The following is a 57671-nucleotide window of genomic DNA, read 5'->3' as shown; positions in this document are numbered from 1 at the left end:
AAATAACCTTAATTTCTGGTTTAACTGCAACTGATAATGAACTGGGTAATATCACCTCTTATATTTCACCAGTAGAAGATTTTTACGCAGGTTTTATAGGCTCATTCGAGCATGATTTTGTTGTATTGGATAGGTGGGGAAATTCAGCCACCGCTACAGCAACAATAAACGTTGAAGGCGATTATTATCTACAAGAAACGCCATATTATGACGATTTTTCAGAAGGGTTGGGTGAGCACTGGATAAAAGAAAATGGCGATTTTGATGCTGTAAATGGGGCGTTAGTCGCTATCGGCACACAACCCGCAAGTCCTAGGTGGAATGCACTAGTAGAAGCAGACAGTAATGCTCATGTCCAAGCCGTTTTTAATCTTAATGGGGTTACTCAGGTTGGCGGTCCAATAATCCGCTACGTAGATTCCAACAACTTTTTTTACGCTAACTTTAACATTGGCGAAGGGTTGAAGTTAGTTAAGCGCGTTGCAGGTGCTTACTATGACGTTATTACAACCGACATAGAAGTGCCTTTGAACGAAGATTTTACAATTGGTGTTCGAGCATATATAGATGCCATTGCTCTGATATATAATGGTCAGATTGTTGGCGAAGCCACAGATAGAGATAATTTATATGGCAACAAGCATGGCGTTTTGCTTAACACCACATCACATGAAATAAAATCATATTGGATGGCGGCATCTGATATTAATATTAATCTTTTATCGGAGGGCGTTATGTTCCCTAACGGAAATCAACAACCAACCGCCAATGCAGGCCCAGACCAATCAGTAGCGGCTGGCGTCGAATTTACACTCGACGGCACTGGCTCTGAAGATACCGATGGTACTATAGTCGAGTGGCGCTGGACGCAAACGGCCGGCGACTCTGTCGTTCTCGATATTTCAACTCCATCACAACCAAAAGCAATATCGCCAAGTAGAACCTCAGCACAAACTCTCACCTTTCAGTTAATAACGGTTGATGATCAAGGGCAAGAGAGTGCGCCTGGCATCGTCAATGTAAACGTTGCAGCTGTCGTCTTATCTGAAATTTTAAAAGTTATAGAAAGGCTAGATTTTGATTTGGAAACGAATGGCGACATCAATGCATACTTTGGTCGTGCGAACAGAGAAGTAATGAAGCTAAAACCTTCAGAGCCTACTGGATTAGCGCTTGATTCAGATGGCTTCATGATGCTCGACAATAACACTATAGAAGAAGTCAAAGTTATAGCCGGAGGTAGTTCAATATCTTCTAAAACAGATTCAATTAATATTGAAGGCTCTGAAATGCTAGTGAGGTTAGGAGATTTAGAGGCTTCTAAAAACGGTAGCATTTACTTCTCTATCGTCGTTTTTGTCGAGGGTGACACTAAAGGTGTTGTCGTATCTTCGAAGGGGTCCAGCGGCAATAAACCGATGTCATACGTCACGCTTTAGCTTCATAATATCAGTGTTTTTTTAACGGTATAATGCGGCCTCTAGGGCTGCATTATATTTTGAATATCAACGCTATCTAATTGTTATTATTGTTTTTTATAGTGTGATTTAAAATCCCTCGCTGGTAACAGCGTGCCGGTTCAAGTCCGGCCCCGGGCACCATTTATTCCACTATAAAATCAAATGCTTATCTGTATTATAAAGCTTTTTGAGTTTTAGCATTCTTGCTTTGTGATTAATATTTATCGGCTCTACCCCACAAACGGGGGATCAGCATTCACCTTACACGATTGATAACACCATCCCATCCGTTAACCGGCATAGCACAATGCTCATCAGTCTTAATGAACTTTTCTGCCATAGTTTATATTGGGTAGGAATATAATGTCATTCATTGTGGGCTTATATCGCAACATCGCGGCGACGCCATTGGGTTGTGTGCGCCGCGTGTAAAAAATAACAATGAAGAGCGTGTTTAGTTTAACTTACGTCTTGCTACTAGCATTCCTATACCTAAAAGCAGAATTCCAAAAGAACCACTTTCAGAAACAGTAAAGTAAGTTATTCGAACATCAGCTGACGCGAATGTGTCGATTATAGTAGAAAGATTTCCACCCCCAGTAACGCCACTAGTGGCAATAGCTTCAAATAAAAGCTGCCCTTGACCAACGCCTGTGAAAAGCGTCAAAAGATCATCTGAGGTTATCGTTGCTACTTCGTAATCGTTTGTGGCCAGGTTCAAAAACTCTACGCCTGATGAGCCGTCATAATCTAAACTCCCATCAAATGCAGAAAGTACATCGCTACGAAACACAAAAGGTGACGCGGAGATAGATGTTAGCCCATCCATTAAATACAAGGTTATAGAAGTTGAAAGCCTAGCAGTAACATTTGCGCTACGGCTTGGGTTTCTATTTTCAATTTTAACGCTGCCGCTAGAGCGTGCAAATAATTCGATAATCACTGACTGCAAAGTATCGCCAGTCAATGTGTTATCAAATAAGTTGAAAGTTATTGGGGTATCAAAGTCAGTGGCCTGTCTTGTGACTGATAGGTCTTGAACTATGACGGCTGAATGAGCAAAAACGGGTAAAACGGACAACACTGCAACGCAAAAAAAGCGCTTGAACATTTCTTTATACTCAAAAGTTACTAGAGCCAATACTATAGTGGCTGAAATCGCTTAGCACGTATCATGCCACAGAATATTTCCTATAATTTCAAAAGCTTGCTGTGGTTAAATGAATTAGCATGAGAAGAGGTGTAAAAGAAGCCGACGCTTTGAAACTCAGAGTTCCTGTTATTTTTATCTGCACTTCCTGTGTTAACATATCACCAGATTAACCTAGATATTCTTACCTTTGAAAAATAACAACGCTGTAATGCGCCTAAGGAGCGAAGAGCTGCTGAAAGCTGAGCGCCCATTTCACGCCCGCGGTAGTAAAGTAGTTCGATGTGAAGCATGTTTGCTGCCAACGCAAAACTGTATTTGTAAATTTAAGCCTGAGGCTGGCACAGACGTGGCAGTGTTATTTTTGATGTACAAAGGCGAATATTACAAACCCACTAATACAGGCCGTTTGATTGCAGACGTGGTTAAAGATAACCACGCATTTCTATGGAAACGTACCCAGCCTGATGAAGCGCTGCTTAACCTGCTGGGTAACGATAAATATTTCCCCATTGTGGTATTTCCACACGAATATGCTGCAGCTGAACGCTGTATTGACAGCCCACCATTGAATACTGGTAAAACGTTACTATTTATTTTCTTGGATGGAACCTGGCGTGAAGCAAAGAAAATGTACGTAAAGAGCCGTTATTTGCACGATTTTCCCGTATTGGGCGTGAGTATGGACGTTGCATCAGACTATTTGCTACGCGAATCTACTCATGATTTCCAACACTGTACCGCTGAGGTTGGCATTAGCGTGTTGGCGCTCGCAGAGCAGCAACAGGGGGCGCAAACGCTAGCGCATTACTTTAGTGTGTTTAGGCGGGAATATTTAAAAGGTAAACCACATTTGCAGCATAAGCTTGCATTTGCAGAGTCGCAGGTTAAAGAAAACAACTAAAAAGTGTCACTTTTATTTGCGAAAGTATTGTTTTACATCCACTATTTTATATTAACCAAACATGGAGAAAGCGAATGGCATCAGTTACTTTTCAAGGCAATACGGTTACAACTAAAGGTCAGTTACCAGAAGTAGGTGCATCTGCACCAGACTTTACATTAGTAAAGGCGGATTTGGGCGAAGTAACATTGTCAGAGCTTGCTGGGAAAAATGTTGTATTGAATATTTTCCCCTCAATCGACACAGGCACTTGCGCAATGTCAGTACGTAAGTTCAACGAAGAAGCGGCAAAATTAGATAATACGACGGTTATTTGCGTATCGGCAGATCTACCTTTCGCAGCAGGCCGTTTCTGCGGCGCGGAAGGTATTGAAAACGTACTTACAGGCTCAACTTTCCGATCCAGCTTTGGCGATGATTATGGCGTAACGTTCGAATCAGCACCGCTTACTGGACTGCTGTCACGCTCGGTCGTTGTTATCGATACCGAAGGCAAAGTGATTTACACAGAACAAGTTGCGGAAACAACTGAAGAGCCAAATTATGACGCGGCTATTGCTGCGCTGAGCTAAGTTAGTTCGCAACATTGGGTAGTTAACTACCTAACTATACAATGTGTATAAATACGTAGCGGTTAGTTTTTATCGCGGTATTGTAAGGTACTCACTTATGTGGGTGCCTTCTTAGGAGGATGTAATGGCATCGGTATTGCTCTCAGTTGGTGAATTAGCCAATGCAATGCAACAAAAGCCTGTAACGCTTGTAAGAGCGCTAATGGATGACCCCGTTTCAAAAACACCGGATACGCGAACGGCAATGGTTTTACCTGCGTCAGTTGATTTTGATTTAGACAATGAAGGAAGCGACCATACAACAGGACTTCCTCACAGTATGCCTTCTTCCGATGACCTTGCAGTTTATCTAGGTAATCAGGGCATTACAGCAAATACGCCTATAACCGTATACGATACCCGTGGCATTTACTCAGCACCACGCGTGTGGTGGATGCTTAAAGCGCTTGGCCATCAAGATGTATATATTTTGAATGGTGGGCAACCAGCGTGGGAAAAAGCCACATTGCCAGTCTCTGAACAACAGCAATACGGCAAGTTAACTTACCAAGCAACGCCTCGCCCTGGCTGGTTTGCAAATTCCAGCGCAGTACTTCAGGCAATAAATACAGAAGCGCAACTCATAGATGCTCGCAGCGCGCCGCGATTTAAAGGTGAAGTGTCAGAGCCTCGCGAAGGCGTGCGTTCCGGGCATATGCCTGGTGCATTTAACATTCCTTTTGATACTTTACTAAAAGATGGGTATTTCTTGTCGGTAGAGCAACTGAAGGCTGTCTTTGACCGCGCTAATGTGGATCTACGTAAACCCATCATCTGCACATGTGGTTCTGGCGTCACCGCCTGTATAATCGCTGTGGCAGCCGTTATGTGCGGTGCAACGCAAGTTTCCGTTTATGATGGTTCATGGTCAGAGTGGGGAGCCGACACCCAATATCCCGTGGTCAAAGACGTGTCATAAAGTAACGAGCTACAGTTCGCCACAAAGCAAACTAGTAATGTAAGCGGTTTTACATTGCTTATTTTTGAGTAAACCGTAAAGCTAGCTTATGGTAACAGAGTTAAAACAGTTCGATGTCAGCTAATCAAACCTTACCCAATATTGTTGTTCTTACCGGAGCGGGAATTTCTGCCGAATCCGGACTAAAAACATTTCGAGATAATGATGGCCTTTGGGAGAACCACCGTGTAGAAGAAGTGGCGACACCGGAAGCCTTTGAAGAAAACCCTAGTTTGGTGTATCGCTTTTATAACGCTCGGCGTGCTCAATTACAGCAAGACGATGTGAATCCTAACGCAGCGCACAACGCGCTTGCCAAACTTGAGAAAGCGTTCGGAAGCAACCTGATGTTGGTTACGCAAAATGTGGATGACTTGCATGAACGCGGTGGAAGCCAGTCGGTTTATCATATGCATGGTAAGTTGCTATCGGCGCGGTGTGCTATAAGTCAGCAGTCTTTTGATTGGTATGACAGTTTTGACCACACCACCAAATGCCCATGTTGTAACAGAGTAACACTGCGACCGGATATTGTGTGGTTTGGTGAAATGCCTATGTACATGGAAGAGATTTACAATGCACTTGCACGGGCTGATGTGTTTGTTGCTATTGGTACATCGGGTAACGTCTATCCGGCAGCTGGGTTTGTTCAGATTGCTAAAGAAAGTGGGGCACATACCATAGAGGCAAATTTGGAGCCGGGTGTCACTAATGCTTTGTTTGACGAGTCACTGACAGGCCCTGCTTCTCATATTGTCCCACAATGGGTTGATGAAATAATATCTAAATACGCGCTGTAGGAGGCGCAAAGCATGCAGTATATAAATGAGTTTCTTACCATTGCGTTGGTACATCTAGTGGCTGTTGCTAGCCCAGGGCCAGATTTCGCAGTGGTTGTTCGAAACAGCGTGGCCTATGGCAGACGTACTGCCATATACACAAGTATAGGGATTGGCTTAGCTATATTACTGCATGTGGCTTACTCTCTAGTGGGGCTTAGTGTGGTTATTGCAACTACTCCATGGTTATTCACCACGTTTAGCTATGCCGCCGCAGCTTATTTACTGTACCTTGCATTTGGTGCGCTTAGAAGCGGGCCTGTAAAGCAGGACCAGGCCGTTAAGGCTGAAAAGAAAACAACTCAAATATCAGTGAAGCGCGCCATTTGGATGGGATTCTTAACAAACGGCCTCAATCCTAAAGCGACGCTGTTTTTCCTCTCATTATTTACAGCAATTATCAGTATCGACACGCCATTTACTGTAAAACTTGGCTACGGTATCTATTTAGCTATTGCTACTGGACTGTGGTTCTGTTTTCTTTCATGTCTTTTAAGTACAAGCAAAGTTGCTGAACTTATTGGTAAGAAAGGATATTGGTTAGACCGTGCGATGGGTGTGCTGCTGGTTGGTTTGGCTGCTAAGTTAGTATTAGGTTAACGTTTGTTTACCATACAAACAGGCATTTGTTTTTGTGAATTGGTATAATCCCGCCGATTTTTCAAAAATATAAGAGAGTTGTGTGAAAGACGTACATCAAGACCGCCTGAACAATACGTTGTCTAAACAGTATCAATTTGATACCAAAGGTCTATTGCGCCGCGCTGCCGGTTTAACAAAGGCAAACTTTTCGTCATTGCTGCAGGGAAGTATTGTTCTATTTTTGACGTTTGTCGTGTTAGGTGTATTTGCTCAGCAGTACATCACAATAAATGACGATGGGAGCTACGTATTCGAGCATCAGTCTATCATTGAAATTGTGGCAATCTGCATCGTTGCCCCGCTGCTGACGGGGTTGTATATGATGGGCGTTTTTGTTGCCAGAGGTATTAAAACGTCAGTTTTTACTGTGTTTCAGTTTTTCCCTCTTATATTTCTCGTGGCGTTAACCCAATTAGTGAACAGTATTCTTGTGCAGCTAGGTATGTTGCTGTTAATCATTCCAGGCATATACTTTTATTTAGCGTCATCTTTTTCCCTTATGTTGGTGGCTGATAGAAAGTTAACACCAATAAGCGCGATCATTCTTTCATGCCGCGTTTTTAATGCGTATTGGGCGCAAATTGCCAGTATTTTCGGCGTACTAATTCTGCTGTTTGCAACGGTGCCGTTAACCTTTGGCTTTTCTCTTATCTGGGTATTACCTTTTTATTTTAGTATGATGGGGTTGCTCTATCAGGAACTGATTGGCGAGCAAGGAGTGAGCACGGAAGCATCTGAAAACGATGTGAATGAGTCTAGCTTCGATGCATAAACGTGAAACCTTTAAAATTGTCCTTATAACACTTGGTGTATTGGCGGTAATTGTCATTAATGCCATTATTTTTACTAAGGACGAGCCGGATATCTTAGACATACCACAGACGGTAGAAGCTAAAAAACCGGTGCCTGATTTTTCTGCCTACACAGATGTGAAAGAGAAAAAAGAGGCGTTTTTTAACTATTTAAGGCCTGAAGTCGAGAAGCAAAATGCTTACCTGTTAACGCTAAGACATTACGTTCAGACGTTATACAGAAAGGCATTAGCCAACGAGTCGCTCACTGAAGAAGACGTGGGCAGACTTGAATGGCTTGAAGAAGAATATCGGGTTAAGCCTACGCAACCGTTAAAGTTGAAACTACTTGCGCTGTTGCAAAAAATTGATGTTTTGCCTGCCGAACTGGTACTCGTTCAAGCCGCAAATGAGTCGGCATGGGGTACAAGTCGGTTCGCAAAAAAGGGCTACAACTTTTTTGGCTTGTGGTGCTTTTCTAAAGGGTGCGGTTTTGTCCCAAACCGCCGAAACGAAGGTGCGTCACACGAAGTAGCCAAGTTTGATAGCTTATCGCGAGCAACGTACACCTACATGCGAAATTTAAATCGCCATGATGCGTATGCTGATTTAAGAGAGATCCGCAGTCGTCTGCGTGCTAATCAGATCCCTATCACTGGTGTTGCTTTAGCTGAAGGGCTTATGAACTATTCCGAGCGAGGAGCCGCTTATGTCGAAGAGCTTCAAACTATGATCCTATTTAACGAGGAGTTTTTATCCGAATGATACGCGCTGCTTTATTTTTTGCTTCATCTCTGTTTATTGGTGTTGGCAGTTCATCCGTAGCTGCTGAAACAATAGACGTTGAGTACAGCCGTTTCTATAGCCATGTTAAAAAACTGGATAATGAAGACACTCAAGCCCTTCAGTTTGCATTTGGTTTTGTCCGAGTAGGAGAAGGCCGTTTATGTGAAGTTAATGGGGCGTCTATAGTAACTGATAAGAAAACTATGCCTCTAGACGTTACTGATGAAGGGCGCTTTACAGTGCCAACAGAAAAAGCCTTAAAACTCGCGAATGCTTTGGTTCGGATTGATTTGAACGAACGCGCTAACGTGTGTGATATGTCGGTACAGCTTGAGACTAAAGCGGAGTATCTTAAGCAGTATTATTCAAAAGAAGACCTTACTTTTTTGTATAGTCAATACGAAGCTTTTTTTAATGAAATGGGCAGTTTTTTGTCTTTCATGATGCCTTCGGTAAAAGGTCTAATGATTCAGTTTGACGACAAGAATTTAGACTTTGTTACGCCTCAAGGTGTGCAGATAAACAATGGTGTGTTGCATTTGGAGCAATCGTGGATTGACGACGCGAAAGGCTTAACGCTACCGCATGCGCCGCTACGTGTCACCGCTATGGCTTCTAGTTGATCGGCGGCTAAAAGTTAGGTATCAGGTTAGTAACTGATACCTAATTTGCTCTGCTATACGGGCGATGGTTTCTTCACCCTTAGCGCATAGCTCTTCAGCACGATGAAATTCCATGATACCTACGTCGGTAAGTTGAGGTTCAATAAGAATGTCTGGCGGATCGCCTGCTAAGCGAGAGCGTGTAACGCGAGCTTGAAGTATTTCAAGTGAACTACTCATTACGCTCATAATTCCCGGCGGGTTGCGCTTATTCACTTTTGCGGGCACTTCGGTAAACTCTTCTTCCACCTTTTCAATAACTTCAGAAGCAATGCCTTCTTCAGTTTTTACCTCGTCAGTGTCAGATAAAGTTTCGTCTTTACCTTCATTTTTCTCTAACGCTTTGTCTTCTTTACTATCAGGTGAAAACCATTGGCGTAAAACATTTTGGCTTTTAGTAAAAAAGTCCTCTGTTTTGCGTTGGTTTTCCTCGTGATCCTGCCTTAATTTTTCTAAGCGAAGAGGGCGGAAATCCGCGTTGAGGTTAACCGCAATAACGAAGTCGGCCCCTAACTGTCGACACAAGTTTACTGGTACAGGATTGACAACAGCGCCATCTACCAACCAGCGATCGCCATGTGCCACGGGCGCAAAGAGCGCTGGAATAGCACATGATGCTTGAATGGTGTCGCCAATAGGGCCTGAATTAAATACCACTTCACGTCCGGTATAAAGGTCAGTTGCCACTGTTGCAAAGGGTTTCAGCATTTCTTCATAAGAGGAAACACAAAACTCGCTGGCAAGCTTGTCGAAAACTTTCTGTCCGCTTGCGATGCCCCCACGTCTAAGGCCTACACCCATAAGAGCCAATACCTGCCAATCGCTTAGCGAACAGGCCCATTCTTTTAAGCCTTCTAGCTTACCACTTGCGTAGGCAGCACCAACATAGGCGCCAATAGAGCAACCAGCAACAACGTCAATTTTAATGCCGAGTTTTTCTAAAGCTTCAATGATACCTATGTGCGTCCAGCCCCTTGCGGCACCGGCACCTAACGCAAGTCCAATTTTCATCTATTTCGGTTCCATAATGTTTACGATTTCAATCGCATTATCTTCGTCGCTGAAATCTTTACTATTCTCTGTGGTAAAAGAAGGTTCATCAAACCCGATATCACCATCTTCAACTGGGCCATCTTGTGTGGCAATGGCTTTAAAATCGTAAAGGTTGCTGTCGACCAAATGAGATGGCGCTACGTTCTGAAGCGCTCGGAACATAGACTCAATACGGCCTGGGAAGCGACGGTTCCAGTCTTGAAGCATTGCCTTTATATTTTGGCGCTGTAGATTTTCTTGTGAACCACAAAGGTTGCAAGGAATAATCGGGAATTCAGCGGCCTGAGAGTATTTCTCGATGTCCTTTTCTGTACAGTAGGCCAACGGACGAATGACGATATGCTCACCGTTGTCACTAACCAGCTTTGGCGGCATGGACTTAAGTTTGCCCCCGTGGAACATATTAAGGAAAAACGTTTCTAGCATGTCGTCACGATGGTGACCTAACGCAATTTTGGTCGCGCCTAATTCCTTTGCTGTCCGATACAGAATACCCCGGCGCAAGCGAGAACAAAGCGAGCAGGTAGTTTTTCCCTCTGGAATTTTGTCTTTAACGATAGAGTAGGTGTCTTCTTCTACAATCTTGTAGTCAACGCCTATGCTTTCTAAATATTCAGGCAAAATATGTTCAGGGAAACCAGGCTGTTTTTGATCTAGATTAACCGCAACGATATCAAAGTGAATAGGCGCAATCTTCTTTAAAAACAATAGAATATCAAGCATGGTGTAGCTGTCTTTACCGCCAGATAAACACACCATTACTTTGTCGTTGTTTTCAATCATACCGAAATCGCCAATAGCTTTACCTACGTTGCGGCGAAGTCGCTTCTGAAGTTTGTTGAAGTTGTACTTTTGCTTACTTTGCGCAGCGTTCAATGGCGACGCATCAGCACTGTTTGTGCCTAAACTCATAATTAACTAGCTTGGTTTGTGATAAAGCTAGCATTATACATTAAAGCGCCTTTTCGAGACCATGCCTGTATACTTAAATTTATTGCGTCGCGTTGCGTTATCGATGCAGCATTGTTCATCACCTGATGTCAATTACCTCTCAGCACGGTGCAAGTTAGCGACCACCAAAAAAGATGACGAACAACACGTTTTTATTACGCGGCACGTTAACGCAGCGTTAGACAGTAAGCGGTGACTCAAATCCATCTGGCTTTATAGCAAGTACATCACAATTAAGTTCGTCAATTACGTGTTCTGCCGTGTTGCCGATAAGCGCTGCTGATATACCAACACGCCCAACAGTACCAATTACAACGAGCTCTGCATCAAGTGTTTCTGCTACCTGTGGAATGACTTTCTCAGGCAAACCTTCTTTCACCACACATTTGTTTTCCGGAATACCGTATTTTAGCGCGTGACTGCGCATTTCCTTAATATGATGGTTTTTTACCGCGTCGTGATACGTATCGGGGTCGAACTCAGGTACTTCAATTGCAATGTTTAGCGGCGTTGAGGGGTAGCTATTGACCAAATTAACGTTACCTTTCAATAAGGATGCATAGTCGTTAGCAATGACGGTAAGTTTATCGTTTAGTGCGGCATGCTCGTCGTCTTCGCTGCCTACATTCACCGCAGCAATTATTTCTCCGCCTTCTGGCCAGTCGTGCTCTTTAACGAGCAGCACTGGGCGAGGGCACTTGCGCATTAAATGCCAGTCTGTGGGCGTAAAGATGACAGAAGCAAGGTCATCGTGCTTCTTTGTTGCTTTTACTACTAAGTCTATTTGATTGTTAAGGGCGTAATAAATAATCGACTCGTACGCACGATTATTCCACTCTACTACTATGTCAGTTTCTGTGAACCCAAGTTCTCTTAGGTGGGTAGAAAGCCATTTTGCGTGTTCTTTGGTAACCGCATCGCGCATTGACTCGCGCTCATCTGGGCTAAGCATAGTTGTCATATCATATGATAAGTCATATACCACCATCATAGCGGTAACTAAAGCGCCCGTTTTAGAAGCAAGTTCATAAGCACGACTTAGTGCAGGTTGGTTATCGCGCTCGGCATCTACTACGGCCAGAATCCGTTTACACTCAATCATAACGTCCCCCTAACTAGGAAATTTAGTAGCGGCTGTCGAAATCGAAGTACAAAGGCCTGCTGATCTTTTCTGTACAGCAATGCTAAACAAGCCCTTTTACTAACTATAAACGACATTGGGAAAAACGTAACTTGTTTTAGATCAAGAATTTTACATGCTCGCATGCAAATAAATTTGATTTTAGATATGAAATAACCAGCAAAGGGTTAAAGGATTGGGGAAATGGCTAGCGCAGCAAACAAAAAAGCGCGCCTTGCGCGCGCCGTGATTAACGCTTGAATTAAACTAACCGCACACCACGCTTGGGCCGTTTAGCGCTGCAAGTTTGGTGTTCAAGCGCTCGAAATCTAAGATACTGATCAGTTTTCCGTCCACTTTTATAATATTGTCTTTTTGGAAACGGCTTAACAAACGGCTAATTGTTTCGATGGTTAGTCCTAAATAATTTCCTATCTCGTTGCGCGTCATGGTGAGATGGAATTCTCTATGGGAGAAGCCTCGTTCTTCAAAGCGTTGAGATAGGTGTGAGATGAAATACAATAAACGCTCTTCCGCCGTACGCTTGTTTAAAAGCATGATCATGTCATGATCTTGTTTAATTTCTGCGCTCATAAAGCTCATGATCTGATGGCGAAGCTTGGGAAATTGCACAGACATCTCATCTAGTGTGTCATAAGGCAGTTCACACACCATGGCAGTCTCTAGCGCAGAGGTATAGCTTTGATGTTTATTTTCTCGAAGGGCATCAAAACCGATAATGTCACCAGGGAAGTGGAAGCCGGTAATCTGTTCTTCGCCTTCGGTATTGGTTACGAAAGATTTAAATGATCCTGTTCTTACTGCAAATAGAGAACGGAATTTATCGCCAGTTTGAATAAGCGTGTCGCCTTTGTGAAGTGGCTTCTTGCGTTCAATGATATCGTCAAGAGATTCGATTTCTGTTTTGTTTAACGCCACAGGTAAACACAAGTGACTAAAACTACAGTTTTGACAATGGATAGAAAATTGGCTTCCTTTGCTCATAATGCACGCTCTGTAAATGAATACATCACAATAATACACCCATTTTTAAACGATTGCGCCATGAATAAGATAAGCAGCATATATGGCCATTATTACTGCAATAATTTGTCTAATATGATTGTGCTGAAAACTGCGCACAATATATTGGCTACCGGCGCTTGCGGCAAGCAATGTGGGTAATGTACCTAAACCGAAGAAAAACATGATGGCAGCGCCTTGCAACGCATTACCCGCCGCCAGAGACCAGGTAAGGGTTGAGTACACTAAACCACAAGGTAGCCACCCCCAAATAAATCCGTAAGGTATGGCACTAAAAGGTGTTTTGAACGGTAAAAAACGCTTAGACAATGGCTGTAGTTTAGAAAATAGCCCTTTTCCTGCGCTTTCCAATACCGTTAGTCCCGTCCACCATTTGCCTAAATAGCAGGCCAGTAACAGCAACATAATGCCGCTAAGTAAAGACAGGGCATAGTTGGCAAGGGGGATATAATCTGCTGCAATTTTTCCAAGTGCACCAGTAATTGCACCTGCGATGGTGTAGCTCACTATACGTCCCATGTTATAGGCAAGAGTATAGGGTAGTGCTGAAGCGCCTTTAGGGGATACCATTCTTAGCGCAGCCACAATTCCACCGCACATGCCTACACAGTGAACTCCGCCGGCTAAGCCGATAAGAAAGGCAGAGAAGTAGTTAATCCCTTCCATGTGGTGCTTGGCTTTTATCTGCTTTGTTGTCTTGAAGTTGCTTGCGTTGCTCTGCTAACTTTTTCTCTTCTGGCGGAAGATCATCGTCAAACAATATGCTGTAACCTTGGCGGTCTAAATCTTCAAATTGATTAGTTTTCACCGCCCAGAAAAATATTACGATAGCGACGGCAACAATGATGATGGCGATTGGAATTAATACGTAAATAATACTCATGCTATTTGCTCAAAAGTCGCGTTGAGTTTGTGACTACAATGATACTGCTTAACGACATACCAACAACAGCCATCCACGGTGAAAGTAGGCCCGATACGGCGAAAGGTAAGATCAAAACGTTGTAACCTACCGACCAACCAATGTTTTGCCTTATTTTTTGCTTAACTTGATGCGCAGTTCGAATAAGTTCTGGCACAGACAGCAGCTGATCGCCAAGCAGTATCACGTCGGCGGCAGTTTTTGCCACGTCTGTGGCGTTACCCACTGCAATCGCCACATCAGCGCTGGCAAGAACAGGCGCGTCGTTAATACCGTCACCCATCATCATCACTTTTGAACCCGATTGTTGCATTGACAGTACGGCATCGTATTTCTGCTCTGGGGTGAGACCTCCCTTGGCTGCAGAGATAGGCAAAGGCGCAGTAAGAGAATCTACGTTTTGCTGTGTATCACCACTTAAAACCGTAAGAGTATGGTTTGTAGCTAGTATATCTAAGGTCTCTTGAGTGTCTTCTCGTAGGGTATCCTTTACTTCAAACGCTGCCATTATTCGCCCTTTAACGGTGAGAAACACGTTAGCTGAAGGGTGTTCTTTAATGAAGCTTTGATGCGATTCGTGCACGCTGAATGCAGCCGACCCCATAGAAAACAAAGTCTCATTGATTTCACCGCTAATACCGCCTCCTGGCGTTACGGTAAAATTAGTCACTTTTTGTACCGTGTTATCGATAGCGTCAGCACTGCCGCTAGAGGCAGAAATCTCGCTTAGGGCTATACCGCCGCTAAAGGCTTTGGCAATCGGATGTTCAGAACGTGACTCCAAAGCACGAGCGATTGATAGCGCACTGTTACTGTCTACGCCGTCAGCAAACCAGGCATTTGAAATGGAAAACTTGCCCTGAGTAAGCGTACCGGTCTTGTCTAATGCGATGGTGTCAATGTCAGTAATTTGTTCGAGCGCGTCGGCCCGTTTAAGTAAAATACCTTGCCTGTTTAACTTTGCCATAGCACAGGTTAACGCTGATGGCGTAGCCAACCCTAATGCGCAAGGGCAGGTTGCTACTAATACTGATATGGTGATCCAAAACGTGTCGTCGCTATCCTGATAAGCCCAAAAGCTATAGGTTAACACCGAAATCAGCAATACCGCGGTAACGAAATAGCGAGAGAAATTATCGGCAATTTGCGCCGCTTTTGGCTTACTCGCCATTGCACTTGCTTGCAGTCGTACAATTTGATTTACCAACGCATTTTTAAGGGTTTGTGTAACCGTAATGGTCAGGCTGCCGTCTTGACATACAGTACCACCATATACAACGCTATTATTAGACTTGCGAACCGGGTTAAATTCGCCGGTAAGCATAGATTCGTCAACCGCTGCGTTGCCGTCTGTTACCACCCCATCTATGGGGATCGTTTCACCAGGCTTCACCAGCACTACATCGTCAATTTTTAGCTGCTTAGCCAGACACTCGGTTAGGCTACCATCCGGCAGTAGTTTGGTGGCTGATACGGGCACATATTGCATCATATTGGCAGAGATCTGTGCGGCGCGATGACGACTGCGATGCTCTAAAAAACGGCTAAGTAACAGCAGAAAAATAAACATACAGATGGATTCGAAATACACTTCACCTTGTTCTAATACTGTAGAGCGAATTCCAGCAATGTAAGTACCGAATATGGCGAGCGTAACGGGTACGTCCATATTAACCGTTTTGGCACTTAGCGCTTTTGCGGCGCCTACATAAAAGGTGCTGCCTGAATACAGCACCACAGGTGTTGTAAGCGTAAGGGCAACCCAATAAAAATACTGGCGGGTCTCTAACTCAATGGCGCCGAACCAATCAAAATACAGCCCCGTCATTAGCATCATTACCTGCATGGTCATGATACCTGCTAGCCCTAACTTCTTAAGAAAGGTCTTTTGTTCGCGTTTATAACTGGCTTCGTGCTCGTCGGGGTGAAATGGAGACCCAACATAACCAATGCGTTTAAGCGTAGATAGAATTTGGCTAAGCTTAATTTGAAACGGTGACCAAGTGATTAAAGCGCGGCGCTCTTGTACATTAACCGCGACTTGCTTTATTCCTTCTACTTTCGACAACTGCTTTTCGATAAGCCAGCCACACGCAGCGCACGTAATACCTTCGAGGGTCAATTGAATCTGCTTGTCCTGACCTTCTTCAAACACGAACTCTTCTTGAAGGGAAGGGTCGTCATAGACTTTGAGCTTATCTAGTGTTTCTAAAATACCGTCGTCAGATTTTTGCGCCGGTTCGGTTCTAAACTGATAATAGTCTTCAAGGCCGTTGTTAACGATCGCCTCTGCAACCGCTAAGCAGCCAGGGCAACACATGTCTCGTTGTTGCCCTAAAATGACAGTAGTAAATTTCCCATCGTCTGCACTTGCTACAGGCAAACCGCAATGGTAACAGTCGTGCTTGGCCATTATGGATTGAATTTCATTTTGCCAGAGTGGGGCAGATAGACGGTATTTTGAATTTTCCAGCTATCATCAATAGGGGTTAACGATACGCGCCATTTACCATCAAGGTTTTCTTCAATAAAACCGCGATAAATACCGTTGGCATCTCGACTCAATAATACGCTGACATCTCGTTCTTCAAGTGTTACGTGGTAAAAACTTAATTTAACCGCGTTGCCTTCTTGTGGAATTCCTGAATGGAACTCTAGCGCTATGCTGCCATCTTCAATGGTTAAATCGGTGGTAATGTTCATGCGACGGGCTATCGCTTCTTTGTCCAGGCGGGCATTAATTGCTTTTCCTTCTTTGTAGTAGTCGTCTACCACCAGGCTATCTTCGGTAGAAATAGCAAGGTTTAATAACACGCCACCCATGATGAGGGTAATGATAGGAACGGCAATTAAAAACCAGGGCCAGAACTCTTTATACCAGGGTCTATTCATCGAAATCTTTTCTCGTATTTACTTCACTAACAACATATTTATTTTTACTTCCCCAACTACACGTAAAGCAGGCAAATAATGATAAATATAGTGTTGGCGAGACATATTAAAAGTGTACAAAGAATGTTCGCATGGCACTCTCTATACCGCTGTATTTTCTCATAAAAAAAGCCCCGTAGTAACGAGGCTTTTTAAGATATTTAATGATTTAAATCATTAATCATTTGAAAGGCTGTAAACATACGCTGCAACAACGTGAATTTTGTCATCACCCAAGGTTTTCTTGAATGAAGGCATTACACCGTTACGGCCGTAAGTAAGCGTTTCTGTTACCGCTCTGTGGCTGCCGCCGTATAGCCAGATATTGTCAGTAAGGTTTGGTGCACCAAGTGCTTGATTACCTTTACCGTCCATACCGTGACAAGCCGCACACGCTGCGAAACGTGCTTTACCTGCTTCTGCAAGCTGTGGATCCACATCGCGACCGCTTAAACTAAGTACGTAGTTAACCACTTCTTCGATACCGTCTTCACCCATAGCATCTAGCCATGCTGGCATAGCTGCTTTACGACCAAGCGTAAGAGTTTCTACGATTTTCGCACCTGAACCGCCGTACAACCAGTCGTTGTCTGTTAGGTTAGGGAAGCCGCCATTTTGACCACGTGCATCAGAACCGTGACACTGAGAGCAATTTTGTAGGAACAAACGCTGACCTACTTTGTTTGCTTCTGGGTCTTTAGCCAGTTCTTCAACAGGAACTTGTGCATACGCTTCGAAGATCGGGTCGAACTTCTCAGCAGCAAAATCTAGTTCACGGTCATACTCTACTAGGTAGCCTTGCTCTTTTGCATCAATACGCGCCTGAGCTGACTCTTCTAGTGATTGAATATTTTGGTTAGAGCTCTTCCAACCCCAAATACCCTCATACGCTCCTAGGCCAGGATAAAGCGCTAGGTATATAAAGCCCCAAACGATGGTCATATAGAACATAATTGTCCACCAGCGAGGAAGTTGATTGTTTAACTCCTCAATACCATCAAATTCGTGACCCATTGACTCACCTTCAGCTACGCCAGTCTTGTTAGACAGGCACCAGCGAAGAAGGAAGTAGCAACCAATGATTAACCCTAGGGTTATCACTGAAATCCAAATTGTCCAAAACATACTCATGAGTTCGAGACTCCTGCTAATCTTCTTTTGATTTTTCTTTTTCTTCGTCTGCAAACACTAGGTTTGCAGCTTCATCGAATTTTTTCTTGTTGCGGCTGCTAAACGCCCACCACACAACACCGATGAAGCTTACAAAGACGATGACAGTAAAAATGCTGCCTACAATTCCCTGGTCCATATTATTTCAAATGTGTGCCAAGAGACTGTAGATAAGCAATAAGGGCTTGCATTTCCGTTTTACCCTGTACTGCCGCTTTCGCACCCGCGATATCTTCGTCGGTATACGGAACGCCGAAGCCACGGAATACTTCCATTTTTTCAGCTGTTAACTCGCCATTAAGCGTGTTTTCCGCAAGCCAAGGGAAACCTGGCATGTTCGACTCTGGTACTACGTTACGAGGATTAAGCAGGTGAACTCGGTGCCATTCGTCGCTGTAACGACCACCCACACGTGCTAGGTCAGGACCAGTACGCTTAGAACCCCAAAGGAAAGGGTGCTCCCATACTGATTCGCCAGCAACGCTGTAGTGACCATAACGCTCTGTTTCAGCGCGGAATGGACGGATCATCTGGCTGTGACAACCTACACAACCTTCACGGATGTAGATATCACGGCCTTCAAGCTCAAGCGCGGTATATGGACGTAAGCCTGTTACCGGTTCCATTACTTGCTGTTGAAACATCAACGGCGTAATTTGAACCATGGCACCGAAACTGATAGCGATAAGAATTAGTACCGTTAACAGACCGACGTTCTTTTCAATTAACTCATGTGCGTTTTTCATTATTCGTCTCCTTTACTACGCTGGCTGAGTCGCTGGATCTGCAGCGATACTGCCTTTAGGTGCACGAACGGTTTTCCATGTGTTGTATGCCATTACAAGCATACCTGCTACCACGAAACAACCACCAATGAAACGAACCACATAGAAAGGCTTAGACGCTTCTAATGACTCAACAAAGCTATAGGTTAACGTACCGTCAGCATTTACTGCACGCCACATTAGACCCTGTAGTACACCAGACATCCACATTGCTACGATGTATAAAACAACACCGATAGTTGCGAACCAGAAGTGTACGTTAACTAGCTTGGTGCTATACATAGCGCGCTGACCGAATAGCACTGGAATTAAGTGGTAAATTGAACCAATTGAAACCATTGCAACCCAACCTAGAGCACCAGAGTGTACGTGACCAATTGTCCAGTCAGTGTAGTGAGATAGTGCATTAACGGTCTTGATTGCCATCATTGGGCCTTCGAAGGTAGACATACCGTAGAAAGACAATGAAACAATAAGGAAACGCAATACTGGGTCGGTGCGAAGTTTATGCCACGCGCCAGATAGCGTCATAATACCGTTAATCATACCACCCCAAGATGGAACGAATAGGATAATAGACATCACCATACCTAGTGACTGAGTCCAGTCTGGTAGGGCAGTGTAGTGAAGGTGGTGAGGACCAGCCCAGATATACAGAGAGATAAGTGCCCAGAAGTGAACAATTGAAAGTCTGTATGAATAAACCGGGCGACCAGCTTGCTTAGGTACGAAGTAGTACATCATACCAAGGAAGCCCGCAGTTAGGAAAAAGCCTACTGCGTTATGGCCGTACCACCACTGCATCATAGCGTCTACTGCGCCTGCATACAGTGAATACGATTTAGTGAAAGATACCGGAATAGCCATGCTGTTACCAATATGAAGAATTGCAACAGTTAACATGAACGCGCCTAAGAACCAGTTTGCAACATAAATGTGCGAAACTTTACGGATTACTAGGGTTCCGAAGAAGTTAATGATATAAGCGACCCAAACCAGTGCCAAAAGGATATCAATTGGCCATTCTAGTTCAGCGTATTCTTTTGAGCTGGTTAAACCCATAGGCAGGGTGATAACAGCTAAAACGATAACGGCTTGCCAACCCCAAAAGGTAAATGCGGCAAGTTTGTCACTGAACAGTCTTACCTGGCAGGTACGCTGAACGATGTAGTACGACGTTGCAAATAGCGCACAGCCGCCGAAGGCAAAAATAACGGCGTTAGTGTGCAACGGACGCAAACGTGAGAATGTTAGCCATGGTGTGTCAAAGTTAAGCATAGGTGCAAACAATTGCGCGGCAATAAATACCCCTAGGCCCATACCAATGATACCCCAGACTATGGTCATGATGGTAAATTGCCTAACTACTTTATAATTGTAGTCAGGTTGTGCTTGGCTTATTTCACTCATTTTAATGAATCTTCCACTTCAAATGAACTATGGTCTCCAACTGCCGGAATAGTACGGTCGAGACGTGTATCAGCTAAGGAATAACGCTTCACACCGAGCTCGGAAAGAGTAATAATTATTGTCTCCAAGCCAGTTGGTACGCGGATGATAAGGTTTTTAATTACAAAAAGATACCATAAACTACCTAAGCTTGATCTCAGTCAATGAAGAAATACACAAAATTTAAGAAATGCTAAATAACAATAACAATAAACGATCAAAATTTTTACATTCCCAGCTTCCATTAGTGGCTATTATTGTTGTAGCCGTGTGTGTATACCTTGCACATAAATTCCAGTCATCGGTGTTAAAAGACACGAGCGTAGTTAATGGAATAGGAAACAGCTGCAATTTTGTCAATGAAACTTGCGAATTCTTAATTGATGACAAGTTGGCAATTGCCACTTTTTCAACCATGCCTGAACCTGAAGAATCGGTAACGGTTAAACTTCTTATTCCAGACGGTGCGGAAATTGAAAGCGCATGGATTGAAGGGATAAACATGTATATGGGCAAAATTCCCGTGCTGTTAGATAACGACGGTCAAGGAAAGTGGTCGGGTTGGTTTATGTTAGGCAGTTGTAGTGAGCCAGTTATGAAATGGCAACTACGTCTAAATATTAAAGATAAGGACAGCCCCAGCTATTTATATTTTGTTACGCAGCAGTAAGGGGCCAAAGACTTACAATGCCCTTTGAAGATAAAGGTGATAAACAGGCATTAAAAAAGGCCGCGTTTAGCGACCTTTCATTATTTATAATTTGCAAACTGTAGCGTGAACGCTTTTTCTTACATTTGCGACTGAAGGTAGTTTTGAATACCTAGTCGCTTAATAAGGCCAAGTTGCTGCTCTAGCCAGTGTGCGTGATCCATCTCTGTATCGTCTAGTAGCACAATTAGCATGTCACGAGTTACATAGTCTTTCTCGGTTTCACAAAGCGCAATGACTTCACGTAACTTTGCATCAACTTCGTATTCAACACGCAAATCGCTTTCTAGCATCTCAGGTACATCTTTACCCACTTTGAAGCCCGTGCGCTTCGTCATGTCAGGCGTACCTTCTAAAAACAGCATGCGTTCAATTAGCTTAGTTGCATGTCCACGTTCGTCATCAAATTCGTGGTCGATACGCTCGTACAGCTTATTCAGCCCCCAATCTAGATACATCTGAGAGTGAATGAAATACTGATCCATGGCAGCTAACTCATAAGAGAGTAGTTCGTTTAAGCCATTAATGATTGCTTGGTTACCTTTCATTAGTCATCTCCCATTACTTGCGCTTGTAGGTAGTTTTCTATACCCATCGCATCAATTTGGTATTCTTGCGTCTCAATCCAGTCTAGGTGCTCTTCCTCATATTCAAGAAGGTCTTCTAGCAGATCACGAGAGACATAATCTTGTTTCTCTTCGCATAAGGCGATGGCTTCACGAAGTAGTGGAAGCTGTTCCTTTTGAAAACGCGCATCACATGACAGCATTTCAACGGTGTCTTCACCAATATAAAGCTTGCCTAACGCTTGAAGATTAGGAAGGCCTTCAAGGAATAAAATGCGCTCGATCAGATCGTCCGCTTGCTTCATGTCCTTGATAGACTTTTTATAATTCTTTTCGTTAAGTTCAGAAAAACCCCAGTTTTTGAACATACGAGCGTGCAGAAAGTATTGATTTATCGAAGTAAGTTCGCTTGTCAGTACTTCGTTCAATTTTGCAACAACTTGTTTATCACCTTGCATTGTGTAAACCCTATTAACGTATTTGCGTGAAGTTTAGTCTAAATATGTAAGGATGTCAAAAAAGTCTTTGTAAAACAGTTGTTTACAAACGATAACGTTTCTCAATTCATCCATTGTTCGCATTTAGAACAGCATTACTGTTGTGCATGGGCATAAGCAAGACTTTCTTCAGCAAAACCAAGCCCTGCCTCGGTAAAGAAGTTGAAGACTTTATCTACACCGTTTTCTAATAAATGTGATACTTCATCTTCATAGCGTGCAATGGCTGCAATTTTTCCAACATAGCCCGCGTTTTTAAGCTGACGAGTGATATTTATTGAGTCCTGTATAGAAGGCAGAGCAAGCAAAACAAGCTGAATCTGTTTGATATCTAAATTATCCCACAAATCTACGTCTTCACCGTCGCCGCATATTACGTTTAAGCCTTCGTCAGATAATTCTTTCACTTTCACCCGGTCGGCGTCCATTCCCCATACGCTCACATCACTTAATTTGGATAGCGCATTGAAGGCACCGCGACCAACTCGTCCCATCCCCAACACTAAAAATTCCGCGTTGTGGAGAGTAGGATAAATGTCTTCTTTCAATCGTTCGTTTTTCTCAAAACGTTTAATGGTGTGTTTATGATTGTGATATTGAGAATGTGAATTGCGATAAAGCACGCTGGTAATCACAAACGAAATAGATACGGCTAAGGCAATCACTACTAACCAGGAGTTCGCCAATAAACCTAATGAAACGGCTAGCGCACCAACAATAAGGCCAAATTCACTGTAATTTGAAAGCACTAAGCTGCTTAGGTAAGCCGTGCGACCACGAAGGCGAAGTGACGTAAATAAGCCGAAAAAGAGTGCTGCTTTTAACGGTATAAAAAAGCAGAACACAATAGCGAGCACGATCATGCTGAAATCGGGGAGGGCGGTTAGGCCGATAGTAAGAAAGAAGCCGATTAAGAATAGGTCTTTAAAACTGAGTAGTGATTTCGCTAGCTCCGAAGCCTTTTCATGTTGCGCCAACATGATTCCAAAGATTAGTGCTCCAAGATCGCCCTTAATATTAACCAGTTCAAACAAATGATAGCCACCTAGAGCGAGGATAAAGCCAGTGAGTGGGAGCAGTTCACCGTGGCCCGACTTATTTATCATTTTGTTTATAATAGGCATTGCTGGGAATAAGGCCAACAAGGCGAGGGCCCACACAGAGGGGAGCTTTCCAGTTGCTGCGACAAGGAAGATAACAGCAAAAACGTCCTGCATAACTAAAATGCCTATGGCAAGGCGGCCGTGGCGGGTTTTACTTTCGCCACTTTCTTCTAACACTTTAACTACACACACGGTACTGCTGAAGCTAAGTGCAAATGCGATAAGCGCAGCGCTTTTCCAAGTCAGACCGTCAACGATATTGGCGGCAACCGCACCTATTGCAAAAACACAACAGGTAATAACGCCCACCCATATTAAGGTATGTGAAACACTTCCTGCCCAAACTTCTCTACGACTTAAATCACGGATATTGAGTTTTAACCCGATGGTGAAAAGCATAATGGTAATACCCAAGTTGGCAATTTGGGTTAAATCGTCTGTAAGTGTATAGCCTGCAAAATTTAATAAGAAGCCGGCCACCAAGTAGCCAACTAAAGGAGGAATGCCAATAAGTTTAACTGTTAAGCCGCAGACAAATGCGAAAAGAAGAAATGCATACTCCATGAATTACCTTTCAAAAAATATTGAACTTAGATGCTGTTACCCTTTACAGGTTACTTCATCTTTTAACTAGCGATTGCTATAAATCGACGAGCTAACTTATTATACGAAAGTTTGTAGACTAGCACGCTATGGTTTGTTTCCGCAGCTAAAAAAGCATGGAAAATTGATTTTTTGGTAACGCGTAACCAACAATCTATGGCCTTCAATATAGAATATTCAAACACTAAATCAGTTATTTACTGCTAATGTAAATCTAGTTCCCAATTTCGAGTGTATTGAACAGGGTTATAGGCGTAATCTCTTAGATTAAGATGGCCAGAAATATAGAAGGATTTTGAATGCGTTTAACAATTTTAACCGTGCTTACCTTGCTTGTCGCTTTTAATATAGTGATTGGTCTATTATGGACTCCCGTTTGGTGGTTTTTACTTTTATCCGTCACGTTATTGATTTTTGGTCTTTACGACGCCTTCCAAACTAAACACGCCATACTTAAAAACTTTCCCCTAATTGGCCGAGTTCGTTGGACCGTTGAGGGACTTAGGCCTTATATTCAACAATACATCATCGAGACTGATACCAGCGGCGCCCCTATTTCTCGCATGTTTAGATCTATTGTGTATCAACGTGCCAAAAACAGCAGAGAAACTGTCCCTTTCGGCACACAATTAGATACTTATAAAGATGGCTATGAATGGATTGGACATTCTTTATCGGCCCGAGAGGTTGAAGACATGGATGAGGACCCTAGAGTAACGGTAGGTGGTCCACACTGTAAGAAGCCCTATCGAGCTAGTGTACTTAATATAAGTGCAATGAGCTTTGGCAGCTTATCAAAAAACGCCATTTTAGCGCTAAACAAGGGCGCTGCTAAAGGCGGTTTTTATCATAATACAGGCGAGGGTGGTTTAACGCCCTATCATTTAGAAAACGGCGGCGATATCGTATGGCAGATTGGAACAGGATACTTTGGTTGTAGAAGTAAAAATGGTGGGTTCGACCCCATTCTTTTTAAAGAGAAAGCCAAACTCGACAATGTAAAAATGATAGAGATAAAGCTGAGTCAGGGTGCCAAACCGGGCCATGGTGGTATTCTTCCAGCTTATAAAAATACGCCGGAGATCGCTGAAATTAGAGGTGTTGAACCAGGTACCCAAGTAGATTCTCCACCTAGGCATAAAGCATTTTCGACGCCCTTAGAAATGATTGATTTTATAAGCCAGTTACGCGAATTAAGTGGGTACAAACCAGTGGGAATTAAACTCGCTCTTGGTAGAAAGAGTGAGTTCATTGCGATGTGCAAGGCAATGGTAGAAAAAGGTGTCACACCAGATTTTATTACCGTCGACGGCGGCGAAGGCGGTACGGGAGCAGCGCCCCTTGAATACACTAACTCTATTGGTTTTCCTTTACGCGAAGCATTGGCATTTGTTGATGACTGCCTTACTGGCTTTGGGCTGCGCGATAAAATTAAAATTATTGCTTCTGGAAAAATAATCACGGCTTTTCAACTTGCTAAAAACCTGAGTTTAGGCGCGGATTTGTGTAATAGTGCCAGGGGGATGATGTTAGCCCTTGGGTGTGTTCAATCGCTATCATGCAATACGAATAAATGTCCGACCGGTGTAGCAACGCAAGACCCTAAGCTTGCTAAGGGCTTAAACGTTGAAGACAAATACGAGCGCGTGTACCGTTTTCACCAAAAGACCATCCATGCACTAATGGATATCCTATCTTCTACAGGGCATGTGAAAACGAGCGAACTCAATCGCACCCATATATTCAGGCGGGTTGATCAGTGTCATATTGCGCGTTACGACGAGATTTTTCCGCTTGTGAAAACAGGAAGTTTCTTAACAGACGACGTGCCCGATAGATTTAAACTACATTTGAAGGAAGGCAGTGCTGAAAGCTTTATGCCGTGTAGTTTATTGGCTGAAATAGAGAAAGAAACGAAGGCGGTGTCTTAAAAATGATTAAGCCATGACTCCAAATCAAATATCGATTTTGGAGTCACGCTTTGCATTTTATTGTCTAAATCATCTTGAGTTAATCTTTAGATTGCTCGCTTGGAATACGCAGTTGATAGAGGCGGTAATCACTCGTTCTGTAGGGTGTTACTTTATATTTAGGCTGAAGATACGCCACTAAATCTATTAGTTCAGAAACGGTTAGCTCGTCGTTTACAACCCGCATTAATGACACACCGTCTTCGCTGGTGAAACTTGCAGGTTGTCGAGGGGTAAGTTTATGCGATGGGTTGATGATGCTTGTTACTAACTCAGCATATGTTTTAATTCTTCCGCTGCTACCTCCCAATGGAATTGCTTTTGCTACCAAGTATTTTGCGTTTTCTGGTTCTTTTTCTCCAGCAATGCGATGACAATCCTGGCACTGATACTTTTTAAATACCTGATAGCCTTGTTCCGAATTGCCTTCAGGTAAACTAAAGCCCCGTGGCGAGTTCGCCCCCTGCTCGCAGGCAAACAGAAGAAGCACAGCTGTAATAATTATTGCCATTTTCATAATCTTTTCCCTCGTTAGTTTAAAGTTCAGACAGGAAACCTTTACAAGAACTAAATTGCATACGTTAATTATGAACGCCCCTGAGGACTAATCATTGACCTGGCTCAAAGAATAATAAGATGTATGGCTTTACTATTTAACAGAACACTTAAGCTGCATGGTATTAATAATGCCGTTACTAATGAAACGTTGAGGAGTGCCATAATGCAGGGTTACCAAACAATTTTAGTACCTATTGATGTTTATTCTGACTACGAATTGGTAGTAGAGAAAGCCATTGCGATAGCGGGAAATAGCCATAAAATTCACCTCCTGTATGTTGCCTATCCGCAAACAAATGTAGAGCCTTATGGATTATTCTTAGAACGGGATTTTTCAGAGGAAGTAAGGGAGCAGGCATTAAGACAATTAAAAGATGTTGCCGCAAAACACGATATTCCTTACAGCCACATTAATGTTGAGATTGGCTCGCCTGCTGATGAAATTCACCATATGGCCGAAAAGATTAATGCAGATCTTATTGTGGTAGGCACTCACGGTCAAAGTGGTCTTCGACTTTTACTTGGGTCCACAGCGAATGCGGTACTACATGGTGTAAAAACAGACGTACTAGCGGTTAAGGTGTAAATTAGCTTAGCGATAGGTACAAAAATAACAAATTTCAAAATTTTAATGCTAATAAATAGCACAGAAATATTATTGACTGTAATGCATATGTAACGAACGTTGGCTACGTTTTGAAAAAGCTGTCACTTACCTTGTGATTACTTAATATGATTACAAAACGAACGGGCATATCTCGGATACTTTATGCCACTTACTATTCACTAAAAGGGCTTCGCGCAGCCTTTAAAAGTGAAGCTGCAGTCAGACAAGAAGTTTTCGCTTTATTAGTCTTAATACCCGTAACTTTTTTGCTAGAGGTTACAAGCGTAGAGCGAATACTGCTTGTGATGTCGCTATTGATAGTTTTAATCACAGAGTTGCTCAATACTGCCGTAGAGAAACTTTGTGACCATGTAAGTACAGACATACATTTATTGATAGGGCGTGCTAAAGATATAGCTTCCGCAGCTGTCTTTATCAGCCTAACGCTTGCCGGGTTCACATGGGTGAGTATTCTTTGGTAGTGCAAGTAAAGGTTAAGCAAAAAAAGCCCGTGGTTACAGGGCTTTGATTTTCTGACCACAACACTCTAAAACAAGGGTGCGGATGGTGCTATCTAAGTTTTTAATATGCGAATAGTGCAGTGAAGTTTCACCGCCTTTATTTATATCTTTGATTGTAAATACAACATCATCGTCTCGAGAAGTGACGCAAACTCGGACGTAATCGTCCGATTGTGCAAGGGGCACGTGAAGATATAAAGGCTCGTTATTTGAATTAAGATACTCTATCGCTGCTTCTTGCGACTTAAATGGGTCTTGCTTTTCAGGCTGTACATTCCATGACGAAGAAGGAACCACCATTTCAGCGAGTAATTTTCCATGTTTTGTATCAATACCGCTACTCATATATCACTCCTTTTACGCTAGCGTATACCAAACTAATTTGGCCCAGTAATATTGAACTGGCACTTTTAATATTACGAACTCAATTTTTAATACGGACGTGAAGCAGATTAAGATTGGTAAAAAGTCTGAATGGAGTAGGCGAGTACAGTGATTGTGTTTAAAATAGGTTATGCGTAACCTTTTGTGTTGCATGTTATTGTTTTTATGCGCTTTATCTTTTTCTCTTTTCCGACAACTTTGCCATTCCGCCACGTTTTACGTTCGCTTGTTTGGTATAGTGCCCCGGCATTTCTGGTGATTGCCAGCCTCCAGCCAGTTGAAGTTCAGGCAAAGACGCACCATCTTCTGCTAAAGAAACAGCACCACCAACTCGTCCGCTGTGTGGGGTAATGTTTTCACTGATTCCTGCACGCTTAGCAATGCGTTGCCAAATTCTATACACGCTGGAGTAATTAAGTACATTTGCCTGATGACTTGGTATGTTTTCATTAAACGGCAAAAGCGCCGTCTTATGGTTTGTAAGTCGCCTAAACAAGATACCTTTGTGTATACCGCGTAAATCTGTAGGCTGTCGAGGCGCTTTTGTTTTTGGATCTAAATTAGCTTCGTTAATATACTCTTGAACCATAGAGATAGTACTTGAAGATACATAGCGATATTGACCTTGACCCGATTGGTCACTTTTTGAGGAAACCACCAACAAAGTATTATTTCGTGTTGATATATCTTCAATACAAACCCTTACCAGTTCGTCGGCACGAAGTAATGCATCAAACATTAAATTGATGATCGCAAGGTCACGAAGCTCTAATAAAGAGTCTGGAATAATGGCATTATTAATTTGCTCAACCATGTCGATAGTAAGAGGAACCGCTTGTTTGTGAGACAAACGAAACTTTCTATTTTCGATAAGTGATAGGCGAATAAAATCTCTTAGATAGGCAGACCTAATTATTGGGTTAGGTAACTTAGCCACACCTAAGAATTTACTCAGTGCAGACAATCGACGCTTAATGGTTCTATAGGCTAGGGGAGAGCGACAAAGCTCCTCTACGTAATACTTGATACAACGTTCATTATGTTCAAAGTCGTTTTTGAAACCGTCCAGCTTGGCTTGCCTACAAAATATTGCGAACTCGTTGTAATCACTGATGTATGCACGTTGTGTGTTGTATGGAAGCTTGGTGAAAATATCACGGTAGTATTGCTGATAATAGCTTTCAAAACTTTTACCGGAAGATGAATTATCAGATGAGGTTAAACCTTGAGAACTGGATGTGTATGCGTTGTCATTAGAATTATCCATGCCCTGAATATTAATGGTTTCTTTAATTGAGTCTGGCTGAGAAGCACTAGAGCGATTGTCGTTTCTAACTATACTGTGCGAATTTTCCTGTGAATGAGTAAACTTAGAAGACATTAAATAACCTGGTGATCACGTATCGGCAGTATTATGCTAGATTTCACAATTTCATGTAAAGTATTGATTATATTGATATTTCACGCATGATAATTACAGTTATCATGCGTGAAAGTTAGTCCCAACACGCTAATTGAGGCAAAATATTAACCCGCCTCATCAAAATTTGATAAATCACTCTATCATAAAGCTGTATATATAAACAGTTGTAAGTTGGTTTTACAGATTGATTCTATACGACATGTACGTTCATTAGCGGCTTTCACTAGACAAGTGCTTAAGTATTCAATAATTGACGCATTCTTTGTACATTTTTAGCACTATTTTAAATCGTGCCCTACGCAAAATCTGCAAGGCAAAGACCCTAATAAGCGCTCAGATTTCACGTAGCGTCGCCTGAAAAATGCTCAAAAATTTTAACCAAAGCGACACCTTTGTTATCTCTTAGTATCGAACTTCTAGGTTTAAAATTACCAATAACTTTGGTTTTGTGAATGCGCTATAGAAACTGAATACTTTTCTTGCGGAATAGGTGATAGCAATTCGTCCCCGTATCTTCGCAGTTATTTCCTGCATGCGATAGCTCAATACACAGTGATGTACACTTTGTAATAGAGCGTCTATCTGCCACTAAGTTTTCAAACTATCAAAGCGCGGTCGAAGCAATGTCTAATTATTATCCGAACCTTTAATAGTTATTAGTATTATATTGGTTGCTGGTATTGCGTAGATGAAAACTAGGCTTCTAACTTAATTAAATAAAACCGTTATCTTGTACTAATATTCAAGATAATCGTAAGAAAATGCTATTGAGCTGCAAAGGTAAATAAAACATAGCTTAATGAATAAGCTAGCCTTGTTTATGTACTTCATACCAATAAACTACGGCGACTTAGCTCAGATTTATAATCTTAAATCCAACCATGATATATAAAGAACAAGACAATGTTTCGTATTAAATAACGACAACTTATCGTTTAGCTTAGCAAAATAGCTGCATAAGCGTTTAGCTTTTTATCCAAGAACAATAGCTGATAAAAACGGTTAAATCGTAAAGCATGTTGTTCGTAAATATTAAAAATAGCTAAGGTACCTTTAATTTTAAAGCAGATATGAAAACTGTTAAACGTCAATTATGTCGTTGTTTGAAATCTCCATATTTAGAAAACAGTTATCGCATTAAACTGCTTTGATATTAATTACTAACAGTAGGTCAGCGCTGAAATTTAATGTAACGATTTCCTGGTCCTTTCTATATCTATTTTAATACTCTATTTAACATAATATACATTATGCGTAATTAAGTGTATGGAGGATTAGGGCGATGATGTCGCCCTATTTGGTTGGTTTGTTGGCTGTGTGTACTTACAGACTTTTATGCGTGGCTGCTGTGTTGGTGTTTACGCTTGTGCGTGAACATCGCACTTGTGTCTCTACTTTTAATTTAAAACTGCTCAGATGATTTGATTTAGACGTAATAAATTAAATCGTGCGCTACGTAAAATGTGCAGCATGATTACCCTGATTATTTAATTTTATTCACGTAGAACGCGGCTAATTATCTAGGCTATTTTAACGACGAAGATCCCCATGCCAGTCATGATGACTTTCCACGGGGATTTAACTATTTCGCCTGTGCTTTTCAGCACGATACCTCCACCTTTAGCGCGACGTGGTTTATCGTCGATGTCTGCAATCTCTTTTACCCACGTTGGCATTAACCACCAACAACGCTCATTTCTACCTGATTCAGATAATCCACCGAACGCATGAATTCGACAGCCTTTAGGGAATTTTTTATCTTCACCTTTAGACACATATTTTGCTAAATAAGCCACGGGTCTTTTTACCCATTCAATACGTGTCATTCCATGCGGCCACCAACCTTGTTTATCAGGTTTTGGCAACGTCACTCCGATCGGCAACCAGAATATTATGTGGTAATGAACGGCACCGCGTTTTTGTAATTCAGCCACCCATACATAACGCACATCGATGCGTCTACGTTTGCACCACTGGCGAACCAAGCGCATGAAGTAACTCACATCATCGGCTCTCCAGTCATCGGTGTTTCGATATGTCAGCGTAACCATAGCACGTCGATAACGCGCTTTACGTTGCTGTAAATCTTCCTCATGGAGTCTGGCTGAAGTTAATACACCGTGATTCATTCTGCGTAATCTGGATTGGTCACGGTCTATTTTGTGTATTTCAGTGGGCGTTCCAGTTGTTGATAAAGAGATAAACCCAGACGCAGTCCGCTTGGTAATTTGTGTTTCGAGGTCGTTTTGGTGTGTTTTTTCGTCAGTTTTTCGATTCGTGCATTGAAACATACGGGATTGCTTTTAGAATTGGAAGTGCCCGACGGGGCACTGTAATTGACTGAATTAGCGGAAGTAATGTATACAGGGAGTATGCCCCCTGCTCTATTGGGAACTCTTCCCCGCAAGCGGGAACCGTTCCCAACGTCGCAGTAGGTAACTACCATGGGATTTCGGGGTCTAGTTCGGGTGTAACAGACATCCGAACCGCTACGCGGGGTTTAGCAGGATGGCAATCAGCGAATTTACTCATTGCTGACTTCTGCATGCCGTTGGGGGGGTAGAAGATTTGGCGTATCTACCAAGGGATACCCGTTCACTTCGTTCACTGCATGCCCGATGGGCATTAAAAAGGAATTTAAATGAAATTTTTAGATAACTTCACTCAAGAGTACAAAGAGTCAATTCAAAAACTTGGAAGTGATGCTAGAAATAATACCATTAAATCTAGCTCTGAAGCCTATAAGAAACAATGCAATGGGTTGTTGAATAACTATACTCACAAAGTTGTCGAAGAAGTTTTAAAGCTTCAACGAGACAATGAAAACGTGACAGCTGAAGAAATAAAAAGTGCACTAGCAGAAAAGTGTAATTCTAAAGTTTTTAGAACCAACACACTTGAAAGCTCTTACAAAGATATTCTAAACAAATTTTCACAAGCTAAAAACGCTTTGGATAAGTTAGTAGATGTTAAGAAACAATATGCCACAATGGATTGGTGGGAGAAATGTAGAGCCCTTTTACTAAGGGTTTCTACGGCAATATTTATTGCTTCGATAATACTTTTTACAAGTTACTTGGCTAAAGAGTTGGAAATACCACTACCGCTTAGAATGGGTATCCAGTAATAAAAAAGCCCCCAATATCTGAGGGCTTTGATCTACTTCTTACTTTGAAGATAAATCTCGAACGTTTTACAAATTCTACTAACAGTAAAATAAGCAATAATCAAATAAACAACTAATGGCTCGATAGCGATCATCTTTTCAATAAAGTTAAGAGTTTCTTCGTTCATAAAGCAACAGGCCGTTATTCTATTAGCGCTTGATGCTTGGCTTTCTTGCCTAGATTCATTTGCAGAGCTGCGATACAAAGAATCGTCCATGTTTTGGTGTATTATACCGTAAGAAAACGATTTAGCTGCTCTATTTTTATACATACATAATGGCATGAATAAACCAGTAACTTTGACCACTGAACAACAGCTACTTTTGGTACGCATGCCGTGTAGACTACGTGGCACCTACATCACGTGGTTGCTTGGCTTCGATCCATATTTCCTCATGAGCCGCGAAACTTACTACCGTCATGCAGAAGAACTGGCAACAAAATATGGAATTGAGATACGCAAAAAAGCTCGTATTATCAGCCAGATAGTCAGACTGTTTAATATACGCTATGAGTATAATTATGTTTGTAGATTTGGATTTTTATTGTTTGAGTATTAGCTACCAACGAACCATTGTTTTGATGGATTCAATTCGCACACCGAAAGCTTTCCAATAACACCAAGCAAACTCACAGTAATAATTGTTCTATTAATTAAGTGCTTTCAAATAACTAAGCTATCGTGACTATTGGGACAATGTGAAAAAAACAATTTAAAAGAAACCCGAAATGGTTATTACTATCTAGTTTTATTCTGCATCTAGTTAAGGTCTAGCTTTGATAAATACGCTCAATTCGCTTTATATCTTCAGCATAGTCTAATGCTAATTTTGCGCGCTCATAACTCTGTTTAGCTAATTTGTTCGCTACATTGGTGAAGTCTTTATCTATCTCTGTGTCGCTGTTATTGAAACAGGCTTTGATAGTGTTGAGAGATTTTTGAATTCGTATGGCCACTTCTATGTTAGCCGCACCATCTCTGGCAATACTTGTATAAGCGTCATCAAATAAATCGTCGACACTCAACTTGGGTAATGATACGCGGTCATACTTCCTGTCGTTTTGATTTTGGCTTTGTTCCTTGTCGTTTTCATTTTCTGAATGTCGATTAGCACGCGTCTCGCTACCTTTATGCTTTACATTATTATCCTGATAGACAGGTTTGTGCCACAGCAACATCAATCTGGTGATGCTACTGATAGCATTTATCGCTGTACCATGGTCATTGACAGATGGAGACAATGCTCGAGATGCAATTTCAGCCAGTACAATAAATCCAAATCTGGGGTCTGCTTCAAATGATCGTGCTTCGCCTATAGTAAAGGCGCTGATAACTTCATCGTTTTTTAATTCTGTATTTGAGTACGCCAATGCGCGTTCTGGGGTGACAAATTCACCGGGGAGTAAAGCAACATTAATAAAACAGTCTTTGCTTTTTGCTAGAGTTTGTAGCTTCGCGATATCGATAAGCTGGATATACCCTACTTTGTCCGTGAAAATAGCGTAACTCCCCTGCTCTTTTATTTCTTCTTGCGGAACAGCTCCCAGACAGGGGCTTTTTATTCTGTTTTTTATTGCTCGTGTCGTGGCGTTTTCTACTTTTAATAGCGTTGACCCCACACGGCCTAAACGAGCTACGCTATCTACCCATCGGATAAAGGTTAAAATTACCGCCACAAAGGCTAAGCACGTTAAGCAAAATAATATGAACAGCCCAGCCTTATTAAAAATAGCTTGGGTCATTGCAGTAAGCGCTACCGCGCTATAAATAAACGCCCCAATGAATACCGACAATGCATTTTGTGATACATCGTCAGAAATGATAAGGCTTAGTGAACGAGGCGTAGATGATCGACTCGCTGATGCATAAGCGTTAACCATAGTCCCTGCTGAGAATGTGGCAATTACCATCATACTCGATGCCATAATGGAGAGCAGTGCCTCAACAGATTCCGGTTTGATTTCAGGGATATGCTCGGCTAGTGAAGTACCGTCAGCCACTTTAGCTAGAAATACGGCAAGAATAGATAGAAGGCAAAACCCAAGAGGTTTTACCCAAAGCTTTTCTTTCAGGCTATAAACAAGAAACCTAAGTCTATCTACAGTTATTGGTGCTTCCACGTTGCTCTCTTCTGAATTTACTTTCCTCAGTAAGTACGAAAGTTATTAGGTTTTTGATTTATCTTATCTTTATTACGTAAGAACAAAGCTTAAGAGTAATAGGTATTACGCGTCTAAATCTTAGAAGGGATTGAGCTACTATTGCGTTGCCGATTCTAGTTTGACACGAGTTTCCTTACGTGAAGAACAAGGTTCGGGCGTAGCGCTTATTGTTCTGTTTTTATAGTTGTACCAAGGTAATACAAGATAGTGACTGATTAACAAAACAATAAGCATGGCTGCTAAGGTACTCAACATTGATAATTGTTGTAGCCCAACCAGCATAAGCCCCCAACCGATGCATATCCACTGTAGTACATATATCGCGGTAACATTTTTACCCCAAAAAGCAAATAGCGAAACCACATAGGTTGCTTTGAGCCTAGCTACAAACAAATGAATTGCAAAGATAAATAGCATAACAATGCCATTCATTAGTAAGACTACACCCGGACCACTTCGAAGGTTTGTAACGATGTGATAGTCAGGGTTACTTAAGGTAAGCAAAACGCCTAAGGTCGTGCATACTGCGCCTAGCTTAAGACAGTAAGTGAAGTTTATAGCGTCGCAATCATTTTTTCGTTTTAAAAAGCGCCCGAATGCCATTCCTGCAATGGGATAAGCAGCCCATGGAAAAATAGGAAATATAGCCCCTACTTCTTCGTTCCCAACAAATAGTTTCAGCAACTCATCAAAAATAGTTAGTGACGTGTATTTATCCCAAACACTATGCGATAAAAAAGCGATAGCGGTAGCCGCGCCTAACCAAATGCAGATTTTATTGGTCGCATGTTTCAACGAGGAACATATTAATAAAGAAATGCCAGCGAACTGGAGTACATCCCCTATTAGCAGTTCACTTAAAGGCGTGTGAGGTGCAACATCCTGATAAGTTACAAGCCCTAACTTAAGCGACAGCCACATGGGTATTGTTCCGCGAACAAGGTTGAGTAGGTAGCCAAGTACGAATAGCGACAGTGCGCGTTTAATTTCCTCGTGGGGTGTGGACGACGTGGAGGACCCTACAAAAACTCCCATAATAAAAACAAACATTGATGCTGCAGGCCAACCTATAGCGAATTTGATTGCCATTCCAAATGTGCTGAACCTGACCTCGTCCAAACCGTAAAAATCGAGTACATGAATCATTATCATAAGTAACACTGCCACACCTTTTGCTACGTCAAAAGTCAGTTGTCTATTAACGCTAGGCGTGGCTGAGTTATGGGGTAAATAGAATAGTTTCATGCGTTTCGCTTTTTATTATTAGTGGTCAGTAAAGGTTTTGCCTGTCAGTTCACTCTTTTTTAATAAGTTCATACCTAACCAAAGAAGCAGGCAGGAACAACTCAAAAAAATGAAAGACACAGAAAAAAGGCTTTTATAGTTAGTATTAAAATATTGCATTATGCTTTGGCTGTGGCCAAACACTTCAACCACAGTTAAAAATGCTAGGATGATCCCGCTCAGTAGTACCATGCCACTTATTGTTCTAAGCCCATTTTGCGTGAAAAATGCGGCGATTACCGAAAGGCCGTAAACTAAGAAGAAAGCAGCTTCAACCATCAGCGCCCTGTTATCCAAACTGGCAGCTAATGTTCTCTCAAGTAGGAATGCAGTCGCGGTAGCTGGAATAATGCCCGCACAACCTCCTAAAGTAAGCGCGGAGATATTACGTTTAAACCGTTGTGAGATACTGCGATTATTTTGAAATTTATTAAGCCACAGCATGTTGCCAACTATTATCAGACCGCATACGGCAAGGCCCAGAATGAAAAAAACAACCCTGACATCAAAGCCAGCAAAGTGACCAAAATGTAGCGCATAAAGAAAGCGGGTTCCGTCGGCAAAAGCATTTCTTTCAATGGGGTTTAGTTCTGCAGAAAATGCATTTTCACGTACGCGGTAAGTCATATCGATACGCTGGGAAAAGTTTGTTTCATGTTGACCTATGATGCGAATTAACGCGTTTTCGTCACCATAATTTGTCAGCCGTAGCGAGTGAGCCTTTGCATTTTGCTCTTCTTCCCACGATGCGACCAGTGCGTCTAGGTCTGGCATTTCTCTTTCGATGCCAGCATACGACTCTGTTATTCTGGGGAACCCTGAGTCATTCAGCAGCGCAGTTCTATCGCCATCGTAGACAAATAAAAGCGTGACGATTTGCGAAATCAAGCCCAGATTAAACATTAAGCCGGTAAGCGCATACATAAATGTATAAGGTAAGCTCATCACCCCTACTACATTGTGCATATCTGTAAGCTGATTACGCAGTGTAGCTTTTGAGCCTCTATAGTAAAAAAAGTGTGTTATTAGCTTTTTAAACTGAACAATTAGGCCGGTAAAAATGACAACTGTGAAAAATAAGGTAATTATTCCAACAATGTGGTCGCCTAATGGCAAATTTAAATCAATATGTAAACCATAAAGAAAATCAGCTAAGTGGAAACTGTCAATAGAAGCTACGGTTTCTCCATTTATCGGGTCTACATATAGCGAAGTTAGCGCACTATGAGCGGCGCCATCTTTTTTCTCAGGAAGATAAAGCTCATACAGTGGCAGCGTGTCAGTTGGCAGTACCACGAACATTCTTTCTTGCGTGTCCACATTATAATCAGAGAGAGCTGTATCTACTATTTCACTTAACGGTAAAGCGTTTGACTCTGAACGGGCTTCTGTATGGGGTAAAACCGACCAGGCCTTTAATTCTGGATAGAACAAAGTAAGAGAACCAGCCCAAAACACGATAAACAGAGGAATTGAAATAAATAGCCCTATCCATCCGTGACCTTCTAATGCAGAACGAATTGCACTGGCTTTCATGCGACAACTCCTATCTTAATAAGTACATTTAGTACAAGCGAAACTAATAAAACGCATAAGCATTGAAGGAACGGCTTTTTGATGGTTTCAAAACAGTAAAAATAGGTGATTAATCCAGCCCAAAGTAAAAAGCCGAGTATGTAACCCGCTAGTAATTTACTGTCTACATCAACAGGTAAAAAGTGGTTTATATTTAAAATAATGCTTATGCTAAGCACTAAACCGATAAAGAATGAAAGCAGTGTTTTACGCCACATAAACCCCTCCCATTAAAGACAAGGCGAAGTTGATAACGGTGCCATACACAACAACCCTTAATGAGCGATTTTCATGTGCGCCGATAAGGGTTATTAAAATAAAGTTCATCATGATCATAGTGATGATGGAAAACACAACCGCCCAAATGTTGTGTTGCTCTTTTAAAAGAAAAACAGCCACTATTAATGCGGCGACGAACAAAGTTCTGCTTAAAACCTTCGATATGGTGGGGGCATCCGTTCTTTGATGCGTAGATGAAAAGTAAAGTGCTGCGCACCCGCCCCATAATGTTTGTAATGCGAGTATATTTGTAATTAAAAACATATAGATTCAAATCCTTTTGCTTATCTTTACCATTGGGTTTAAATGGCGAGAGCAGTGACGGCTGCTTGACTCATTTTTTGAAGTTTGTACCTGTCTTGACTAAGAACGTTTTTACAGTTGTTGCCAAACCACTCTAACGACGAATCTATGTTGCGTATTTGTGGCTTTGAATACAGGTATTCAATGAACCCTTGGTAATCTACCGCACCGTCAAAAATGGGTACCATTCCTTCTCGTGAACCTGCAGCAGCGTAAACATTATCGGGTGCAAACACGCTTAAATGCTTACTGCTACTAATATTTTTGAAATGAAAGTGGTTGATATATGGAGCCAGTAGTTCACAAGATGCGATAACATCTGCGCCAGACTCCCACACGTGTAACACGTCAAAGTTAAGCTGCAGATTCGTTTTGTTAACCCCCTCGAAAAGCTCGATAGTAGAGGCTACAGAGTCAGCATAGGTGTTCGGGTGTGTTTCAATCACTAAGTTAAGGTCATAGTCACTCAGCCAATCACAAACGAGCTTCAGCCGTTCAAAAAGTAAATGCTTCTTGTCATCAGTGATAGCGCTACTTGCTTCATTACTAGCAAATGTACGTATCTTAGTGGCCCCCCAGTGCTTAGCTAAACGACAAAGGCGGTGGACTTTAAAATATAAGGTGTCAACTTCATCGAAAAGAGGCAAGTAGTCACTTAGCATAGTGACTCTTAATGAATAACTCGAAAGCCAATCTTTTCCATATAGGGGCTGATCCTCTAAATTAGTCGCGTGGGCTCCCCACAGTTCAATACCTTGGAAGCTATTAGCCACAGACCATTTTGCGATTTCTGCTATTGATATAAGCTGATGTCTGAACGAAATGGTGCATACTGAAAGGTTCATACGGCAGCCTCCAGGTCACAAGCACTCGTTAAACTGGGATCTGCTTTAGTATGAAGTTGGTGAAACGCCAACCATTCACGGTAAACATTATTAAGCTTCGACTTTATCTGTTTCTCGGTAGTATCTTGCTCGTCGAGCAACCTGATAATTTCTTCAAAAAGCAGTGTCGTCTCTTTGCTTTCCTTCGCCAGCTCTGAAAGTTTAATTGCACGGTATTGAATTGCTTTATACGTCGATACGAGTTTCTCTATTTCATCGCACCACAGTTCAAACGTGACTTCTGGAAACCCAATGTCGCGCCAGAAATAAGCGAACCCGTGTTCATATGCATACTTCCTAATGGCAAGAACGGGTATTTGCTTTAATGCATCACCTAACTCTTCCCCCTTACCATTTAAATTGTCTCGATGGGCAATAACAATCTTCCTAATGGCGTTTGTAAGGAGGTTTTGCTCAGGGAAGAATGTCGCTTCAAAATATTGAGAAATAGCGTTAAGTGACGAAGGCACGATTTCATTACTATCGAATAGGTACCCCCCTGCAACATGCGGTGATGTAATAGCATTGATAACATCCGTGCGTTCAACCTCTCCTTCCCACCTAAAGTCTGGATCAAACATAAACCAGCGTTGTTGGTTGTCTGTTTTCTTCAACATCACATAATGAGGGAAAGGGTTCTGGTTAAACTTATTCTCCCGTTCAGGTAACAAGTACATGTCTAGCATTACCATGATGTTTTGCGAGGCAGTAGCATTGTCGAGCAAGCTTTCTAATTCGGCTATGTTTTCTGCCTTCGTTTTCTTGCTGTCATACCAAGACGTAACCTCTACACCATAAATACGTTTATACCACTGAATAAAGAAGTCGTGGCTGACAGACTCGTCATGATAAGCAAGCGTATATTCTTGCGTGACGACAACATCGGCATCCCACACTCCGAAGTAAAAAGGTCGGTGGTCGACTTGTGGAGAAGCTTTGATACTTTCACACAAACAGCTTACAAAGCAGTGGACCTTAATATCTTCGAAGGGCACTTCCTGAACCTGGGTGTTATCTTCGTCTTGACTTCCATCTTGATGAGATAAAATAAAACGCGCAAGACTCTCTACCGTTCTAACATCATCTTGGGATATTGCACTTTCGGGCACTTCAATGTCGTAAGACAATTCTAGTTGAATCAGCATCTGCATTAGCACCACTGAATCAATGTAAAGATCTTCATTCAGGCGTGCCGAAGGAGAAAACTTTTCAGCGTGTTGTGATTTCATGTCGTGCGTAAGCACATGCTTAATTGTATTTATTAAAGAGTCTAAATTCATAACGTGCTCTAGGCTGTAACCGCTTGTGTCTCTGCTTCTAATTGGTAGCTTTCTGCTATGGCTTTTCTATTTACCTTGCCATTAGGCAAACGGGTAATAGCGTCGACTTGAACAAAATCAAAAGGGACTTGATAGGTTGCTAAGTGCTGGTAACACCAGCGTCTTAACGCGGCTTTATCCTCATCGCTAAAGCGATGAGGCGCACAAAATTGTAGGAAAGCTCGGTAGCCTGTGCTGTGGTCTTTTACTTTAAATAAAACCGCATCTTTAATGTGGGGATGGGTTAATACAATGTCTTCAACATCTTTGGGGTAAACGTTTAGTCCCGAAACAATTATGGTGTCATCTTGGCGCGCAACGAAGCATAGCTGCCTCCTGCCATCAATGGTTTCGAAATATCCAAGGTCGCTGGTGTGGATCTCTGAAACTTGACCATCGAGTGGTTGCTTTACCTTTATTACCATTTCACTCGGTGCTTTCGAGTTATCACCAGCTTTAACGGTAACATGAGGAAGCACTTCACCTATTACATTAGCGCGGTCAAAGGTTTTGCTTATTGCAACACATCCAGCTTCAGAGCATCCGTATTGCTGATAGAAATGTTTTATTTTGGATTTGGTTCGCTCAAACACGGGGCCTGACATTAAAGTGCCAGAGGTCATAACAGCGTGAAGCTTACTGTTGCTGGGCCAAAGCATACATATGGTATCTATCATTAATGGTGACGAATACAGTAGAGGTTGCTCAAGTTTAAGCAGCGCTTTGAGTAAATGCTTGGGATTGATACTCGTAAAGACTCTAGGGTGTTTACCTCGCGCTAGCCCAACAAATATCCCGCATATAAGCCCGTACGAGTGAGTAACGGGGCAAGCAATAACCGGCGTCATAGAGTTTGGCGCACTGAAATGAGAAACGTAAGCAGATACTTCCTGATTTATGCTACGCCAAGAGCGCTTGATGCTTTTAGGTTCGCCGGTGGTCCCCGAACTCATTTGAATAAGGCCGGGAGCAGTGTCGGGCGCTTCGTTTTCAGGAAATAAAGTCACATTGTCGAGCGTCTGGTAGATGAGAGCATAACACCCAGCTCTATCGGCGTACTTTTTTGCTAAAGCTTCTGGCGTACTAGCATGAATAGGCATTACAGTAAGCCCAGCTTCTTTTGCGTAAAAACACAGTGAAAGCCAATCAGTAACGCTTTCTATGCACACAGCAACACTGCCTTTTTGTGCTTTTAGGTAAGAGGTATTTGAAAATACCTTAAATTTTGAGCTTATATCTTGGGCTGAGATGACTTTATCGTCGATACTAAGCATGTGACTCTCCACAAGTATCTTTGAAAAATTTGGCTAATGGGTTTTCAATGGTGTGATGAAACTCTTCATGCGCATTGCCTGCATGAAGTTTTTTCTTCAAGAGCGATTCAGTAATAATGCGTGGTTCAAATAGACTCAGGCGATCTATACGGGAATAATCTGTAATTCCGCTATCATTGTATGAGCGTATAGCGCCAGCGACTTTTGACCAAAAGAACCCCTCGCTACAATAACTGTGTTTAGAAAAGAGAAAGGATAACTCCGCTAAGTTATAGACAAATACGGTATCAACGAATAGCTCTCGCAATGCGCCGATATTGTCCATCCAGTAATAGCGATTAAAGGGAGCGTTGACGTAATCAGAGTTAATCTTTTCAAATTCAGGCACGCTGCATTCGTTCGCAATAAAATCTGGCACATACTCTAAACTTTCGTGAAAATCACGTAGCACTACTTTCTTGGGTAACCCATCTTTCAATATTAAGGACATGTTTTGCGCATGTGCTTCTACTGCAATACCGTGATTAACCAATAAGTGCCACACGGGAAGCACTGCAGTATTAATGAGTGCGTCCAACCATTTTTCTACGCCGTGATTTTCAATTAAATGGGCGACAAATGGTTTACCGTCTTGTTCAGTACTAGCAAGGATGGCAAACGGTACGGTCTGAGAGTTAGGCTCGTTTAACACGCTAGCGTCACGAAAAATAGTGCTAAGACTCGGTGCTAATGCAGTAGCCCAGCTACTATTTTCGCCATCATCCCGGGGATTTTTTAACGCAATACCCGCGTATTCTTTTTGAATAGATAAAACATTTTGCCTTTGTAGCCACTCATCATTATTAATTAAGGTGGCTAACCAATTAGATATATGGGGTGCAGTACACACTGAATGAGGTTCAATTGTGCGCAAAGACGACGTGTTCACCACATTAAGCGGTAGCTTTACACTGGCTTTATTTACATTGCTTGTATTAAGCAGGGTTCTTAAAGACGTGCTGGCTTGGTACTCATCTCCAGCTAGCCCAAGGGAGTAAACGTCACTATTTGCTAGAGGTTGCTCCAGAAGAGGCCTAATGGTTTTGTACTGCCAAGGGTGTACGGGCACCAGGCCATAGTCTTGATGATTCCCACCCTGCTGGCGCAAGATGTCGGTCAAATAATTGTAGGTAGAATGGCCTAGCTCTCTTTTCCAGAAGCTTTGTTCAGTCTCGCCGTTAAAGTTTGCACTTAAAAATTCACGCTTTATCGCAAGCCACTGAAGCTTAAACGTTCCGCCAGCTTCAGGTCCGTATTGTTCATGATCTGCAACACTAAAACCGCTTCTTGATTTAAAGCACGGGTGGTACGGGTGGCCTTCTATAAGTGCAGATTCTAGGCGGTTATAACTAAGTGCACGCCTACTGGGCATTTGAACCAGATTCTTTTGATTCCAGCGGCAAAGTAATAGCGTGTGTTTTAATTCATCGACGAGTTTATTCCGCTTATCATCAGAGCAAGATAGCGAAGCAATGACGTTGATAGCGTGTGACAGTGTTAACGGTACACCATCTATTTTAAGCGAATTAGGATTTAAACGAACTCTACTAAAGTGAGTTATTTGGCCCTGGGCTGTTATCAGTGCCTTGCCAACATTGAGCGTAAATTTCCCGCCTTTAAAACAGTATTCGACTATGCCCTCATAAAGTAACGCTTCAAACAACTGTCGAACAACGCGCTTCTCACTTTCGCACATTACTGAAACATGTGTTTCTTTCAATGCAAATTCAGGTGCTGTCGTTTTTTGTAAACTGGGGTTAGCAAGCATTGGCAACTACCCTATCTGCACTTTCTTGTCGTTGCTCGTTAACATGCGATGGTGCTTCACTCAGCTGTTCAATATTTTTAAATGGGTTAATTACCCATACATACACAGCTAGCTCATCTTGTGCTTCAAGCTCATCAACATCCTTTACCCGAGTAAGAAGGTTGGCTTTAAAAGGAAGTTTTGCTCGTGCTAATACCGAGGTTACGAAAGCGGTGCCCAGTGAACCTAAACTAGGCAGCATGGATTTTAATCTATGGTAGGTTTTATTTAGTAAGGTAGGCTCTAACGCGAGTTGGTCGCTACCGAGGCGACTGATCACAGCGAATAATTGATTAAAAAACAGATAATATGTAAATCGATTAATTATCATTTGTTCACTGTAAAACAGGTCTTTGCAGTGAACGAGTTGAGGCTCCATGGTTTCAAGTATTTGTTGTCTTTCTTTTGACAAATAAAAACCCTGGTTATCACGGTAATAGTAAGCTGTAGGATAGCCTTCAGATATTGCTAATAGTGAATTTTGTTGATGCGCCTCTAAGGCTATTCCACATTGGTCGAAGAGTCTTATTGCTGGCTCAATGGCACAATTCAAATAAGTATCAAACCATTTTGCAGCCACCTCACTACTATCAATGCCTTCTTTTTGTGCCTGCGAGTGAATGATAGAAGCAAGTCGAGATTGTCCACCGGGCACGAGAGGATCTTGAACTAGGGCTGCTATAGACTGCGTTGTGCAAGAACCAGCAGATTCATTAATTTTATTGAAAGGGTTTTTTCTTAGTATTAACTCAAACCCACTTTCTTTACCGTTACCTGCGTTTAGAGAAATATATGCAGGGTCCTCAATAAATCTGAACTGAGGATAATGTGTAGAAAAGCCACATCGTTTAAGTAGACGGCAAAGGGTGACGCCAGCCTCTAATTCATGGTGCATATTCTTTCTTAAAGAATTAGTTACCTTCACAGGTATAGAAACTTTCACCATGTAGTTTAACTCTGCGTTATACAGAGTTCTTACTGAAGACGTAGGCGTAAATGAAGGCCCTAACTCTCCTAGTTGGAGCAACTCACCTTCAATAAGCATTTTTTGTATAGGAGCCTGAGCGCACAGCCAGTCAGCTTGAAGTGGATGTACCGCTAATAACTTTAAATTTTTACGATGTATTTCTTCAATAAGTGCTTTGGTAGAAGAGGTTCCATCACTTAGCGCTATATTTTCAAGTATTTCAAAAGCGCACTCTGTTTCAGCGCTATTAGAAAATGTGATAGGTTGCTTGGCCGCAAAATAATGTAGCTTGAACTGGCCTTTCAGTTCTGGCGTGAAAAGTTCGTGCTGCCATCGATGCATTCCCTGTCTGGACTTGGGTGTGGGATGTAACCAATGCCCAAAGAGAATAGCTTGTTCAGAGTCGATAAAACGATTACTTTCCAGGTCGGGATCGCCTGCACGATTTTCTAGATACATCGCCATAATTTGATGACTTTCGATGGTCCTGGCGTAAAGTTCTAAGCTTTGCTCTGCGATTGTATTTGTTTCGCCTTCACTGTAGATTTCGTCGATGAGCAATAGAATAGCGCTCATGAAGGAAATTTCTTCCCATTGAAGACTATTAGGAAGTTGTTTGTATATCGAGGTGAATATATGGCGTCCTACCGTGGAACGATATGATGCGGATACTGATAACCGAGTATTATTAGCGGTTAGAAAAAGCTCAACGGCATATTTATCATTTTGATGTAACTGAATACCTGTTCGTATTACCCACTCTGCTTTAGTGTGCCAAACCCCCGTATCGATTTCTTTGATATAAGCATTCATGAATGCCTGAAACGACGCGTTATTAGCCTGTTTCTTAGCGACTGAAGTCATGCATAGACCCTTTTAAGATGAGCAAATTACCGGGCCAATTTAGTGAGAATGGTTCTCATTAGCAAAGACTTTTACATTTGTTACATGTGGTTATTTTTTAAGTGTTTCGTTTTAGATAATAATGTTTATAAACAAAAAAGACTGCGCAGCACAGCGTCACCCACTCTGCAATGGGAAGTGCTATAAGAAACGAAAAGTCCGTACTTTTATCTAATGATGTTGAAGTAGTGAAATGGAATAAAAATAGTAAAAAGCAAACTGGAAACAGAATACTTCTGCCTAATGCAATGACAGCAGAATGAAACGGCCTTTCAATGGCAGTTAAAAACACACTAAGTAGTACATTACAGCCGTTTACTAGGAAAAGCGGCCAAATATACAGAATAATGATATACGCGTAGTTAGATACTTGTTGTGTGGGGGCCAGAAAAAGGCCAATAAAGAATTGTTTAAACCACAATAAGCACGCTGTTATTATCAGTCCAACAATAAACACGGTACCTAACGCTATCAATAAAAAAGCATTAACCCTTGTAAGCTGTGAGGCTCCGCGATTGTAGCTAACAAGTAAATGCAGTGCGTCTGCGATACCAAAGCTGAGCATAATACTTAAAAATATAAAGTAATTAACCACACTGTATGCAGCTACACCCTCGCTGCCAGACCTTATTACAAGTAGTGCGTTGATGACCAAGAAAAGCACACCCACGGAAATTTCATTAGTAAACTCTGAAATGCCATTCTTTAAAACGTAAAAAAGACGCCGCCACGGTTTATTAAACGTTGAAAGCGTAATTGCTCGGCTCTTATCAGCAAAAAATGCTAGTAATATAATGAGCTGAAGAGCTTGTGCTAGGCCAGTTGCATAAGCTGCACCCTCCATGCCAAAGCCCAAATGCCCTACCAATAGCGCATCTAACGCTATGTTAGATACTGCACCTATAAGTAATGCAGTGGTAGCAAGTTTGGTGTAGCCATCTGCTCGCACAAGGTAGTAAAGCACCATGCCTGAGAACTGAAGAATGAATACCCATCGAAGAACGGAAAAATATTGCTTTGTTAGTGGCGCGATGTCAGACGGAATGTGAAGTAGCCAAAACAAAGCTGGTTCCGCAATGTAGCTTAATCCTGCCAATACTATATTGAGGGTTACTGTAACCACTAAAATTTGCGTGAATAATGCACTGGCAGAATGGGTATCGCCCTTCCCCATGAAGGTACCAATAGTAACGCTTCCCCCAATTGCGAGCATTAAAGAAAGAGCTACAAGAAACGTAATGTAAGGTAAAAGTAACGTTACTGCGGCTAGACCTTGTGCGCCGACGTATTGGCCTATAAAAATACCATCAACTAAGCTAGCGGTTGTTAAAGCAATAAGGCCAATGAGTGATAAAAAAAATTGTTTAAAAAATGTGCTGAATAAAGAGTTTTGTAAAATTGCTGCTTTTGTAGACATTGCCATTACTACTTCTAGAACCTGGTTTGTCGTAATCCTAAGTTCGTTATGCGACCCGTTCAATGAAGGTTACATTTGACACATATGTTAACGGCATGTTGCCGCCGCACTGTTATGGCTTAAGAGAAGTAGACAACAAAGGCGGCAGTTAGAAGGTCTAATCTGGGCGACCGTTCAAAGACTGCTGGTGGTAGCGGGCAAACTCGCGCCTCGATAAAACAATGGCAAATTAAAAAGCGCTAAAACTCTTAATTTGCCAGTTTAGTTACGCTAGGTTAACCATAATTGGATTTGGTTTTGTTTTTTGATGAAGCACATCGCTTCGAACAGTAACGCACGTTTTCCCAGTTTTTCTCCCATTTCTTGCGCCATGTAAATGGCCTCTCACAGACTGGGCACATCTTTGTAGGTAAATCAGACTTCTTCATTTTTCGTAAGTTTTGATAAAAATAGGGTCGCGTCCTGTTTCATGGCTTCGATATTCTCTTCTTTCATCCGCCCGTAGGTTTTATAAATCATGGCCATGCGGTGGTTGTTGCTTAATTTTTCCTTGTGCTTATCAATAAAATGCCAGTACAGGTAGTTAAAGGGGCACGCTTTCGGTCCCGTTTTCTTCGAAACCTGGTAGCCACAATTTTTGCAGTAGTTGCTCATTTTGTTGATATAGCTACCACTTGCGACGTAGGGTTTACTTGCTAAGTTTCCACCGTCGCTGTACAAGATCATTCCCGCTACATTAGGCAGTTCAACCCATTCATAAGCATCGGCGTACACAAGCAGATACCATGCTTGTACCTCTTCAGGACTTAATTCAGTTAATAAACTAAAGTTTCCAATCACCATTAGCCGCTGTATGTGATGGGCATAAGCGTTTTGTTGGGTTTCTTTTATACATTGGCGCATGCAGTTCATGTTGGTTTGGGCGTCCCAAAAAAACGAAGGTAATGCACGGCTGTTGTTAAAGTAATTGTCTGTCTTCAAATTCGGCATGAAATGCCAATAGAAGCCTCTTACGTACTCGCGCCAACCCAATATCTGTCGAATAAATCCTTCAGCAGAGTTAAGAGGTACTTGTCCAGCGTAGTACGCCTGTTCTGCGGCTTGAATGGCTTCTTTTGGAGTTAATAAACCACAATTCAAGTAAAACGCGATATGAGAGTGATAAAGCCAAGGCTTACCCTCAACCATGGCATCTTGATACTGCCCAAAATTTGGCAGTCTTTCTTCTATGAAGGTGTTTAAAACGGTAAGTGCGTCTTTTCGTGTCACGGCGAAGTGAAAGCTATCAATATCGCCGAAATGATCGTTAAATTCGTTTTTAACTAATTCGATAACATCTGAAGTAATATCGTCAATGTCAAATGTGGTGTGTTTTGGTACTTTTTGAGTTTCTGGCATAGATTCACGATTTTGGGAGTCGTAATTCCATTTACCACCAATTGGATTTTTACCCTCCATTAGTATGTTGTGCTTGCGGCGCATTTCACGGTAGAAAAACTCCATTCGGAGCTGCTTTCTACCTTCGGCCCAATCTGTGAATTCCTTTGGCGTAGAGAGGAACCGGTTGTCATCGCAGATTGTTACGGGAATGCCAAGCGCGTTTTCCCATTGCTCCATGCTTTTTAGCAAACGGTACTCTCCCGGCATGGTTACTTTTACAGCATCGTAATTATGTACACTGACTTCGTGTTTAACCTGAGCAAGTAAGTCACCTTTGTTATTGTCATCAGTATATTTGACGTAGTTAACGTTAAAATTGTCGTCACGCAACGCCTGGGCAAAATGGCGCATGGCGCTAAACAAGAACGCAATTTTTTTCTTGTGGTGTTTTACGTAAGTTGCTTCCTCACGTACCTCAGCCATTAAAATAGTGTCTTTGCTTTTTACCGCTTCAGCGATCGCGGGCAATGTTTCAGTAAGCTGATCGCCTAATACCAAAATAAGTGTTGCCATACACCCTACTCTTTTATTTGCTGAAACGCATCGAGGGCACGCTGCCGAGATGCTTTCAAATCAACAATAGGCTTAGGGTATTCCTTACCAAGTTCTATGCCTGCGTCTTTCAATATTGCAGTGGGGGCTTCCCATGGTTTATGAATGTACTTGTCTGAAAGTTTGTTTAGCTCTGGGCAATACTTGCGAACATAGTTGCCCTTTTTATCAAACTTCTCACCTTGGAGTATTGGGTTGAAGATCCTAAAGTAAGGCGCTGCGTCTGCTCCAGAACCCGCAACCCACTGCCAACTGGCACTGTTACTGGCAAGGTCAGCGTCTAATAACGTGTCCCAAAACCATCTCTCGCCTTCATGCCAACTTAGCAATAAATTTTTAACCAGAAATGAGCCAACAATCATGCGCACGCGATTATGCATGTAGCCTGTTTGCCATAGTTCTCGCATACCAGCGTCGACAATAGGAATACCCGTTTTTCCTTTTTGCCACGCTTTAAGTGCCTTCGCATCTGTGCGCCAAGGAAATTTATCGAACTTGTCGTTGAAGTTTTTATTTGGCAGCGTTGGAAAATGAAATAGCAAGTAATAGCTAAACTCACGCCAACCTAACTCGCTCAAATAGGTTTCAATGCTTTTGTCTTCGCTATTTCCGAATTTATCTTTTATTGCATACCAAACTTGGTTTGGCGAAACTTCGCCAAAATGTAAATGCGGCGATAAACGTGAAGTTCCTCGTGCAGAGGGAATGTCACGCCCGTCTTTATATTTTCGTGCAGAGTTTTCAATAAAGTCTGCTAAGTTATCAGCCGCACCGTCTTCACCTGGTGTCCATTCTTTAGCAATGGTTTCATCCCACTTAATAGTGGGTAGCAAGTTTAGCGATGCTAATTCAATACCCTCATTTTTTACGTCTGCATAAGTTATGCGTGCCGGAGGCGCTTTAGGGTATCGAGGCTCCTCTACTTGTAAACAGCCTTTTTTGTAATAGGGAGTGAATACGCGATATGGCGTGCCGTCTTTTTTGAGCACTTTCATTGGTTCCCACAAAAGGCTTCCATTGCAACTGTGTGCTTCATATTCACTATCAATCAGTGTTTGCTTAATTGCCTTGTCACGATTTATTTGCCAGGGCTCATAGCATCGGTTCCAGAAAATCCCCCTCGCATTAAAGGTTTCCATTAATTTTGGAACTAGAACCTGCGGATCACCTTTAAATATTTGCAAGTGACCGTTAAGACGTTTATTGAGTGAGGCTAAAGAGTGGTGAAGCCACCATTTGCTTGCGCCCCCAGGCTCTCTACCATTAGGTGACGAATCGTCGTAAATGTAGATAGGCACTATTTTGCCCATATCACATGCTGCGTTTAATGCGGGGTTATCTTTTACGCGGAGGTCTTGTCTAAACCACACGATGCTCACAGGAACGGTCACTTTTTTTCCTCAGGCGTTGCGCCAAATCTAAATATTATTCGTATTTGAGATATTACGTAGTAAAGCGGATTCAAGATCCCTGTAATTCTCAAAAAAACACTTAAAATTAGTATGATAAATCAACAATCTAATGAAAGATGTTCAAACGCTCATCAACGGGGCTTATTCTGGTTTAGACATGACCTAAGGCTACACGATAATGCGGCTATCTCGGCACTGTGTAAATCGGTCAGCGAGGTAACGTTTGTTTATATAATTGATGACAAGAACTTTACCCCTAACGTCTTTGGTATTGCCCCAATGGGCGAACATAGACAGCGTTTCTTGAAGCAAACGTTGGTAGATTTAAAGCACCAACTGAAAAAACTGGGTCACGACTTACTTGTACTTAAGGGAAATCCGGCTGCTTGTTTAGTTGATTTATTAAAGTCTGGACAATTTTCCCACCTGGGCGTCAGTAAGCACTGTGGTTTCGACGAAACTGCACAGCTAAACACAGTTAAACGTTTTTTTGATACGTTAACGGTTATTGAGACCTCAACGTTTGGCCTATTTGACGCACAAACACTTCCATTTAGCATAGAAAATATGCCTGACGTTTTTAGTCCTTTTCGCAGAAAAGTAGAGAAATATTGCCAACCATTATCGGTCCATCCAGTTATCGAAAGCCTGCCCGCTTTCTTTGTGCCAAAGTTTGACCCGTCTTTTCTATTCAATTTGGATGTTGATTTACCTGAACCTTCTGCAACATCGTTTGTAGGTGGCGAAACAGCCGCGCTTTCTCACTTGAACACTTACCTTTACGACTGGCAGGCTGCGGCTTCCTACAAAGAAACCCGTAATGCACTAGATACATGGCAAGACAGTACAAAGCTATCTGCATGGCTTGCCAACGGGTCGCTTTCACCGAGGGAGGTTGTCAGACAAGTGCAACGCTTCGAAGAAACCGTAGAAAAGAACGAGTCTACTTACTGGATATATTTTGAACTACTTTGGCGTGAGTTTTTTCATTGGTTACAGTGTAAATATGGGGCCAAATGGTTTCGCTTTAGTGGCATTCAGGGTAAAACACCTTCGACAAAACATTGCCCCGAAACATTTGCCCGTTGGTGCGAAGGTAAAACCGGCTATCCAATTGTAGATGCCTGTATGCGGCAACTCGCTGAAACTGGCTATATGTCAAATCGCGGTAGACAGCTTGTTGCGAGCTGTTTTGTTCACGAGCTTCGGCAAGACTGGCGATATGGTGCTGCCTGGTTCGAACACCAATTAGTCGATTACGATGTAGGTAGTAATTGGGGCAATTGGCTTTACTTAGCCGGCGTTGGCAGTGACCCACGTGGCCACAGGCAGTTCAACTTGCAAAAGCAAACTGAGATTTATGACCCTACTGGTCAGTTTCGCAATAAGTGGCTGTAGCTAGTTGTCTGTATAATGCTAGTAAATCACAAAGAGTCTGTTACTGTAATCTGGTTAAAGCGAGACCTACGCTTACGTGATCACGAGCCTCTTTATCGCGCTTTTGAAGCGAGTGAAAAAGTGCTTCTGCTGTTTTGTTGGGAGCCATCACTTATCGCAGACCCGCATATGGACATTCGCCACTGGCGTTTTATCCAGCAAAGTATTGATGACATAAATAGTCAAATACCATCACTTAGTGGTGTTTTGACACTGCACTGCGAAGTTGTAGAGGCACTTAAATTCATTGCTCAATATTACAACATTTCAGCGGTTAGGAGTTACCAAGAAATAGGCTTAAAGGTTACGTATAACCGCGATATAGCTGTTTGTAGCTATTTGAAAAATAACAACATACCACTTTATGAGTCTCAGTATGGTGCAGTGATACGTGGTTTGCCGCACCGCGACCAATGGCAGGTAAACTGGGAGCATCATTTTGCAACACCCACCTATGATTTTGATATCGCCAGAACAAATTGGGCAAATTGGCGCGAACATTCTGCCATTTTGGCTACATCGAAATCATTTGATGATGTGGTAAATTTCAATTGTACAAAGATTAGTTTGGCGGAAAGCTTCACAGAGAGTTGTTCTCTAAACGTACTCAATGATACAGCGAATAAAGATGGCGCAATATCCACCGTAGCCAAAATGCAGCTAGGTGGTGAAAAGCGTGCTTGGCAGGCCTTGAAAGATTTTTTTATGGGGCGTGGGAAGAATTATCATCAGCATATTTCTATGCCAGAGAACGCAAGACGTTCATGCTCACGCTTAAGTCCCTATCTCGCGTGGGGTAATATCTCAATCAAGCAGGTCTACCAGAGTGTGTTGGTTGAGAAGAAAAAGAAAAAATCGCTTCCGGCTGAGCAAAAAAAGCAATGGAGCCGTGCTCTATCGGCTTTTACATCCAGACTGCATTGGCACTGCCATTTTATTCAAAAGTTTGAAAGCGAGCACAGTATAGAATGGCGCTCTATGAACAGCGCTTACGAGAACTTTCCCTTTATAGATGGCCCTGAAGCTGAACGTCGTTTTCATCGTTGGGCTACGGGTCAAACTGGTTACCCGCTTGTTGACGCTTGCATGCGCGCACTTAAATATACCGGGTATATCAACTTTCGTATGCGAGCAATGGTCACGAGTTTTCTATGTCACCACCTTAATGTTCATTGGTTGAAAGCTGCTCATTATTTGGCAACACAGTTTTTAGACTTTGAACCCGGTATCCATTATCCACAAATACAAATGCAGGTGAGTGTTACCGGTATTCATACAGTGCGTCTTTACAACCCAGCGACACAGTCACAAAAATTAGATCCCCAAGGAAGGTTTATTAAAAAGTGGGTTCCAGAGTTAACAAATTTACCTAACGAGGCCGTTCATGCACCCTACTTGCTGCCGCCATTAGAGGCACAGATGTTAGACTTTGACATTGAACGCGATTATGTCACGCCAATTGTTGACATCGCTCTGAATAATCGAATGGTAGCCAAACGCTTGTGGGATTATCGAGAGCGGGATGATGTGGTTACAGAAGCTCACCGCATTATAAAGCGGCATACCATGCAAAATAGTCCAAGTCGCAAGTGGCTTAAAACAAAAACAAAATAAAATGGCCTAACGGTTATTTTTTCTAAGCCATTCATTTAAAAGTTTTATTTGACCACATTTGTAGGCCGCATACATTAATCGCATAGCATTGGACATAGCTTCGCTGTCGGTCCAACCTGTTTTGTCACGAATTTCGTCATAGCAAGCCTTAGCCTCTGGGCTCACGTACCCTCTTACAAGTTTCTTTCCTGCGTCTTTCTGTCTTTCTCTGAACCGGCGCTGCTTGTCCGCATTTGCTTTAGCTTTATCCGCAGGACTCTTTTTTATGGCTTTTTTTGTTGTTTGTTCTGTCATAGTTTTCACATAAAGGTACGCTATTGTGAAGCGTAGAATAATCGCTGTTTATAAATTGCGCTTGTAGGGCAACATTTGCACGAGTTAAATTAACTAAGAATATATTAGCATGCGTTTTTCTTCAGAAAAATGACTGTTCAGAGTTGTTTGGCGTACAACTGTTCGCTAAATTAACACCGTCACTTTAATAACAACAATGAGTTGGGAATGTCAGAGAAGAAAAGTAGTTTTAACAAAGAAGATTTATTGGCATGTAGTCGTGGGGAAATGTTTGGTCCCGGGAACAGTCAACTTCCCGCCCCTAATATGCTAATGATGGATCGGGTCGTCTCAATTACTGAAGATGGCGGCGAGCATGGAAAAGGCGAAATTATCGCTGAATTAGATATCTCTCCAGATTTATGGTTTTTTGACTGCCATTTTCCAGGTGATCCAGTGATGCCAGGCTGCCTTGGCCTTGACGCAATGTGGCAATTAGTTGGTTTCTTCCTTGGTTGGAGTGGTGGCCCAGGAAAAGGTCGTGCTTTAGGTGTTGGTGAAGTGAAGTTTACTGGGCAGATCCTTCCAACAGCGAAAAAGGTTACTTACAAAATCACTATGAAGCGCGTCATTAAGCGAAAACTCTTCATGGGTATGGCAGATGGCTCAGTAGAAGTAGATGGTCGTGAGATTTATGTCGCGAAAGATTTAAAAGTTGGACTATTCCAAGATACGTCGAATTTTTAAAATACCCCTATCGCCATTTAGGTATACTTGCTTAACACAATAAAAAAGCCCCAATTCTGGGGCTTTCCTTTTTGCATAATCAGTTCATAAAAGAGAAGTGTTATTTAACACTTAAACCTAAGTGTCTATCCTCTACTGCCTCGCGCCACCCACCTAACCACTGTGAACGTGCATCGTTTTGCTGAAATGGACAATTTTCCTTTGAACGACCGCTAATACCAGCTTGATAGCCTTTAGAATGAGCGCGTGTCAGTTTATCTCTTTTTTGTCTTTTCATTGATTAGCCTCTTTTGTTTGTTGAATGTACAACAAATCATTTTCACGAGCGCTCTACATCATATCGGTTGATAGTGCCGGAAAAGTGATTGCGTACATTACTGTGATAGTGCAATTAACAAAATGGTTCAAGAAAAATATAAAATAAAAACACTTGACAAACTTTAAACAAATGAAGTTTCGATGAAATTTATGTTACATTTTTTATGCATAAATATGTCTATTTTTTCGGTTTTTAGGCATAAAAAAAGCCACACGAATGTGGCTTTCGAAAGTTAGCTGTATTTAATTAAACGCTCGATTATTTCTTTATGCGTCTACGTACAAATGCGGCCGCAAATAATCCGATGAATGCTAGCCAACCAGTAGAAGCACCGCTGCGCTCAAAAGGTTGCTCGTCTTCAGGGATCTCACAATCGTCTATAGAGCCATTAGCTATTGGAGATAGTTTAACCGCAACCACTGAATCAATTAACTCTGTTTCACCGCTTGAGTTAATGATGTCAACGCCAGTTACGTACTTACTATTTGTTTTTACGCGCGCGTTAGCAATAATCTCGTTGTCATCGTTGATATCAACGGCTTCAATAAGCTCATAGGTATTGTCACAAGACACTAAATCATTGAGATCAAGAAATTCTTCTGTATCAATGTTATACATAAACGCAGCAGTTTCACGTAAGGTATCGCTTGTCGCATCAACATCTGCCTTGCCCACAACAATATTGTTATTGTTGATCGCATTTGCAGTAACCCCTGCACTTACGAAAAATCCATCTGGGTATTTCTGCTCTTGCGTATCTAGGTTATAAACAAAAAGGCGTGAGCGTGCGATATCGCTTTGTGAACGAAGCACTGCACCTGTGACCCAGTTCTCGTCGTTAATAGCAATTGCTTGGCTAATGATGTTTTCTTCGCGAGGAAGAAGTTCTATTGTTTCGCCATCTCTAAATACGGTTGCTACGCGCTCGCTTTCAGTCAAGCCAGACTGATTAGGGCGCGTAATGGTAATGCGATCGCCTGTTAAGCCTTCACCCACTGCTATACCTTGATTATTGATATCGTAAGCATAGGTGAAATAATGTGACGTATCGTCTTCATCAGGCTCAAACAACAATGGATAAGTATCTGTGCTAATAACATCACCATTTACGTCAATCTGCCAAATAGTGGCATTAACTTCTGATAGTAAAACGAAGCTCGGTAAATAATTGGTTGATGTGTTTAAGAAGTAGCTAGAAATACGCGGTACTGCAAATTCACCATTGTAAACGGTATAAAGACAACGGCCTTCTGACTGGTCTCCGCGAAGCTCGTCGTCAGCACAAGTTTCAACTGCCTCTTCAACATCGTCTAAAAAGCTAACTGTGCTAAAACCGGCCACTTGTAAGTTCGAATTTACTGCACGAGCAGAGGAAAAGCCGCCAGCAGTAGTATCAACAGCGGGTAACACCTTTGTTACGTTAGACGATTGAACGAAACCTTGTTGCGCTGACTCTGGGTAAGTGTAATTGATGGTGTCACCATCTTCATTTTCGTAAGCGTCTAGAACCACCAAACCAGATGAGTCACCCACGATGAAGTTTCCATTCAGGCTGTCTCTACCTATTGCTTCGACAGAACGGGTATAGTCATCAAACTTTTCAGTAATTTCGTCTAAACCCGGAACCAAGGAAATATCTTGAGTATCAGTAATAAACGTTCTATACGAACCAAGCTTTTGACCGGTTGTGGCAGTAAAATTCGACAGCAGGTAATTAACGATAGTGGTGTAGTCCGCGTCAGTAAACACACCTTGGCGCGCGTCGTCTTCATTTTCTAAACTGGAGCCATTCACATCGAAGAACGTGGTGTCATCTTCCAGTTGCTCTACATCAACGGGAGGGTTGTATTCAAGCTGTACCACAGACAACATTTTGCCCGAATTATCGATTGAACGTGCAAAATTGTTTCTAGCGGTATCCTGCAAAGGAAGAGGCGTCACTGAATAGGTCGCGGCGAATGCCGAAACACTTCCTGTTGCCAACAGAACGGCGGCGGCAAGCTGAGTTCGTTTCATTTAAAATCCTATTTACTGCTGATTATCTTCCAGCATACTTTCTAGTTCATCCCAGCGCGCATATTTCTGGGAAAGTAATTCTTCTTTATCTGCCAGCTCGGCTAACGCCTTGGCAGTAATGTCACTGTCTTGTTTGAAAAAATCTGGGTCGTTGACTTTTTCTTGCATAGCCTCAAGCTCTTCCTCAAGTGTTTCTAGTTCTTTCGGTAAGGACTCAAGTTCACGCTGGTCTTTGTATGATAGCTTTTTCGTCTTACGGGGAGAAGACTTAGCACTAGGACTGTCTGAAGCTGAATTAGTTTCATTCTTTACCTTGGCTTTTTCTTCCTTTTCGATTTGCTGACGTTTTTCCTGTTGCTCTTTATACCAGTTTTCTACGTCAGTGAAACCCCCAATAAATTCGCGAAGCATTCCATTACCCTCGAATACCACGCTACTATTTGCTACGTTATCAACAAATTCCCTATCGTGACTGACTAAAAGCACGGTGCCGGTATATTCGTTGAGTAAGGTTTCGAGCATCTCTAAAGTTTCAACATCAAGATCGTTAGTTGGCTCATCCAGTACCAGAACATTACTTGGCTTAAGCATAAGCTTGGCCAACATAAGACGGTTCTTTTCACCACCAGATAGCGACTTAACTGGCGCATTAACGCGCTCAGGTGTGAATAGATAGTCTTGTAGGTAGCTAATAACGTGGCGCGGATGACCATTTACCATCAGGTCGCGCTTACCGTCGCCTACCGCGTCTATCACAGACTTTTCTAAATCCAAGCCGTGGCGATGTTGGTCAAAGTATGCCACTTCAAGGTTGGTGCCTTGTTTGCAATTGCCGTTGTCGGGTTGTAATTCGCCTAACAATAGCTTGATAAGCGTACTTTTACCGCTACCATTAGGGCCAATAAGTGCAAGCTTGTCACCACGCAAAACATTCAGGTTTAACCCTTTAACAATGGGTTTGCCTTCAATGCTGTAGCTTAAATCTTTTACTTCAAACACCATTTTTCCAGAGCGTGCGCCCTGATGTTGATTGACTACCGCATTACCTTGAACAGCTCTGCGGGCTTTTCGCTCTTCACGTAGTTTTTTCAGCGCTCTTACTCGGCCTTCGTTGCGGGTACGGCGCGCCTTAATGCCCTGTCGTATCCACACTTCTTCTTGAGCTAGCTTTTTATCAAACTCAGCGTTTTGCGACGCTTCAACTTCTAAATCGTGCTGTTTTTTCTCAAGATAGGTTTCGTAATTACCCGGGTAGCTGGTTACAGAGCCGCGGTCTAGGTCAATAATACGTGTGGCCATGGCGCGGATAAA

Annotated in this window: 54 protein-coding genes (2 of these 54 running past the window's edge); 17 read left to right on the top strand and 37 right to left on the bottom strand. The window is 42.2% G+C overall.

Going from position 1 to position 57671, the window contains the following annotated elements; all coding sequences use genetic code 11:
• Positions 1 to 1439 carry the 3' portion of a PKD domain-containing protein gene (locus E5672_RS07380; protein WP_136781611.1) on the top strand. 103 nt of this gene lie to the left of the window's left edge, so only the last 1439 of its 1542 coding nucleotides appear in the window; its start codon lies beyond the left edge, outside the window; its stop codon occupies positions 1437 to 1439.
• Between the two features lie 475 nt (positions 1440 to 1914).
• Here E5672_RS07380 and E5672_RS07375 read toward each other — a convergent pair whose 3' ends face one another.
• Positions 1915 to 2571, bottom strand: coding sequence for a choice-of-anchor E domain-containing protein (locus tag E5672_RS07375; protein ID WP_136781610.1), 657 nt, complete (start codon positions 2569 to 2571; stop codon positions 1915 to 1917).
• 250 nt (positions 2572 to 2821) lie between these two features.
• Between E5672_RS07375 and E5672_RS07370 the strand changes: the two genes are divergently transcribed.
• From E5672_RS07370 to E5672_RS07335, 8 genes are all read left to right on the top strand, one after another.
• Positions 2822 to 3514: a tRNA-uridine aminocarboxypropyltransferase gene (locus E5672_RS07370; RefSeq protein WP_136781609.1), complete on the top strand. Its 693-nt coding sequence runs from the start codon at positions 2822 to 2824 to the stop codon at positions 3512 to 3514.
• A gap of 74 nt (positions 3515 to 3588) precedes the next feature.
• Positions 3589 to 4086, top strand: coding sequence for a thiol peroxidase (gene tpx / locus E5672_RS07365; RefSeq protein WP_136781608.1), 498 nt, complete (start codon positions 3589 to 3591; stop codon positions 4084 to 4086).
• 124 nt (positions 4087 to 4210) lie between these two features.
• Positions 4211 to 5044, top strand: coding sequence for a sulfurtransferase (locus tag E5672_RS07360; protein ID WP_136781607.1), 834 nt, complete (start codon positions 4211 to 4213; stop codon positions 5042 to 5044).
• Positions 5045 to 5157: 113 nt separating this feature from the next.
• Positions 5158 to 5883 carry a Sir2 family NAD+-dependent deacetylase gene (gene cobB, locus E5672_RS07355; RefSeq protein ID WP_136781606.1) on the top strand — a complete coding sequence of 242 codons (726 nt, stop codon included), beginning with the start codon at positions 5158 to 5160 and terminating at the stop codon, positions 5881 to 5883.
• Between the two features lie 12 nt (positions 5884 to 5895).
• A complete protein-coding gene (locus E5672_RS07350) occupies positions 5896 to 6522 on the top strand; it encodes a LysE family translocator (RefSeq protein ID WP_136781605.1) in 627 nt (208 codons plus the stop codon).
• 82 nt (positions 6523 to 6604) lie between these two features.
• On the top strand, positions 6605 to 7336 hold the full coding sequence (locus E5672_RS07345) for a YciC family protein (protein ID WP_136781604.1): 732 nt from the start codon (positions 6605 to 6607) through the stop codon (positions 7334 to 7336).
• Entirely contained in the window at positions 7329 to 8120 is a 792-nt protein-coding gene (locus E5672_RS07340; protein WP_136781603.1) for a glucosaminidase domain-containing protein, read from the top strand. The genes E5672_RS07345 and E5672_RS07340 overlap by 8 nt, the downstream gene beginning before the upstream one ends.
• Positions 8117 to 8764: a DUF2987 domain-containing protein gene (locus tag E5672_RS07335; protein ID WP_136781602.1), complete on the top strand. Its 648-nt coding sequence runs from the start codon at positions 8117 to 8119 to the stop codon at positions 8762 to 8764. Before E5672_RS07340 ends, E5672_RS07335 begins: the two co-directional genes overlap by 4 nt.
• 21 nt (positions 8765 to 8785) lie before the next feature.
• Here the strand turns inward: E5672_RS07335 and E5672_RS07330 are convergent, their stop codons facing one another.
• The 12 genes from E5672_RS07330 to ccoN all read right to left on the bottom strand — a co-directional run bounded on the left by E5672_RS07330 (position 8786) and on the right by ccoN (position 20189).
• Entirely contained in the window at positions 8786 to 9814 is a 1029-nt protein-coding gene (locus E5672_RS07330) for a patatin-like phospholipase family protein (RefSeq protein WP_136781601.1), read from the bottom strand.
• Positions 9815 to 10768, bottom strand: coding sequence for a tRNA 2-thiocytidine(32) synthetase TtcA (gene ttcA, locus E5672_RS07325; protein ID WP_136781600.1), 954 nt, complete (start codon positions 10766 to 10768; stop codon positions 9815 to 9817). It abuts the gene before it with no gap.
• Positions 10769 to 10985: 217 nt separating this feature from the next.
• Positions 10986 to 11909: a universal stress protein UspE gene (uspE, locus tag E5672_RS07320; protein ID WP_136781599.1), complete on the bottom strand. Its 924-nt coding sequence runs from the start codon at positions 11907 to 11909 to the stop codon at positions 10986 to 10988.
• Between the two features lie 285 nt (positions 11910 to 12194).
• Entirely contained in the window at positions 12195 to 12932 is a 738-nt protein-coding gene (gene fnr / locus E5672_RS07315; protein WP_136781598.1) for a fumarate/nitrate reduction transcriptional regulator Fnr, read from the bottom strand.
• A gap of 45 nt (positions 12933 to 12977) precedes the next feature.
• A complete protein-coding gene (locus tag E5672_RS07310) occupies positions 12978 to 13637 on the bottom strand; it encodes a sulfite exporter TauE/SafE family protein (RefSeq protein WP_136781597.1) in 660 nt (219 codons plus the stop codon).
• The gene (gene ccoS, locus E5672_RS07305) at positions 13624 to 13854 is read right to left on the bottom strand and encodes a cbb3-type cytochrome oxidase assembly protein CcoS (protein WP_136781596.1); all 231 of its coding nucleotides are present in this window, start codon (positions 13852 to 13854) and stop codon (positions 13624 to 13626) included. Before ccoS ends, E5672_RS07310 begins: the two co-directional genes overlap by 14 nt.
• A 1-nt stretch (position 13855) precedes the next feature.
• Positions 13856 to 16306, bottom strand: a complete 2451-nt coding sequence (locus E5672_RS07300; protein WP_136781595.1) for a heavy metal translocating P-type ATPase — start codon at positions 16304 to 16306, stop codon at positions 13856 to 13858.
• Positions 16306 to 16785 (bottom strand): FixH family protein, encoded by a 480-nt coding sequence (locus E5672_RS07295; protein ID WP_136781594.1) that lies wholly within the window; start codon positions 16783 to 16785, stop codon positions 16306 to 16308. The genes E5672_RS07300 and E5672_RS07295 overlap by 1 nt, the downstream gene beginning before the upstream one ends.
• 216 nt (positions 16786 to 17001) lie before the next feature.
• Complete coding sequence (gene ccoP, locus E5672_RS07290; RefSeq protein WP_136781593.1) at positions 17002 to 17955, bottom strand: cytochrome-c oxidase, cbb3-type subunit III; 954 nt, start codon at positions 17953 to 17955, stop codon at positions 17002 to 17004.
• A 16-nt stretch (positions 17956 to 17971) separates the two neighbouring features.
• The gene (locus E5672_RS07285) at positions 17972 to 18133 is read right to left on the bottom strand and encodes a cbb3-type cytochrome oxidase subunit 3 (protein WP_014949591.1); all 162 of its coding nucleotides are present in this window, start codon (positions 18131 to 18133) and stop codon (positions 17972 to 17974) included.
• A gap of 1 nt (position 18134) precedes the next feature.
• Positions 18135 to 18740, bottom strand: a complete 606-nt coding sequence (ccoO, locus tag E5672_RS07280; RefSeq protein ID WP_071951601.1) for a cytochrome-c oxidase, cbb3-type subunit II — start codon at positions 18738 to 18740, stop codon at positions 18135 to 18137.
• Between the two features lie 15 nt (positions 18741 to 18755).
• The gene (ccoN, locus tag E5672_RS07275) at positions 18756 to 20189 is read right to left on the bottom strand and encodes a cytochrome-c oxidase, cbb3-type subunit I (protein WP_014949589.1); all 1434 of its coding nucleotides are present in this window, start codon (positions 20187 to 20189) and stop codon (positions 18756 to 18758) included.
• A gap of 229 nt (positions 20190 to 20418) precedes the next feature.
• Here ccoN and E5672_RS07270 point away from each other — a divergent pair, with 229 nt between their 5' ends.
• The gene (locus E5672_RS07270; RefSeq protein WP_136781592.1) at positions 20419 to 20898 is read left to right on the top strand and encodes a hypothetical protein; all 480 of its coding nucleotides are present in this window, start codon (positions 20419 to 20421) and stop codon (positions 20896 to 20898) included.
• 119 nt (positions 20899 to 21017) lie between these two features.
• Here the strand turns inward: E5672_RS07270 and bfr (E5672_RS07265) are convergent, their stop codons facing one another.
• The 3 genes from bfr (E5672_RS07265) to E5672_RS07255 all read right to left on the bottom strand — a co-directional run bounded on the left by bfr (E5672_RS07265) (position 21018) and on the right by E5672_RS07255 (position 23667).
• On the bottom strand, positions 21018 to 21485 hold the full coding sequence (gene bfr / locus E5672_RS07265; RefSeq protein ID WP_014949587.1) for a bacterioferritin: 468 nt from the start codon (positions 21483 to 21485) through the stop codon (positions 21018 to 21020).
• The gene (gene bfr, locus E5672_RS07260) at positions 21485 to 21961 is read right to left on the bottom strand and encodes a bacterioferritin (RefSeq protein WP_014949586.1); all 477 of its coding nucleotides are present in this window, start codon (positions 21959 to 21961) and stop codon (positions 21485 to 21487) included. The genes bfr (E5672_RS07265) and bfr (E5672_RS07260) overlap by 1 nt, the downstream gene beginning before the upstream one ends.
• A 134-nt stretch (positions 21962 to 22095) precedes the next feature.
• Positions 22096 to 23667 (bottom strand): cation:proton antiporter family protein, encoded by a 1572-nt coding sequence (locus tag E5672_RS07255; protein ID WP_136781591.1) that lies wholly within the window; start codon positions 23665 to 23667, stop codon positions 22096 to 22098.
• Between the two features lie 338 nt (positions 23668 to 24005).
• Here E5672_RS07255 and E5672_RS07250 point away from each other — a divergent pair, with 338 nt between their 5' ends.
• Positions 24006 to 25637, top strand: a complete 1632-nt coding sequence (locus E5672_RS07250; RefSeq protein WP_136781590.1) for an FMN-binding glutamate synthase family protein — start codon at positions 24006 to 24008, stop codon at positions 25635 to 25637.
• Positions 25638 to 25716: 79 nt separating this feature from the next.
• Here the strand turns inward: E5672_RS07250 and E5672_RS07245 are convergent, their stop codons facing one another.
• Complete coding sequence (locus tag E5672_RS07245; RefSeq protein WP_136781589.1) at positions 25717 to 26193, bottom strand: c-type cytochrome; 477 nt, start codon at positions 26191 to 26193, stop codon at positions 25717 to 25719.
• 204 nt (positions 26194 to 26397) lie between these two features.
• Between E5672_RS07245 and E5672_RS07240 the strand changes: the two genes are divergently transcribed.
• The gene (locus E5672_RS07240; protein WP_136781588.1) at positions 26398 to 26820 is read left to right on the top strand and encodes a universal stress protein; all 423 of its coding nucleotides are present in this window, start codon (positions 26398 to 26400) and stop codon (positions 26818 to 26820) included.
• Positions 26821 to 26966: 146 nt separating this feature from the next.
• Positions 26967 to 27323 carry a diacylglycerol kinase gene (locus E5672_RS07235; protein ID WP_136781587.1) on the top strand — a complete coding sequence of 119 codons (357 nt, stop codon included), beginning with the start codon at positions 26967 to 26969 and terminating at the stop codon, positions 27321 to 27323.
• Between the two features lie 33 nt (positions 27324 to 27356).
• On the opposite strand, the gene E5672_RS07230 is transcribed toward E5672_RS07235, so the two are convergent.
• The 3 genes from E5672_RS07230 to E5672_RS07220 form a co-directional block, all read right to left on the bottom strand.
• Complete coding sequence (locus E5672_RS07230; protein ID WP_136781586.1) at positions 27357 to 27707, bottom strand: hypothetical protein; 351 nt, start codon at positions 27705 to 27707, stop codon at positions 27357 to 27359.
• 211 nt (positions 27708 to 27918) lie between these two features.
• Complete coding sequence (locus E5672_RS07225; RefSeq protein ID WP_136781585.1) at positions 27919 to 29127, bottom strand: tyrosine-type recombinase/integrase; 1209 nt, start codon at positions 29125 to 29127, stop codon at positions 27919 to 27921.
• A gap of 1562 nt (positions 29128 to 30689) precedes the next feature.
• On the bottom strand, positions 30690 to 31460 hold the full coding sequence (locus tag E5672_RS07220) for a rolling circle replication-associated protein (protein ID WP_136781584.1): 771 nt from the start codon (positions 31458 to 31460) through the stop codon (positions 30690 to 30692).
• 350 nt (positions 31461 to 31810) lie between these two features.
• On the opposite strand from E5672_RS07220, the gene E5672_RS07215 reads away from it, so the two are divergent.
• On the top strand, positions 31811 to 32296 hold the full coding sequence (locus tag E5672_RS07215; protein ID WP_136781583.1) for a hypothetical protein: 486 nt from the start codon (positions 31811 to 31813) through the stop codon (positions 32294 to 32296).
• 811 nt (positions 32297 to 33107) lie between these two features.
• On the opposite strand, the gene E5672_RS07210 is transcribed toward E5672_RS07215, so the two are convergent.
• From E5672_RS07210 to E5672_RS07145, 13 genes are all read right to left on the bottom strand, one after another.
• On the bottom strand, positions 33108 to 34457 hold the full coding sequence (locus tag E5672_RS07210) for a DUF2254 domain-containing protein (RefSeq protein WP_136781582.1): 1350 nt from the start codon (positions 34455 to 34457) through the stop codon (positions 33108 to 33110).
• A gap of 138 nt (positions 34458 to 34595) precedes the next feature.
• Positions 34596 to 35744 carry a heparan-alpha-glucosaminide N-acetyltransferase domain-containing protein gene (locus E5672_RS07205; RefSeq protein ID WP_136781581.1) on the bottom strand — a complete coding sequence of 383 codons (1149 nt, stop codon included), beginning with the start codon at positions 35742 to 35744 and terminating at the stop codon, positions 34596 to 34598.
• A gap of 18 nt (positions 35745 to 35762) precedes the next feature.
• Positions 35763 to 37319 carry a PepSY-associated TM helix domain-containing protein gene (locus E5672_RS07200; RefSeq protein ID WP_136781580.1) on the bottom strand — a complete coding sequence of 519 codons (1557 nt, stop codon included), beginning with the start codon at positions 37317 to 37319 and terminating at the stop codon, positions 35763 to 35765.
• Positions 37320 to 37565: 246 nt separating this feature from the next.
• Positions 37566 to 37901, bottom strand: coding sequence for a hypothetical protein (locus E5672_RS07190; protein WP_136781578.1), 336 nt, complete (start codon positions 37899 to 37901; stop codon positions 37566 to 37568).
• Between the two features lie 38 nt (positions 37902 to 37939).
• Positions 37940 to 38785: a sugar phosphate isomerase/epimerase family protein gene (locus tag E5672_RS07185; RefSeq protein WP_136781577.1), complete on the bottom strand. Its 846-nt coding sequence runs from the start codon at positions 38783 to 38785 to the stop codon at positions 37940 to 37942.
• A complete protein-coding gene (locus E5672_RS07180) occupies positions 38782 to 40104 on the bottom strand; it encodes a DUF6005 family protein (RefSeq protein ID WP_136781576.1) in 1323 nt (440 codons plus the stop codon). Before E5672_RS07180 ends, E5672_RS07185 begins: the two co-directional genes overlap by 4 nt.
• A gap of 8 nt (positions 40105 to 40112) precedes the next feature.
• Positions 40113 to 41417, bottom strand: coding sequence for an AMP-binding protein (locus E5672_RS07175; RefSeq protein WP_136781575.1), 1305 nt, complete (start codon positions 41415 to 41417; stop codon positions 40113 to 40115).
• On the bottom strand, positions 41410 to 43224 hold the full coding sequence (locus E5672_RS07170) for an IucA/IucC family protein (RefSeq protein ID WP_136781574.1): 1815 nt from the start codon (positions 43222 to 43224) through the stop codon (positions 41410 to 41412). Before E5672_RS07170 ends, E5672_RS07175 begins: the two co-directional genes overlap by 8 nt.
• Positions 43214 to 45094: an IucA/IucC family protein gene (locus E5672_RS07165; protein ID WP_136781573.1), complete on the bottom strand. Its 1881-nt coding sequence runs from the start codon at positions 45092 to 45094 to the stop codon at positions 43214 to 43216. The genes E5672_RS07170 and E5672_RS07165 overlap by 11 nt, the downstream gene beginning before the upstream one ends.
• 97 nt (positions 45095 to 45191) lie before the next feature.
• Positions 45192 to 46556 carry an MATE family efflux transporter gene (locus tag E5672_RS07160; protein WP_136781572.1) on the bottom strand — a complete coding sequence of 455 codons (1365 nt, stop codon included), beginning with the start codon at positions 46554 to 46556 and terminating at the stop codon, positions 45192 to 45194.
• A gap of 269 nt (positions 46557 to 46825) precedes the next feature.
• Positions 46826 to 46978 (bottom strand): DUF2256 domain-containing protein, encoded by a 153-nt coding sequence (locus tag E5672_RS07155; protein WP_136781571.1) that lies wholly within the window; start codon positions 46976 to 46978, stop codon positions 46826 to 46828.
• The gene (locus tag E5672_RS07150; RefSeq protein WP_136781570.1) at positions 46965 to 48503 is read right to left on the bottom strand and encodes a cryptochrome/photolyase family protein; all 1539 of its coding nucleotides are present in this window, start codon (positions 48501 to 48503) and stop codon (positions 46965 to 46967) included. Before E5672_RS07150 ends, E5672_RS07155 begins: the two co-directional genes overlap by 14 nt.
• Before the next feature lie 5 nt (positions 48504 to 48508).
• A complete protein-coding gene (locus E5672_RS07145) occupies positions 48509 to 49933 on the bottom strand; it encodes a cryptochrome/photolyase family protein (protein WP_136781569.1) in 1425 nt (474 codons plus the stop codon).
• A 111-nt stretch (positions 49934 to 50044) separates the two neighbouring features.
• Between E5672_RS07145 and E5672_RS07140 the strand changes: the two genes are divergently transcribed.
• Together E5672_RS07140 and E5672_RS07135 are read left to right on the top strand one after the other, a co-directional pair.
• Complete coding sequence (locus tag E5672_RS07140) at positions 50045 to 51352, top strand: DASH family cryptochrome (RefSeq protein ID WP_136781568.1); 1308 nt, start codon at positions 50045 to 50047, stop codon at positions 51350 to 51352.
• A 15-nt stretch (positions 51353 to 51367) separates the two neighbouring features.
• Positions 51368 to 53005: a cryptochrome/deoxyribodipyrimidine photo-lyase family protein gene (locus E5672_RS07135; protein WP_240692178.1), complete on the top strand. Its 1638-nt coding sequence runs from the start codon at positions 51368 to 51370 to the stop codon at positions 53003 to 53005.
• A 6-nt stretch (positions 53006 to 53011) separates the two neighbouring features.
• Here the strand turns inward: E5672_RS07135 and E5672_RS07130 are convergent, their stop codons facing one another.
• On the bottom strand, positions 53012 to 53299 hold the full coding sequence (locus E5672_RS07130) for a hypothetical protein (protein ID WP_136781566.1): 288 nt from the start codon (positions 53297 to 53299) through the stop codon (positions 53012 to 53014).
• Between the two features lie 207 nt (positions 53300 to 53506).
• Here E5672_RS07130 and fabA point away from each other — a divergent pair, with 207 nt between their 5' ends.
• A complete protein-coding gene (fabA, locus tag E5672_RS07125) occupies positions 53507 to 54025 on the top strand; it encodes a bifunctional 3-hydroxydecanoyl-ACP dehydratase/trans-2-decenoyl-ACP isomerase (protein ID WP_136781565.1) in 519 nt (172 codons plus the stop codon).
• Between the two features lie 100 nt (positions 54026 to 54125).
• On the opposite strand, the gene rmf is transcribed toward fabA, so the two are convergent.
• From rmf to uup, 3 genes are all read right to left on the bottom strand, one after another.
• Positions 54126 to 54302, bottom strand: a complete 177-nt coding sequence (gene rmf, locus E5672_RS07120; protein ID WP_014949558.1) for a ribosome modulation factor — start codon at positions 54300 to 54302, stop codon at positions 54126 to 54128.
• 300 nt (positions 54303 to 54602) lie between these two features.
• Positions 54603 to 56360, bottom strand: a complete 1758-nt coding sequence (locus E5672_RS07115) for a DUF3466 family protein (protein WP_136781564.1) — start codon at positions 56358 to 56360, stop codon at positions 54603 to 54605.
• Positions 56361 to 56372: 12 nt separating this feature from the next.
• Positions 56373 to 57671, bottom strand: the 3' portion of a protein-coding gene (uup, locus tag E5672_RS07110) for an ATP-binding cassette ATPase Uup (RefSeq protein WP_136781563.1). Its footprint extends 642 nt past the window's final position; the window shows 1299 of its 1941 coding nt (coding positions 643-1941); its start codon lies off the right edge, out of view; the stop codon is at positions 56373 to 56375.

It is taken from the genome of Alteromonas portus, assembly GCF_005117025.1.
GTDB lineage: Bacteria > Pseudomonadota > Gammaproteobacteria > Enterobacterales > Alteromonadaceae > Alteromonas > Alteromonas portus.
Note: the sequence above shows the minus strand (reverse complement) of the source record. Positions and strands in the feature narration are given on the sequence as shown.

Coding starts and splice junctions, on each gene's coding strand:
- E5672_RS07375 (WP_136781610.1), bottom strand. CDS start 2,571: ATGTTCAAGCGCTTTTTTTGCGTTGCAGTGTTGTCCGTTTTACCCGTT.
- E5672_RS07370 (WP_136781609.1), top strand. CDS start 2,822: ATGCGCCTAAGGAGCGAAGAGCTGCTGAAAGCTGAGCGCCCATTTCAC.
- tpx (WP_136781608.1), top strand. CDS start 3,589: ATGGCATCAGTTACTTTTCAAGGCAATACGGTTACAACTAAAGGTCAG.
- E5672_RS07360 (WP_136781607.1), top strand. CDS start 4,211: ATGGCATCGGTATTGCTCTCAGTTGGTGAATTAGCCAATGCAATGCAA.
- cobB (WP_136781606.1), top strand. CDS start 5,158: ATGTCAGCTAATCAAACCTTACCCAATATTGTTGTTCTTACCGGAGCG.
- E5672_RS07350 (WP_136781605.1), top strand. CDS start 5,896: ATGCAGTATATAAATGAGTTTCTTACCATTGCGTTGGTACATCTAGTG.
- E5672_RS07340 (WP_136781603.1), top strand. CDS start 7,329: ATGCATAAACGTGAAACCTTTAAAATTGTCCTTATAACACTTGGTGTA.
- E5672_RS07335 (WP_136781602.1), top strand. CDS start 8,117: ATGATACGCGCTGCTTTATTTTTTGCTTCATCTCTGTTTATTGGTGTT.
- E5672_RS07330 (WP_136781601.1), bottom strand. CDS start 9,814: ATGAAAATTGGACTTGCGTTAGGTGCCGGTGCCGCAAGGGGCTGGACG.
- ttcA (WP_136781600.1), bottom strand. CDS start 10,768: ATGAGTTTAGGCACAAACAGTGCTGATGCGTCGCCATTGAACGCTGCG.
- uspE (WP_136781599.1), bottom strand. CDS start 11,909: ATGATTGAGTGTAAACGGATTCTGGCCGTAGTAGATGCCGAGCGCGAT.
- fnr (WP_136781598.1), bottom strand. CDS start 12,932: ATGAGCAAAGGAAGCCAATTTTCTATCCATTGTCAAAACTGTAGTTTT.
- E5672_RS07310 (WP_136781597.1), bottom strand. CDS start 13,637: ATGGAAGGGATTAACTACTTCTCTGCCTTTCTTATCGGCTTAGCCGGC.
- ccoS (WP_136781596.1), bottom strand. CDS start 13,854: ATGAGTATTATTTACGTATTAATTCCAATCGCCATCATCATTGTTGCC.
- E5672_RS07300 (WP_136781595.1), bottom strand. CDS start 16,306: ATGGCCAAGCACGACTGTTACCATTGCGGTTTGCCTGTAGCAAGTGCA.
- E5672_RS07295 (WP_136781594.1), bottom strand. CDS start 16,785: ATGAATAGACCCTGGTATAAAGAGTTCTGGCCCTGGTTTTTAATTGCC.
- ccoP (WP_136781593.1), bottom strand. CDS start 17,955: ATGAGTATGTTTTGGACAATTTGGATTTCAGTGATAACCCTAGGGTTA.
- E5672_RS07285 (WP_014949591.1), bottom strand. CDS start 18,133: ATGGACCAGGGAATTGTAGGCAGCATTTTTACTGTCATCGTCTTTGTA.
- ccoO (WP_071951601.1), bottom strand. CDS start 18,740: ATGAAAAACGCACATGAGTTAATTGAAAAGAACGTCGGTCTGTTAACG.
- ccoN (WP_014949589.1), bottom strand. CDS start 20,189: ATGAGTGAAATAAGCCAAGCACAACCTGACTACAATTATAAAGTAGTT.
- E5672_RS07270 (WP_136781592.1), top strand. CDS start 20,419: ATGCTAAATAACAATAACAATAAACGATCAAAATTTTTACATTCCCAG.
- bfr (WP_014949587.1), bottom strand. CDS start 21,485: ATGAAAGGTAACCAAGCAATCATTAATGGCTTAAACGAACTACTCTCT.
- bfr (WP_014949586.1), bottom strand. CDS start 21,961: ATGCAAGGTGATAAACAAGTTGTTGCAAAATTGAACGAAGTACTGACA.
- E5672_RS07255 (WP_136781591.1), bottom strand. CDS start 23,667: ATGGAGTATGCATTTCTTCTTTTCGCATTTGTCTGCGGCTTAACAGTT.
- E5672_RS07250 (WP_136781590.1), top strand. CDS start 24,006: ATGCGTTTAACAATTTTAACCGTGCTTACCTTGCTTGTCGCTTTTAAT.
- E5672_RS07245 (WP_136781589.1), bottom strand. CDS start 26,193: ATGAAAATGGCAATAATTATTACAGCTGTGCTTCTTCTGTTTGCCTGC.
- E5672_RS07240 (WP_136781588.1), top strand. CDS start 26,398: ATGCAGGGTTACCAAACAATTTTAGTACCTATTGATGTTTATTCTGAC.
- E5672_RS07235 (WP_136781587.1), top strand. CDS start 26,967: ATGATTACAAAACGAACGGGCATATCTCGGATACTTTATGCCACTTAC.
- E5672_RS07230 (WP_136781586.1), bottom strand. CDS start 27,707: ATGAGTAGCGGTATTGATACAAAACATGGAAAATTACTCGCTGAAATG.
- E5672_RS07225 (WP_136781585.1), bottom strand. CDS start 29,127: ATGTCTTCTAAGTTTACTCATTCACAGGAAAATTCGCACAGTATAGTT.
- E5672_RS07220 (WP_136781584.1), bottom strand. CDS start 31,460: ATGTTTCAATGCACGAATCGAAAAACTGACGAAAAAACACACCAAAAC.
- E5672_RS07215 (WP_136781583.1), top strand. CDS start 31,811: ATGAAATTTTTAGATAACTTCACTCAAGAGTACAAAGAGTCAATTCAA.
- E5672_RS07205 (WP_136781581.1), bottom strand. CDS start 35,744: ATGAAACTATTCTATTTACCCCATAACTCAGCCACGCCTAGCGTTAAT.
- E5672_RS07200 (WP_136781580.1), bottom strand. CDS start 37,319: ATGAAAGCCAGTGCAATTCGTTCTGCATTAGAAGGTCACGGATGGATA.
- E5672_RS07190 (WP_136781578.1), bottom strand. CDS start 37,901: ATGTTTTTAATTACAAATATACTCGCATTACAAACATTATGGGGCGGG.
- E5672_RS07185 (WP_136781577.1), bottom strand. CDS start 38,785: ATGAACCTTTCAGTATGCACCATTTCGTTCAGACATCAGCTTATATCA.
- E5672_RS07180 (WP_136781576.1), bottom strand. CDS start 40,104: ATGAATTTAGACTCTTTAATAAATACAATTAAGCATGTGCTTACGCAC.
- E5672_RS07175 (WP_136781575.1), bottom strand. CDS start 41,417: ATGCTTAGTATCGACGATAAAGTCATCTCAGCCCAAGATATAAGCTCA.
- E5672_RS07170 (WP_136781574.1), bottom strand. CDS start 43,224: ATGCTTGCTAACCCCAGTTTACAAAAAACGACAGCACCTGAATTTGCA.
- E5672_RS07165 (WP_136781573.1), bottom strand. CDS start 45,094: ATGACTTCAGTCGCTAAGAAACAGGCTAATAACGCGTCGTTTCAGGCA.
- E5672_RS07160 (WP_136781572.1), bottom strand. CDS start 46,556: ATGGCAATGTCTACAAAAGCAGCAATTTTACAAAACTCTTTATTCAGC.
- E5672_RS07155 (WP_136781571.1), bottom strand. CDS start 46,978: ATGAAGAAGTCTGATTTACCTACAAAGATGTGCCCAGTCTGTGAGAGG.
- E5672_RS07150 (WP_136781570.1), bottom strand. CDS start 48,503: ATGGCAACACTTATTTTGGTATTAGGCGATCAGCTTACTGAAACATTG.
- E5672_RS07140 (WP_136781568.1), top strand. CDS start 50,045: ATGATAAATCAACAATCTAATGAAAGATGTTCAAACGCTCATCAACGG.
- E5672_RS07135 (WP_240692178.1), top strand. CDS start 51,368: ATGCTAGTAAATCACAAAGAGTCTGTTACTGTAATCTGGTTAAAGCGA.
- E5672_RS07130 (WP_136781566.1), bottom strand. CDS start 53,299: ATGACAGAACAAACAACAAAAAAAGCCATAAAAAAGAGTCCTGCGGAT.
- fabA (WP_136781565.1), top strand. CDS start 53,507: ATGTCAGAGAAGAAAAGTAGTTTTAACAAAGAAGATTTATTGGCATGT.
- rmf (WP_014949558.1), bottom strand. CDS start 54,302: ATGAAAAGACAAAAAAGAGATAAACTGACACGCGCTCATTCTAAAGGC.
- E5672_RS07115 (WP_136781564.1), bottom strand. CDS start 56,360: ATGAAACGAACTCAGCTTGCCGCCGCCGTTCTGTTGGCAACAGGAAGT.